Source organism: Rheinheimera sp., from assembly GCF_037442345.1.
In the GTDB taxonomy this organism is placed as follows: domain Bacteria; phylum Pseudomonadota; class Gammaproteobacteria; order Enterobacterales; family Alteromonadaceae; genus Pararheinheimera.
In genome coordinates this window covers 1-56,834 of the sequence record NZ_JBBIQL010000022.1, presented here as the reverse complement: position 1 = coordinate 56,834, position 56,834 = coordinate 1, and the positions used below count along the sequence as shown (strand labels likewise).

Annotated in this window: 52 protein-coding genes and 1 tRNA gene (1 of these 53 running past the window's edge); 32 read left to right on the top strand and 21 right to left on the bottom strand. The window is 53.5% G+C overall.

Annotated features, from left to right (window positions below; translation table 11 throughout):
• The 5 genes in view from WKJ04_RS14150 to WKJ04_RS14130 are tightly spaced (at most 10 nt apart) and all read right to left on the bottom strand, a layout consistent with a single transcriptional unit that may run on beyond the window.
• Window positions 1-748 carry the beginning of a hybrid sensor histidine kinase/response regulator gene (locus WKJ04_RS14150; RefSeq protein WP_337881007.1) on the bottom strand. The gene continues 1,475 nt to the left of window position 1, outside the view, so only the first 748 of its 2,223 coding nucleotides appear in the window; it begins with the start codon at window positions 746-748; the stop codon falls past the left edge of the window.
• Window positions 745-1,413, bottom strand: a complete 669-nt coding sequence (locus tag WKJ04_RS14145) for a chemotaxis protein CheW (RefSeq protein WP_337881006.1) — start codon at window positions 1,411-1,413, stop codon at window positions 745-747. The genes WKJ04_RS14150 and WKJ04_RS14145 overlap by 4 nt, the downstream gene beginning before the upstream one ends.
• A gap of 2 nt (window positions 1,414-1,415) precedes the next feature.
• The gene (locus tag WKJ04_RS14140; protein ID WP_337881005.1) at window positions 1,416-2,651 is read right to left on the bottom strand and encodes a CheR family methyltransferase; all 1,236 of its coding nucleotides are present in this window, start codon (window positions 2,649-2,651) and stop codon (window positions 1,416-1,418) included.
• Window positions 2,652-2,661: 10 nt separating this feature from the next.
• A complete protein-coding gene (locus WKJ04_RS14135) occupies window positions 2,662-3,135 on the bottom strand; it encodes a chemotaxis protein CheW (RefSeq protein WP_337881004.1) in 474 nt (157 codons plus the stop codon).
• A gap of 3 nt (window positions 3,136-3,138) precedes the next feature.
• Window positions 3,139-4,773 (bottom strand): methyl-accepting chemotaxis protein, encoded by a 1,635-nt coding sequence (locus tag WKJ04_RS14130; RefSeq protein WP_337881003.1) that lies wholly within the window; start codon window positions 4,771-4,773, stop codon window positions 3,139-3,141.
• Window positions 4,774-4,958: 185 nt separating this feature from the next.
• Here WKJ04_RS14130 and WKJ04_RS14125 point away from each other — a divergent pair, with 185 nt between their 5' ends.
• The 9 genes from WKJ04_RS14125 (at window position 4,959) to WKJ04_RS14085 (ending at window position 15,308) form a co-directional block, all read left to right on the top strand.
• A complete protein-coding gene (locus WKJ04_RS14125) occupies window positions 4,959-5,582 on the top strand; it encodes an Hpt domain-containing protein (RefSeq protein ID WP_337881002.1) in 624 nt (207 codons plus the stop codon).
• Window positions 5,579-5,989 (top strand): response regulator, encoded by a 411-nt coding sequence (locus WKJ04_RS14120; protein WP_337881001.1) that lies wholly within the window; start codon window positions 5,579-5,581, stop codon window positions 5,987-5,989. Before WKJ04_RS14125 ends, WKJ04_RS14120 begins: the two co-directional genes overlap by 4 nt.
• A gap of 62 nt (window positions 5,990-6,051) precedes the next feature.
• Window positions 6,052-6,351, top strand: a complete 300-nt coding sequence (locus tag WKJ04_RS14115) for a DUF1840 domain-containing protein (RefSeq protein ID WP_337881000.1) — start codon at window positions 6,052-6,054, stop codon at window positions 6,349-6,351.
• 403 nt (window positions 6,352-6,754) lie between these two features.
• On the top strand, window positions 6,755-8,452 hold the full coding sequence (gene kdpA, locus WKJ04_RS14110; RefSeq protein ID WP_337880999.1) for a potassium-transporting ATPase subunit KdpA: 1,698 nt from the start codon (window positions 6,755-6,757) through the stop codon (window positions 8,450-8,452).
• A 13-nt stretch (window positions 8,453-8,465) separates the two neighbouring features.
• Window positions 8,466-10,484 carry a potassium-transporting ATPase subunit KdpB gene (gene kdpB / locus WKJ04_RS14105; RefSeq protein WP_337880998.1) on the top strand — a complete coding sequence of 673 codons (2,019 nt, stop codon included), beginning with the start codon at window positions 8,466-8,468 and terminating at the stop codon, window positions 10,482-10,484.
• A 5-nt stretch (window positions 10,485-10,489) separates the two neighbouring features.
• On the top strand, window positions 10,490-11,128 hold the full coding sequence (kdpC, locus tag WKJ04_RS14100) for a potassium-transporting ATPase subunit KdpC (protein WP_337880997.1): 639 nt from the start codon (window positions 10,490-10,492) through the stop codon (window positions 11,126-11,128).
• Between the two features lie 103 nt (window positions 11,129-11,231).
• Window positions 11,232-11,951, top strand: a complete 720-nt coding sequence (locus WKJ04_RS14095) for a TorF family putative porin (RefSeq protein ID WP_337880996.1) — start codon at window positions 11,232-11,234, stop codon at window positions 11,949-11,951.
• Between the two features lie 15 nt (window positions 11,952-11,966).
• Complete coding sequence (locus WKJ04_RS14090) at window positions 11,967-14,627, top strand: sensor histidine kinase KdpD (protein ID WP_337880995.1); 2,661 nt, start codon at window positions 11,967-11,969, stop codon at window positions 14,625-14,627.
• Window positions 14,628-15,308 carry a response regulator transcription factor gene (locus WKJ04_RS14085; protein WP_337880994.1) on the top strand — a complete coding sequence of 227 codons (681 nt, stop codon included), beginning with the start codon at window positions 14,628-14,630 and terminating at the stop codon, window positions 15,306-15,308.
• On the opposite strand, the gene WKJ04_RS14080 is transcribed toward WKJ04_RS14085, so the two are convergent.
• Window positions 15,305-17,905, bottom strand: coding sequence for an ATP-binding protein (locus WKJ04_RS14080; RefSeq protein ID WP_337880993.1), 2,601 nt, complete (start codon window positions 17,903-17,905; stop codon window positions 15,305-15,307). The two genes, WKJ04_RS14085 and WKJ04_RS14080, sit on opposite strands and share 4 nt — an antisense overlap.
• 287 nt (window positions 17,906-18,192) lie before the next feature.
• On the opposite strand from WKJ04_RS14080, the gene WKJ04_RS14075 reads away from it, so the two are divergent.
• On the top strand, window positions 18,193-19,413 hold the full coding sequence (locus WKJ04_RS14075; RefSeq protein ID WP_337880992.1) for a hypothetical protein: 1,221 nt from the start codon (window positions 18,193-18,195) through the stop codon (window positions 19,411-19,413).
• Between the two features lie 105 nt (window positions 19,414-19,518).
• On the opposite strand, the gene WKJ04_RS14070 is transcribed toward WKJ04_RS14075, so the two are convergent.
• Together WKJ04_RS14070 and WKJ04_RS14065 are read right to left on the bottom strand one after the other, a co-directional pair.
• Window positions 19,519-20,157, bottom strand: a complete 639-nt coding sequence (locus WKJ04_RS14070; RefSeq protein ID WP_337880991.1) for a GntR family transcriptional regulator — start codon at window positions 20,155-20,157, stop codon at window positions 19,519-19,521.
• Window positions 20,154-21,323 (bottom strand): benzoate/H(+) symporter BenE family transporter, encoded by a 1,170-nt coding sequence (locus WKJ04_RS14065; RefSeq protein WP_337880990.1) that lies wholly within the window; start codon window positions 21,321-21,323, stop codon window positions 20,154-20,156. The genes WKJ04_RS14070 and WKJ04_RS14065 overlap by 4 nt, the downstream gene beginning before the upstream one ends.
• A gap of 160 nt (window positions 21,324-21,483) precedes the next feature.
• On the opposite strand from WKJ04_RS14065, the gene WKJ04_RS14060 reads away from it, so the two are divergent.
• From WKJ04_RS14060 to WKJ04_RS14045, 4 genes are read left to right on the top strand one after another with little or no spacing between them, the layout of a single operon-like run.
• A complete protein-coding gene (locus WKJ04_RS14060; protein WP_337841809.1) occupies window positions 21,484-21,855 on the top strand; it encodes a response regulator in 372 nt (123 codons plus the stop codon).
• On the top strand, window positions 21,855-22,586 hold the full coding sequence (locus tag WKJ04_RS14055; protein ID WP_337880989.1) for a YaiO family outer membrane beta-barrel protein: 732 nt from the start codon (window positions 21,855-21,857) through the stop codon (window positions 22,584-22,586). The genes WKJ04_RS14060 and WKJ04_RS14055 overlap by 1 nt, the downstream gene beginning before the upstream one ends.
• The gene (locus WKJ04_RS14050; RefSeq protein ID WP_337880988.1) at window positions 22,567-23,646 is read left to right on the top strand and encodes a HEAT repeat domain-containing protein; all 1,080 of its coding nucleotides are present in this window, start codon (window positions 22,567-22,569) and stop codon (window positions 23,644-23,646) included. The genes WKJ04_RS14055 and WKJ04_RS14050 overlap by 20 nt, the downstream gene beginning before the upstream one ends.
• Window positions 23,634-25,127 (top strand): glycosyltransferase, encoded by a 1,494-nt coding sequence (locus tag WKJ04_RS14045; RefSeq protein ID WP_337880987.1) that lies wholly within the window; start codon window positions 23,634-23,636, stop codon window positions 25,125-25,127. Before WKJ04_RS14050 ends, WKJ04_RS14045 begins: the two co-directional genes overlap by 13 nt.
• Here WKJ04_RS14045 and WKJ04_RS14040 read toward each other — a convergent pair.
• Window positions 25,118-25,333, bottom strand: a complete 216-nt coding sequence (locus WKJ04_RS14040) for a cysteine-rich CWC family protein (RefSeq protein ID WP_337880986.1) — start codon at window positions 25,331-25,333, stop codon at window positions 25,118-25,120. The genes WKJ04_RS14045 and WKJ04_RS14040 overlap by 10 nt on opposite strands.
• Window positions 25,334-25,443: 110 nt before the next feature.
• Between WKJ04_RS14040 and purT the strand changes: the two genes are divergently transcribed.
• Entirely contained in the window at window positions 25,444-26,628 is a 1,185-nt protein-coding gene (gene purT / locus WKJ04_RS14035) for a formate-dependent phosphoribosylglycinamide formyltransferase (RefSeq protein WP_337880985.1), read from the top strand.
• Window positions 26,629-26,671: 43 nt separating this feature from the next.
• Here the strand turns inward: purT and fre are convergent, their stop codons facing one another.
• Genes fre through ubiD form a run of 3 tightly spaced genes read right to left on the bottom strand, consistent with a single transcriptional unit; the run spans window position 26,672 to window position 29,151 of the window.
• Window positions 26,672-27,367, bottom strand: a complete 696-nt coding sequence (fre, locus tag WKJ04_RS14030) for an NAD(P)H-flavin reductase (RefSeq protein ID WP_337880984.1) — start codon at window positions 27,365-27,367, stop codon at window positions 26,672-26,674.
• 15 nt (window positions 27,368-27,382) lie between these two features.
• Entirely contained in the window at window positions 27,383-27,676 is a 294-nt protein-coding gene (locus tag WKJ04_RS14025; protein WP_337880983.1) for a 2Fe-2S iron-sulfur cluster-binding protein, read from the bottom strand.
• Window positions 27,673-29,151 (bottom strand): 4-hydroxy-3-polyprenylbenzoate decarboxylase, encoded by a 1,479-nt coding sequence (gene ubiD, locus WKJ04_RS14020; protein ID WP_337880982.1) that lies wholly within the window; start codon window positions 29,149-29,151, stop codon window positions 27,673-27,675. The genes WKJ04_RS14025 and ubiD overlap by 4 nt, the downstream gene beginning before the upstream one ends.
• Window positions 29,152-29,378: 227 nt before the next feature.
• Between ubiD and WKJ04_RS14015 the strand changes: the two genes are divergently transcribed.
• The 3 genes from WKJ04_RS14015 to metC all read left to right on the top strand — a co-directional run bounded on the left by WKJ04_RS14015 (window position 29,379) and on the right by metC (window position 32,043).
• Window positions 29,379-30,020 carry a class II aldolase/adducin family protein gene (locus WKJ04_RS14015; protein ID WP_337880981.1) on the top strand — a complete coding sequence of 214 codons (642 nt, stop codon included), beginning with the start codon at window positions 29,379-29,381 and terminating at the stop codon, window positions 30,018-30,020.
• 107 nt (window positions 30,021-30,127) lie between these two features.
• Complete coding sequence (locus WKJ04_RS14010) at window positions 30,128-30,820, top strand: EAL domain-containing protein (RefSeq protein WP_337880980.1); 693 nt, start codon at window positions 30,128-30,130, stop codon at window positions 30,818-30,820.
• A gap of 50 nt (window positions 30,821-30,870) precedes the next feature.
• Entirely contained in the window at window positions 30,871-32,043 is a 1,173-nt protein-coding gene (gene metC, locus WKJ04_RS14005; RefSeq protein ID WP_337880979.1) for a cystathionine beta-lyase, read from the top strand.
• An 8-nt stretch (window positions 32,044-32,051) separates the two neighbouring features.
• On the opposite strand, the gene WKJ04_RS14000 is transcribed toward metC, so the two are convergent.
• Window positions 32,052-32,747, bottom strand: coding sequence for a VC0807 family protein (locus WKJ04_RS14000; protein ID WP_337880978.1), 696 nt, complete (start codon window positions 32,745-32,747; stop codon window positions 32,052-32,054).
• A 229-nt stretch (window positions 32,748-32,976) separates the two neighbouring features.
• On the opposite strand from WKJ04_RS14000, the gene bfr (WKJ04_RS13995) reads away from it, so the two are divergent.
• Window positions 32,977-33,453 (top strand): bacterioferritin, encoded by a 477-nt coding sequence (bfr, locus tag WKJ04_RS13995; RefSeq protein ID WP_337880977.1) that lies wholly within the window; start codon window positions 32,977-32,979, stop codon window positions 33,451-33,453.
• A gap of 1 nt (window position 33,454) precedes the next feature.
• Window positions 33,455-33,922 (top strand): bacterioferritin, encoded by a 468-nt coding sequence (bfr, locus tag WKJ04_RS13990; protein ID WP_337880976.1) that lies wholly within the window; start codon window positions 33,455-33,457, stop codon window positions 33,920-33,922.
• 35 nt (window positions 33,923-33,957) lie between these two features.
• On the opposite strand, the gene WKJ04_RS13985 is transcribed toward bfr (WKJ04_RS13990), so the two are convergent.
• Window positions 33,958-34,031: transfer RNA gene (locus WKJ04_RS13985), tRNA-Gly, on the bottom strand.
• Between the two features lie 148 nt (window positions 34,032-34,179).
• On the opposite strand from WKJ04_RS13985, the gene WKJ04_RS13980 reads away from it, so the two are divergent.
• Window positions 34,180-34,932, top strand: coding sequence for a hypothetical protein (locus tag WKJ04_RS13980; RefSeq protein ID WP_337880975.1), 753 nt, complete (start codon window positions 34,180-34,182; stop codon window positions 34,930-34,932).
• Between the two features lie 157 nt (window positions 34,933-35,089).
• Window positions 35,090-37,720 (top strand): phosphoenolpyruvate carboxylase, encoded by a 2,631-nt coding sequence (gene ppc / locus WKJ04_RS13975; protein ID WP_337880974.1) that lies wholly within the window; start codon window positions 35,090-35,092, stop codon window positions 37,718-37,720.
• A 62-nt stretch (window positions 37,721-37,782) separates the two neighbouring features.
• On the opposite strand, the gene WKJ04_RS13970 is transcribed toward ppc, so the two are convergent.
• Entirely contained in the window at window positions 37,783-40,047 is a 2,265-nt protein-coding gene (locus tag WKJ04_RS13970) for a TonB-dependent receptor (RefSeq protein WP_337880973.1), read from the bottom strand.
• 283 nt (window positions 40,048-40,330) lie between these two features.
• Window positions 40,331-41,515: an S-methyl-5-thioribose kinase gene (mtnK, locus tag WKJ04_RS13965; protein WP_337880972.1), complete on the bottom strand. Its 1,185-nt coding sequence runs from the start codon at window positions 41,513-41,515 to the stop codon at window positions 40,331-40,333.
• A 92-nt stretch (window positions 41,516-41,607) separates the two neighbouring features.
• Here mtnK and mtnA point away from each other — a divergent pair, with 92 nt between their 5' ends.
• Window positions 41,608-42,636: an S-methyl-5-thioribose-1-phosphate isomerase gene (gene mtnA, locus WKJ04_RS13960; RefSeq protein WP_337880971.1), complete on the top strand. Its 1,029-nt coding sequence runs from the start codon at window positions 41,608-41,610 to the stop codon at window positions 42,634-42,636.
• A gap of 17 nt (window positions 42,637-42,653) precedes the next feature.
• Here the strand turns inward: mtnA and WKJ04_RS13955 are convergent, their stop codons facing one another.
• Window positions 42,654-43,478 (bottom strand): copper resistance protein NlpE N-terminal domain-containing protein, encoded by an 825-nt coding sequence (locus WKJ04_RS13955; RefSeq protein ID WP_337880970.1) that lies wholly within the window; start codon window positions 43,476-43,478, stop codon window positions 42,654-42,656.
• A gap of 179 nt (window positions 43,479-43,657) precedes the next feature.
• On the opposite strand from WKJ04_RS13955, the gene WKJ04_RS13950 reads away from it, so the two are divergent.
• Window positions 43,658-46,741 carry an efflux RND transporter permease subunit gene (locus WKJ04_RS13950; RefSeq protein WP_337880969.1) on the top strand — a complete coding sequence of 1,028 codons (3,084 nt, stop codon included), beginning with the start codon at window positions 43,658-43,660 and terminating at the stop codon, window positions 46,739-46,741.
• Window positions 46,731-47,810, top strand: a complete 1,080-nt coding sequence (locus tag WKJ04_RS13945; RefSeq protein ID WP_337880968.1) for an efflux RND transporter periplasmic adaptor subunit — start codon at window positions 46,731-46,733, stop codon at window positions 47,808-47,810. Before WKJ04_RS13950 ends, WKJ04_RS13945 begins: the two co-directional genes overlap by 11 nt.
• Here WKJ04_RS13945 and WKJ04_RS13940 read toward each other — a convergent pair whose 3' ends face one another.
• From WKJ04_RS13940 to ygfZ, 3 genes are read right to left on the bottom strand one after another with little or no spacing between them, the layout of a single operon-like run.
• Window positions 47,811-48,278, bottom strand: coding sequence for a CreA family protein (locus WKJ04_RS13940; RefSeq protein WP_337880967.1), 468 nt, complete (start codon window positions 48,276-48,278; stop codon window positions 47,811-47,813).
• 49 nt (window positions 48,279-48,327) lie between these two features.
• Window positions 48,328-48,813: a peptidylprolyl isomerase gene (locus WKJ04_RS13935; RefSeq protein ID WP_337880966.1), complete on the bottom strand. Its 486-nt coding sequence runs from the start codon at window positions 48,811-48,813 to the stop codon at window positions 48,328-48,330.
• An 11-nt stretch (window positions 48,814-48,824) separates the two neighbouring features.
• A complete protein-coding gene (ygfZ, locus tag WKJ04_RS13930; protein ID WP_337880965.1) occupies window positions 48,825-49,796 on the bottom strand; it encodes a tRNA-modifying protein YgfZ in 972 nt (323 codons plus the stop codon).
• 118 nt (window positions 49,797-49,914) lie between these two features.
• Between ygfZ and WKJ04_RS13925 the strand changes: the two genes are divergently transcribed.
• Together WKJ04_RS13925 and WKJ04_RS13920 are read left to right on the top strand one after the other, a co-directional pair.
• Window positions 49,915-50,166 carry a succinate dehydrogenase assembly factor 2 gene (locus WKJ04_RS13925; protein ID WP_337880964.1) on the top strand — a complete coding sequence of 84 codons (252 nt, stop codon included), beginning with the start codon at window positions 49,915-49,917 and terminating at the stop codon, window positions 50,164-50,166.
• Window positions 50,144-50,587, top strand: a complete 444-nt coding sequence (locus tag WKJ04_RS13920) for a protein YgfX (protein ID WP_337880963.1) — start codon at window positions 50,144-50,146, stop codon at window positions 50,585-50,587. The genes WKJ04_RS13925 and WKJ04_RS13920 overlap by 23 nt, the downstream gene beginning before the upstream one ends.
• Here the strand turns inward: WKJ04_RS13920 and nadB are convergent.
• Window positions 50,570-52,174, bottom strand: coding sequence for an L-aspartate oxidase (gene nadB / locus WKJ04_RS13915; RefSeq protein ID WP_337880962.1), 1,605 nt, complete (start codon window positions 52,172-52,174; stop codon window positions 50,570-50,572). The two genes, WKJ04_RS13920 and nadB, sit on opposite strands and share 18 nt — an antisense overlap.
• Window positions 52,175-52,384: 210 nt before the next feature.
• Here nadB and rpoE point away from each other — a divergent pair, with 210 nt between their 5' ends.
• The 5 genes from rpoE to lepA all read left to right on the top strand — a co-directional run.
• Window positions 52,385-52,960: an RNA polymerase sigma factor RpoE gene (rpoE, locus tag WKJ04_RS13910; RefSeq protein WP_337841781.1), complete on the top strand. Its 576-nt coding sequence runs from the start codon at window positions 52,385-52,387 to the stop codon at window positions 52,958-52,960.
• Between the two features lie 23 nt (window positions 52,961-52,983).
• Window positions 52,984-53,613: a sigma-E factor negative regulatory protein gene (locus WKJ04_RS13905; protein WP_337880961.1), complete on the top strand. Its 630-nt coding sequence runs from the start codon at window positions 52,984-52,986 to the stop codon at window positions 53,611-53,613.
• Window positions 53,614-53,615: 2 nt separating this feature from the next.
• Window positions 53,616-54,539 (top strand): MucB/RseB C-terminal domain-containing protein, encoded by a 924-nt coding sequence (locus WKJ04_RS13900; protein WP_337841779.1) that lies wholly within the window; start codon window positions 53,616-53,618, stop codon window positions 54,537-54,539.
• A complete protein-coding gene (locus WKJ04_RS13895) occupies window positions 54,540-54,983 on the top strand; it encodes a SoxR reducing system RseC family protein (protein WP_337880960.1) in 444 nt (147 codons plus the stop codon).
• A 140-nt stretch (window positions 54,984-55,123) separates the two neighbouring features.
• On the top strand, window positions 55,124-56,834 hold a 1,711-nt coding region (lepA, locus tag WKJ04_RS13890), incomplete at its 3' end, for a translation elongation factor 4 (protein ID WP_337880959.1).

Sequence of the window (56,834 nt, the reverse complement as noted above, 5' to 3'; positions counted from 1 at the left end):
GCAGGCTGCTGTTGACCTGAGCGGCGGTGTCGGACAGCAACTGGCCCAGATCGGCCAATGCCGTATTGAAATAATCAGGCAGTTGCTGCTCCACCAGTTTATCGCGTACGGCCTCCAGCATGCGTTTAGCCTGTTGCTGTTTTTTCTTCAGCCGCATCAATTGCTGGGTAAAGTGCTGTGAGTTTTTCGATAACACCAGAGAACGGCTGGCTAAATCCAGCAGCAAATCCAGCCGGTCTGAAGACACCCGTACTGTGCCGGACCGTTTCTGTTCGTCCGCCTGAGTCTGCCTGGGGGGCTCAGCACAGTCCAACGGAGGCAACTGCACAGCCGCTGTTTCAGGCTCGGCCACCGGCTGTAGCGTCTTTTCGATGGGGTGCAGGCAGTCTTTCAGTTGCTGGATAAGGCTCGCCAAACCTGGGACTGTGCTGCCCTGAGCCAATTGCAACAAAGCCGCTGAACCCTGCATCAGCAATTGGATCTGCTGCGGGTTCAGCAGCACCTGGCCACGCATGGCCAGCACCAGTAATTCTTCCATTTCATGGGCCAGATCGGCCGCTGCATCCACACCGACCAGACGGGCCGCTCCTTTAATGGAATGTGCGGCCCGCATGCAGCTTTCCAGCTCGGCCGGGCTGGCCGGGTGCGTGGATAAGCGGATCAGGCCCTGGTCCAGGGATTGGGTCTGAGCCTGGGCTTCGAGCAAAAACAGTTCAAGTAACGAGGCATTCTGAAACTGATCGTTCATTGCAGTTCCTCCAGCATGGCCTGCATCAGGGCCTGGGAATCCAGCAGGGTCAGGTCCAGCTGTTGGTAACGTCCTAAGCCCAGCGTCAGCTGGCTCAGCAATTGGTCGGAGCTATTTGGTTTCGTCAGCCAGAAACCGGGTTCCAGTTTATGAATACCGAGGATCTCGTCTGCCTGGCTGACCAGGTGGCCGGAGCTGTGATTCAGCACCAATAAACGGGCCTTGGCAGCATCAGTGCCTGTTTCGTCTATCTTCAGCATTTTATGCAGCGACACCCAGGGCAACAGCTGGCCCCTGACATTACAGACCCCAAGCAAAGTGGCGCTGTGGCGGTTGGGAACTTTGCGCACCGGCACAGGCGAAATAATGAAATCCAGAACGCGGCTGGGCAGCGCAAACCACTGGGCGCCGAGCCGGAACAGCAGATGCTGTGTGGCATCCGGGTTCTGCTGGTTCACCTCAGGCGCTTCGGCCTCTGGCGCATCAAACCAGGACAATGGCTGAAACTGATCACGCAGCCGGGCCGCTGCGTCGGCAAAGACTTCGCAATTGCGGCAATGGGTATGACGCCGCAGTTTGTCGCAGCTGCGATCGCCCTGAATTCCTATGGTTTTCCAGCACGGATCCAAAACGTTTTCCTGTTCGGTGGAGAAAAAGGCGTCCATGGTTATTTCCTTGGGGTCAGGCGCTGTTCAAAACGTTCCGCCGCCGCATGATCGTTTTGGGCGCGTAATAAGGCGGTCAGTTGTTTCAGTGCCTGCGTATGTAAGGGTTCAATATACAGAGCTTTGCGGTAATACATCTCTGCATTGCCTTTTTGATCCAGACTGTCTGACAACAGACCCCATAAATAAAACAGCCGGGCCGACGGGCCGAGCTCTGTCAGAGCCTGTTGGCACAACGCCAGGGCTTGGGCCAGTTGCCCCTGATTGGCCTGTTGTTCAATGTCCTCCAGCAGACCGGTACTTTTCTTCACTGGCACGGCTTGAGGTAACACCTCAGTACGGCCAGGTGTCTGTCTGCTGCCAGCTGGTTTCGCAGCAGTTCTGGCGCTTTTATTCAGCACGGAGGCGCTGACAGCCACCGGCAAGGGTTTGGCAACTGCGGCCTGCCGGTTTTTTTCCTGCGGGTTGGCAAAGGCAAAACTGTCGCGTTGTGTCAGGCTGGTCATACCGGCTTTGAGAAAAGCACCGGTTTCGGCCGGACCGGAAAACAGGTAACCGTCAGGCAGCATCAGTTGCCTTAACTGCCGGACTGCTGACTGCTGAGTATACGGATCGAAATAAATTAACAGGTTGCGGCAAAACACCAGATGGTATTTTTTCTGCGGCAGAGTGCTGCTGTCCAATAAGTTGCCATAACGGAAGCTGACGCTTTGGCGGAGATCCGGATGGATCTGATACTGACCACCCCGAGCGGTAAAATAGCGCTCTTTCAGACCCGCCGGGCAACCACGGAACGAATAATCCCGAAACAGCCCCTGCTCAGCCTGCGCCAGCACTTTGGTGTTGATATCCAGGGCATCAATCTGAAACTGTTGCGGCTGATAGCCCTGCTGCATCAGGGTGATCGCCAGTGAATAGGGTTCTTCGCCTGTGGAACAGGGTAAACACAACACAGACAACCTGGCTGGCGACTGGCGGGTCAGCAGATGAGAGGCCAGCTCAGCAACCAGACGAAACGATTCGGGGTAACGGAAAAACCAGGTTTCAGGCACCACCATGGCTTCTACCAGCGAGGTCCACATCGGCTCTGACACTGGCAATTGTTGTTGGTAGTCTGCCAGATTACAGCTGAATTTTTGCAATTCAGCTGACAGCACCCGCTGCAGGGTCTGCCGCCCGACAGAGCGGATATCCATGCCAATGCGTTGTTGCAACAGTTGTTCAATCAGCACTGTCATGGCCACAACCTCAGCGCTGAGCTGGTGGGAATAGCACCTGCTGGACATCAACAGGCAGCAGATCAGCCAGCCGCACCTGCTGGATCAGCCCCAGCCCTTCATGCTGCTGCACCTGTCCCAGATACTGGTGGTCCGGCAGCAGCAGCCTGCTGTCCTGCCACAGTTGGTCCGTCAGACGCTCAAAACGATGCACCTGCTCCAGCAGCAAGCCTAACAACTGCTGCTTGTAATGCACTAACACCAGCCGGGTGCTGGTTTGCCAGCCTGCTTCCCGCTGCAGCAGCCGCTGGTACAGGTCCAGTACTGGCACAGTACTGCCCTGATAATGCAGCAGTCCGGCCACCCAGTGTGGTGCCGCCGGGCATTGTTTCAGCGCAGGCCGGCGCAACACCACCTTGATCTGCGCGGCTTCAATGGCATACAGGTCATGCTGCAGACGAAATAACAAATGCAGGCTGCTGCTTGTTGCCGCAGGGGGGATCATGAATCACACCTTAAATCTGTTGACGCCGGAGCGTAATTTGCTGGCAATGTCGGTCATATTGTCGACCGTGGCCGAGGTCTGTACCAGAGATTCCACGGTTTGCGACGTGGCATCTGTCAGTTGGCTCAGCGCCAGGTTAATTTGCTCTGCCCCTTCGGTTTGCTGGCTCATGCCTTCATTCACCTGCTGGATGTGGGGGGCCAGTTCCTGTACCTGTTCAATAATCCGCGACAGCTGTTCACTGATATGCACCATGTCCGCGGACCCCCGGCGTACTTCTTCCGAAAATTTGTCGATACCCATCACCCCCGCGGCCACCGCAGACTGAATTTCACGCACCATCTGTTCAATATCAAAGGTGGCTATGGCGGTCTGGTCGGCCAGGCGCCGGATCTCGTTGGCCACCACGGTAAAACCTTTGCCATACTCGCCGGCTTTTTCAGCTTCAATAGCCGCATTCAGTGACAGCAGGTTGGTCTGGTCTGCCACTTTCATAATGGTGATGACCACCTGATTAATGCCGGTAGCCCGTTCGTTCAGCAGTGCCAGTTTGCCGGAGACCATCTCTGCGGCAGACGATAACTGGCGCATCACATCATCCATATTGCTGACGGAGGTCTGGCTGGTTTGCGCCAGCCGGGCTGTCTGATCCGCGGTTTCGGCGGTTTCATTCACTGTTTGCAGCAACTGTTTGGCGGTCGCGGCAATTTGTTTAGACGTGGCGCCAATCTCCGCTGTGGTGGCGGCGGTTTCGGTGACAGTGGCCTGTTGTTGTTTCGACGTGGCAGCCAGCTCGGTAATGGAGGTGGCCAGTTGTACCGCCGAACCCTGGGTTTGCAGTACCAGCTCTTTCAGCGATTCGGCCATTGAATTAAAGCCTTTGATGATGGTGCCAAATTCGTCGTTGTTGTGCTCTGCAATACGGTGAGTTAACTCGCCTTCCCCCATTTTCTGCATACCGGACAACACAGAGGCGATAGGGGCCATAATGGCGCGGCGCAGGAAAAAGCCACAGGCTAAGGCGATCAGTATGGCGACAACTATGCCGCTGAACACCACATACACATTACGTGCTATGCCTGCCTGCAACAAATCCACATTGGTGTTAAAACTGTCTTCATTCAGCTGCACCATGTCGTTCAGCGTGTCACGCACCTGAAACCAGGCAGTCTGCTGTGTGTCCAGAGCTAACGCGCTTTGTTGGCTGGTTCCGTTATCGGCCAGTTGCAAGGTCATATCGCTGAGTTCAAAGTAACGCTCCAGCTGGGTTTGCAGTGTCTTATACAACTGGGCGTTTTTTTCCTGCGATATGGTGGCAGCATACTCTTGATAGCTGGCAAGAATGTTTTTTTGCTCAGACGACAACTGATTACGCCCTTTCTCCAGCAACTCTCGGTGCAGTTCCGGGGTCAGTTTCAGCGAGAGCAATAAATGATTCACCTCAAGCCAGTGCTCTGCGGTTTCCCAACGAATATCCCTGGCCATATCCATGCCTTTAAAATCAGATTTTTCAATGGAGGTGACATTGGCTTCGTTAATTTGTGCTCTTTGGTAAAACAAAGCGCCACAGAGCATAATGGCACCCACAATGAAGAAAAAACTCAGGTAAATACGTTGGCTCAAACTGACATTTTTCATCTGTATTTCCTTTCACAACCGATGTGAATACTCTAAGCAGTTCAACCTGTGATTTCCACATTTATCAGATTAGTGGTTGCAACTTGGGCAAAGAATAGACTGTTCCCGTGCAGGTAACACAGATTTGACCAGGGCGTGCTGTCCGGCACATACTGGACTGAAGGAATAAAAACCGGGAGTCTACTGTGCCACTTAAACTTCTGATCACTGATTTAACTCAGGAAAATTCTTGTTCAGAGGTGGAAGCCAAGCTGCAATCCGCCGGTTATAAAACCACCTTGGCCACCAGCCTGACTCAGGGAGTGGAGTTGGCGCTGGTGAGTCATTTTGATGCCATGCTGTGCCTGGCGGATGGGCCCCTGCCAACCCTGAACGAAAATCTGCACCTGATCCAGCAGGCCGGTTACGATATTCCGCTGGCGATCTTGTGTTGGGAACCCTGCCATGTGCCTGCGGCCACCCAGCATTATATGGCGCCTTGGAACTGGGCTGAGATCCACGCGTGGCTGGGGTCGTTGACCCGGATTAAACTGCGGAAGATGTCGGTACCAGACGATTTGCATCATCTGTTTTTGAAATCGCTGACTCAGGCGGGCATTGAGCTGGAAACGGCCCTGGTGGCCGACGACTGGCTGAGCATCAAACATATTGTGCACCGGCTCAAAGGCAATGCGGCCTGTTTTGGTGAGGGCGAGGTGACTGCTCTGGCCAACGAACTTCAGCTGTTATGGGAAGAACAAAAAATTCAGCCGCAGGCTGAACAGCTCGGGCCTTTGCTTGCCGCCCTGAAGGCCAGAGGCACTGTATGAGGCGTGAGACCCACACCGTTTTACTGGTGGATGATCAGGAGTTTACCCGCCAGCTGTTGCAGAATAATCTGACGCATCTGAAGCTTGAAGCCCGGCTGGAACAGTACATCTGGAGTTTTCAGCATGCGCATACGGCTAATCTGGCACTGAAGCTGTTTCATATGCATCAGCCGGAGCTGGTGTTTCTGGATATAGAATTGCCCGATCAGTCCGGCTTGTATCTGTTACGCCGTTTTAAAGAGCTGAACCCGGATTGTTTTGTGGTGATGGTCAGTGGCTTCAGTACGCTTAACAATGTGAAAGAAAGTATTCACAGTGGTGCGTCCTCTTTTATTGTGAAGCCATTTTCCGGTGAAAAAATACTGTCGGTGCTGAGCAAATTTAAACAGCGCTGCGTCAGGACCTGACCGCCTTCACGACTTTCGCCAAAGCGCTCTATACTCGTTTTACAGTGGATGCGGAGGTGGTTATGTTAGTCACTTTTTATTCAAAAAATTCAGCCCCTGTTACCATGTTTGGCCAGGTTGCTGTCCAGTTGCTGCATATGATGGGGCACAGTGGCAAAGTGCCGGGCGCGTTTTACGCTGAAGATGTGGCCGCTCATTTAGCCAGCCTGCGAGACAAACTGCAGCACTGGCCGGAAGAAAGTGCTATCGCCAAAACCGGTCATGAACCGGATGCACCGGTCAGCTTACGCCACCGTGCTGTGCCTTTGATTGAACTGCTGCAAGGCGCTGTGCAGGGCGGCAATAATGTCAGCTGGGAGTAGACAAAGGTAACGGAAGGTAACTTTTTGTTGATACTAGCATCAATTTACCTACAATAGTGCGCAACAACACCCCTCCCGCTACCCGTCAGATCAGCGCCCTGTGAGGGGTTACTTTTTTGGTGAGCCGCAAAAGGAATGCAGTTCACAAAACCTCCTCTCCTGAATGAAGAACTTAGCCTGCCTGGTCCATCGCCAGGTAGGTCCTTTTCCTTTTTTTACGATCTCTTTACGCCCAGAACCCAAAGCCATCTGGAGACTTTACGGCCGGTTTTTTTAAGCTTGATGTGATGTTGTTTAACTAAGGATCAGGCTTATGAGCTGGCTGTTATTGTTGTTGGTGGTAGTGCTGGGTGCGCTGCTGAGTTACGCCATGATGGCTCCTGAAAAGTTTTAAGGAGCCATCATGGAAATTCTGTTGATTCTGACGCTGGCGTTACTGCTGGCCTGGCCTTTGGGCCTGTATATGACCGGGATTTTTTCCGGCCAGGCGCATTGGTCGGACCGGTTGTTTTTACCGCTGGAAAACGCCCTGTTTAAGTTGCTGGGCGTCAACCCGCTGCAGGGAATGAACTGGAAACAGTATGGGGTCGCTTTTTTGCTGACCAACCTGGTGCTGGGCCTGATTGCCTTTGTGCTGTTGCTGGTGCAACACCAGTTACCGCTGAACCCGGATGGTGTGGGCCCGCTGAGCTGGGATTTAGCGCTGCATACGGCGGTGTCCTTTTTAACCAATACCAACCAGCAGCACTATTCAGGCCAGGCGCAACTGACCCTGTTCAGCCAGTCGGTGGTACTGGTCACTTTGCAATTTGTCACTCCTGCTTTTGGTCTGGCGATTTGCCTGGCGGTGCTGCGAGGTTTAACGGGCGGCCGCAATAAAGAGCAGGCCAAAGAAGGTGATGAGCGGGACCTTGGCAACTTCTATCAGGACACAGTGCGTTCTGTGCTGCGCCTGTTGTTGCCTTTGGCCGCTGTGTTGGCTTTGGCTTTAGCCAGTCAGGGGGTGCCTACCAGTTACAGCAAAGCGCAACAGGTGGAGTTACTGCAGCCCACCGAGCAAATGCAGCAGCAAACCATTCCGCTTGGCCCTGTGTCGGCTATGGTGGCTATTAAACAGCTGGGCACCAATGGTGGCGGCTGGTATGGCCCGAACAGCGCCAACCCGCTGGAAAACCCGACACCGGTCAGTAACGCGCTGCAAAGCATTGCGATAGTGCTGATCCCGATGGCCGTGGTCTTTATGGCCGGAGGCTTGCTGCGTAACCATGGTTTTGCCCGGATGAGCCTTGGTGTGATGGGGCTGCTGTGTGTGATGGGTATTGGTGCTGCCGTCTGGAGCGAACAACAGCCCAATGCAGCCTTTGAGGGGCTGGCGGCTGCACAGGGCAATATGGAAGGCAAAGAAGTGCGTTTTGGCACGGATTTGTCGGCACTTTGGGCCAACCTGACCACCCAGACTTCCAATGGCTCAGTCAATGCAATGCATGACTCACTGAACCCTGTGGCCGGGTTGGTGACCCGCGCCAATATGCTGATCAATGCCATTTGGGGAGGGATTGGCTGTGGTTTCGTCAACTTTATGGTGTATGTCTGGCTGGCGGTGTTTTTGGCGGGCCTGATGATTGGCCGTACGCCGGAAATCTTTGGCCGTAAGCTGGAAAAAACTGAAATCAGCTGGCTGGGCGTGCTGTTGGTGTTGCCCAGCCTGGTGATCCTGACCTTTACCGCTATCACTGTGGCTATTCCTGCGATCACCGGCAACAGCAATCCTGGCCTGCATGGCATCAGCCAGGTGTTTTATGAGTACACCTCTGCTTTTGCCAACAACGGGTCTGGTTTTGAAGGTTTGGGCGACAACACTTTATGGTGGAACCTGAGCACAGTGATCACCCTGATCCTGGGCCGTTACCTGCCGCTGATGATCCCGCTGCTGGTGGCTGGTCGTCTGGCCAGTAAACGTCTGGTTCCGCAAAGCGCGGCGACCTTACCGCTGAACAGTCTGGTGTTTGCGGTCACCCTGGTCACAGTGATCCTGGTGCTGAATTTCCTGTCGTTTTTACCTTCTATGGTGCTTGGCCCAATCGGCGAAGCGCTGCAATAACGCGGAGTTATCTATGAGTACTGCAGTTTTAGTCAGTAAAGATCAGCTGAAACAGGCCAGTCGGGATGCCTGGGTACGGTTGCACCCCAAATGGGCAGCACGCAATCCTGTGATGTTGCTGGTCTGGGTGGGCACCCTGGTTGCTTTGTTATTAACGGGCAAAACGCTGGTACAGGGCGGCAACGCTGGCTTTGAGCTGGTGTCCAGTCTGGTGCTGCTATTTACCCTGTGGTTTGCCAATTTTGCCGAGGCTATTGCTGAAGCCCGAGGCCGGGCTCAGGCGTCCAGCCTCAAAGCCACCCGCCGCGATTTAATAGCACTGCGCCTGCTGGACAATGGTCAAATCCATCAGCAAAGCGCCAGCCAGCTGAAAGCTGGTGATCTGGTGCTGGTCCGGGCTGGTCAGCTGGTACCGGCCGACGGCGAAATTATTCATGGTGTGGCCACCATCAATGAATCGGCCCTGACCGGGGAGTCTGCCCCTGTGTTGCGTGAAGCCGGAACCGATCACTCAGGGGTGATCGCCGGCACCACAGTGTTGACTGGTGAAATCAAGGTACAGGTGACGGCAGAAGCCGGTCATAGCTTTCTTGACAAAATGATCAGCCTGGTCGAAGGCAGTAACAGACAAAAAACACCGAACGAGCTGGCGCTGACTGTGTTACTGGCGGCACTGACGCTGGTGTTTCTGATTGCCGTAGCGACTCTGCCTGCTCTGGCTGGTTTTGTTGGTATTGAACTGGACCTGCTGATGCTGATTGCGCTTTTGGTCTGTTTAATTCCAACCACCATCGCCGGTTTATTGCCCGCTATTGGTATTGCCGGGATGAACAGAGCGCTGTCAGCCAATGTGCTGGCCAAATCCGGTAAAGCGGTGGAAGTGGCGGGTGACATCGATACGCTGCTGCTGGACAAAACCGGCACCATTACCTTTGGTGACCGTCAGGCCACGGCCTTTTTAGCCTTGCCTGGCATCAGTCAGCTGGAACTGATGCAGGCGGCCCAGCTGTGCTCACTGCAAGACCCGACCCCTGAAGGTAAATCTGTGGTGCGGTTGGCGCAGGAGCTGGGGGTGGCAGCGCAGAGTCTGCCGGACAATGCCGAGTTTATTCCGTTCAGTGCCCAGACCCGCTTGTCCGGCGTGCAGCTGGACAATGGCGACGCCGTGATGAAAGGTGCCGCAGACGCAGCCAAAAAATGGGCACAAAGCCGGGGGTTGGCAGTGCCAAATGCACTGGAGCCGCTGGTCAGCAAAGTAGCCCGTCAGGGTGCCACTCCCTTGGTGGTGGTGAATCAACGCCAGGTTCTGGGGGTGATCCAGCTGTCGGACGTGATTAAGCCTGGGGTGGCCGAACGTTTTGCCAAACTGCGGGCTATGGGGGTGCGCACTGTGATGGTCACAGGCGACAACCCGGTGACAGCAGGCGCTATTGCGGCTGTGGCCGGGGTGGATGACTTTATCGCTGAAGCCAAACCCGAAGACAAGCTGGCGCTGATCCGCAAAGAGCAAGCGGCAGGCAGGTTAGTGGCCATGGTTGGGGATGGCACCAACGACGCGCCGGCGCTGGCTCAGGCGGACGTGGGTCTGGCGATGAACAGCGGCACTCAGGCCGCCAAAGAAGCCGGCAATATGGTGGATTTGGATTCCGACCCGACCAAACTGCTGGCTGTGGTGGAAGTGGGCAAACAATTGCTGGTGACCCGTGGCGCTTTAACCACCTTTTCGTTAGCCAACGATATTGCCAAGTACTTTGTGATTGTGCCGGCGGTATTTGCCAGTGCGCTACCGGGTATTGGCGCCCTGAATATTATGCAGTTGCCCGACCCTGAACTGGCGGTGCTGTCGGCACTGATTTTTAACGCGTTGATTATTCCGGCCTTAATACCGCTGGCGTTAAAAGGCGTGACGATAAAGGCGAAGTCAGCCGCACAGCTGCTGCGCAACAATATGCTGGTGTTTGGTCTGGGCGGTATTCTGCTGCCTTTTGTGGCGATCAAACTGATTGATATGTTCCTGAATGTTCTCTGGTGATGGTCATGACAAACTCAATGAAAACGGCGCAAATCAGCCAATCTTTTCAAAGCACACACTCTGCTTCCAACTGGCGGCCGGCACTGACCTTATCTGCACTGATGTTATGGATTTGTGGTGGTCTGTACAGCGCCAGCCTGACTTCTGTGGCAGGGCTGCTGTTTCCACAGCAGGCGACGGGCTCCATACTGCAGCACAATGGCAAAGCCGTGGGGTCGGTTCAGGTGGCACAGCCCTTTACTGCGGCCACTTATCTGCACAGCCGACCCAGCAGTGTGGGTTATGACCCTATGGCTACGGGGGGCAGCAATATGGCGCCTGACAATCCGGCGTTGCGTGAACGGGTGGCGGCAGAATCGGCCCGCCTGCAGGCACTGTATCAGGTGCCTGCACAGGAGTTGCCGGTGGATTTATTGGCCAGCTCCGGTGCTGGCCTGGACCCGCACATCAGCCCCGAAGCGGCCCGGTTGCAGCTGGCCCGGATTGCCACAGCCCGGGGTGTGCAACTTTCCCTGTTACAGGCTCTGCTGCTCCAGCAGACAGAGCAGAAACAGTGGGGTCTTTTTGGTCAGCCCAGGGTCAATGTTCTGCAATTTAACCTGGCATTGGATCAGCAGTTTCCGCTCGCGGCCAGCCAACCCTAACCCGGTTTTCGCTGCAGGGTAACGGGAAGCTGCAGCGCTGCCTGGTCTTGTGCTGGTCTGGTACAAGGCCGGGCAGGTTTTTCCCGGCAATCAAGGATAAATCATGATGTTGAAATCAATGTTGGCAGCCGCTTTCTGTTCTGTGCTGCCTGTTGCTGTGTCGGCAGCCACTGTGCAGAGTTCTGGCAACCTGACACTGGTGTCGGACTATCTGTACCGCGGTATTTCGCAGACCAATGAAGGTCCGGCGTTACAGGGGCAACTGACCCTGAATCAGCAGGATGGCTGGTACCTGACAGCCTGGGGCTCCAATATTAAATTTGGTGACGGCAGCCTGGAGCTGGACCTGTCAGCTGGCCGCACTTTTGCACTGAATGACGACTGGAGTCTGGATCTGGGGCTGATGAAATACTTCTATCCCAAAGGCCATAACAGCAGCAATGGCTATAACTTTGTGGAGGCCTATGGCAAGCTGATTTATGGTCAGGCCAGTCTGATGCTGGCGGTGACAGACGACTATTTTGGCACCGGCGTGTCGTCTTTCGCTTACCTGAGTGGAGATTACTCTCAGGATTTAACTGACAATCTGCAGCTGGTCTGGCACCTTGGCTACAACCACTTTGACGGCGCTGAAGATTTTCAGCTGTTTTTAGGCGCGGCCCAACCTGACCAGTCTGCTTACACCGACTGGAGTCTGAAGCTGCAAAGCAGCTGGGCTGACATTCAGTGGGCTGTGGGTTATGCCGACACCTCGGTCAGTTCAGCGGCCTGCAGCGCGCTTTGCGATAAGCGCTGGGTACTCAGCGCCAGTAAAAGTTTTTAGTCCGGAGAACACCAGATGAATGCCGATCCGCGCCGCCAGCAAGCCGACGCGCTGCTGAAAAACCTGCAGCAGACACAAGGCGGGCAACTGAAGATTTTTTTGGGTGCAGCGCCTGGTGTAGGAAAAACCTGCGCCATGCTGAATGCGGCGCGTGAGCGGCAACAACAAGGTTGCAAGGTGGTGGTGGGGCTGGTGGAAACCCATGGCCGTGCCGACACTGAACAGATGTTGCAAGGCTTTGAATTATTGCCACGGCGTGAGCTGAATTATCAGGGCCAAAGCCTGACAGAATTTGATCTCGATGCGGCGCTGGCACAAAAGCCGCAACTGCTGCTGGTGGATGAACTGGCGCATACCAATGTGCCGGGCAGCCGGCATAAACGCCGTTATCAGGACATTGCCGAATTACTGGCTGCGGGCATCGATGTGTACACCACATTAAACGTGCAGCATATTGCCAGCCTGAACGACTTGTTATTGCAAATTACTGGTATCCGGGTACGGGAAACGGTGCCGGATGCCTTTATCGACAGTGCCCAGCAACTGGTGTTTGTTGATTTGGCACCCAACCATTTGCTGGAGCGCTTAGCTCAGGGCAAAGTCTATCTTGCTTCTGTGGCGGCTCAGGCGCAGCAGCAGTTTTTCCAGCTGGAAAGCCTGACCGCGTTGCGTGAACTGGCGATGAAACGGGTGATGAACCATGTGGACAGCCAGCTGAAAACTGAACAGCAGGCGAAAGCCCGCCATAACGATTACCTGCTGCAGGACAAGCTGCTGGTGCTGATCTCCAACCGGCGTGACCATGAGTATCTGATCCGGGCCGGGCGGCGGGTGGCGGAAAAACGCCAAATTCCCTGGCTGGTGGTTTGGGTGGATACCGGCGCCTTGCAAACCCCTCAGGCTCAGCAGCGGCTGCAATCGGCTTTTGAGCTGGCACGGGAGCTGGGAGCCGAAACGGACATTTTGCGAGGTCCTTCCACCTACCAGATGGTGTTGCCTTATATTTCTGACCAGCGCATCAATACCGTCTTGGTTGGCGCCGGTCAGAAAAGACGTTGGTTGCCCTGGCGTCTGCCTTTGTATCAGCAACTGATCCGCAGTGGTTTGCCACTGGAGGTATCGGTGTTTCGTGCCACTGAACGTGATAAATCGGCAGTGACGCCACCTGTGGTACCGCTGTTCGGCCAAAAGGCCGGTTACATCTTTGGTGTATTGACCACAGCGCTGGCCAGTGTGGTCAGTGTCGGACTGCAGACTGTGTTGCCCAGCGGCAACCTGGTGCTGATTTATGTGCTGGCTGTGGTCAGCTGTGGCTTGAAATACGGCGCCCGGCCAGCGCTTTTTACTGCCTTATTGGGTTTTGTCAGCTTTAACTTCTTTTTGACAGAGCCTTATTTCACCCTGAATGTCAACAAAGGCGACGACGTAGCCACCCTGGTATTTATGTTGCTGATTGGCCTGGTCTGTGGTCCGGCGGCATCGCGTATCCGCCAGCAGTTGTTGTTGCTGAACGCCGCCAACAGGCGCAGTGAACTGCAACGGGATTTTGCCCGTCAGCTGACGCTGGTGCATCAGCAACAGGATTTATGGCGTTGCCTGGCCAGTCAATTGAAACAGGCGCTGGGCTGCCCTGTTCACCTGCTGTACTGGCCGGATGAAAGCGCTGCTATTCAGCCGGTGCCGGAGCACCCTCTGCAGGCGCTGGACTGGGCTGTGGTGGACTGGTGCCGTCGCCATCAGCAAACAGCTGGCCGTTTTAGTCAGACGCTGAACGCCAGCCGCTGGACAGCCTTGCCACTGCAATCTGAACAGCAAACGGTTGCGGTGATGTTAGTTGAGTTTCCGGCTTCTGTAGCGGTTCTGCGGCCAGATGAGCAGGATTTAATGCAGAGCTTTTGCCAGCAGGCGGTGCAGGTCTGGCAGCGCCTGCAAATCAGCTCCGAGCTGGAAAGCTCCAGAGTCAAAGCGGAAATGGAGCAACTACGCTCCGCCTTATTGTCGTCGGTGTCCCACGATTTGCGGTCACCGCTGGCGGCTATGATGGGCTCAGCAGAAAGCCTGCAAATGCTGGATGGGCAGTTATCCCCCGAAGACCGGCATGAACTGCTGCAGACTATTTTGCTGGAGAGTCAGCGGCTGGACCGCTATATCCAGAACCTGCTGGATATGACCCGCCTGGGCCATGGTGGTCTCAAGCTGCAACGGGACTGGGTGGCACTGGATGATATTATTGCCAGCGCCCGGCAGCGGCTGAAACGTTTTTTTCCGCAGCAGGAGTTGTGGTACCAGACAGAAACCGCTTTGCCACTGCTGTATGTGCATGCCGCGTTGTTGGAGCAGGCACTGTTTAATATTCTGGAAAACGCGGCCAAATACAGCCCGCCGGACCAGGCCATCAAAATCTGGGCCCGTGCCAACAGTGAACAGCTGTGCATTGAAATTGAAGACAGCGGCCCGGGTATCCCGGCGGCACTCAGGGAAAAAGTCTTTGATATGTTTTATGTGGTGGCTGACGGCGACAGCAAAAGGCACAATACCGGCATGGGGCTGGCGATTTGCCGTGGTATGGTGGGCGCTCACGGCGGCTCCGTGGTGGCCACTGCGGCCCGTTCCGGCAGCGGTTCGCGTTTTGTGATTGAACTGCCGCTTTCCAGTAACAGTAAGAGTATGGACTAGTTGAACGCACGAATTCTGATCATCGATGATGAAGCGCAAATCCGAAAAATGCTGCGTATTGCACTGAAAAGTGTTGGATATGATGTGATTGAGGCTGAAACGGCCGAAGCCGGCCTGACCGCTTTAGTGCGGCAGCAGCCGGAGCTGGTGATCCTGGATTTAGGCTTGCCGGACGGCGATGGTCAGCAGTTGCTGGCCGAGATCCGTACTTTCAGTCAGGTGCCGGTGATGGTGCTGTCGGTGCGTCAGTCTGATACCGATAAAGTCAAGGCGTTGGACCATGGCGCGCAGGACTATGTGACTAAACCCTTCAGTATGGAAGAGCTGCTGGCGCGGGTACGGGCTCTGTTGCGGGACCGACAGCCCGCCCAGGCGCAGAAAAGCCTGACGGACGGCGCGCTGGAGATTGATTTAAGCCGGCGTTTGGTGATGCTGCACCAACAGCAGGTTGAACTGACCCCAAAAGAATATGCGGTGTTGGCCATGTTGGCCCGGCATCCGAATTGTGTGATTACCCAGACACAGCTGCTGGAGCAGGTCTGGGGCCCCAGCCACAGAGAAGACAGCCATTATCTGCGGATAGTGATTAGCCATTTACGGCAAAAACTGGGGGATGACCCGACTGAACCCCATTACCTCAAGACCGAAGCCGGTATTGGTTACCGGCTGGTGCTGGGTTAAGTTTGCGCCTGCGGATACAGCGGAAACCATAAAATAAAGGTGGTGCCGACACCGATTTCAGATTCGAAATCGATGCGGCCCTGCATCATTTCCACCAGGGTTTTGCTGATATTCAGCCCAAGGCCAGAGCCCTGATTACTGCGGCTGTCGGAGCTGTCAGCCTGGGCAAATTTGTCGAATATTTTGCTGCGAAAGGATTCGGCAATACCACAACCTTTGTCCTGCACCCGGATTTCAATGCCTTGCCCCGCCCGCTGATAACTTAACCACACAGTGGCATGGCTGGGAGAAAATTTTACCGCATTGGAAATCAGGTTCGACAGCACCTGCAACAACCTGAATTTGTCCAGATACAGGTGGGATCTGTGTAATTCCGGGCCTGTTTTCAGGCTTAGCTGCACCTGATACTGGTCGGCATAGGCCTGATTTTGCTGCAATGCTTCACGCATCAGCTCGCTAATATCCACTGCAGTGGTTTGCAGCTTTAACTGACCAAACTCCAGTTTTTCAATATCCAGAATGTCGTTGACCAGCCGGGTCAGCCGGTCGGTATTCAGCTTGGCGATTTGTACCAGTTGTGCGGCCTGAGGCGGCAAGGTACCGGTGACGCCGCCAGCCAGCAAGCCCAATGAGCCTTTGATGGAGGTCAGTGGAGTACGCAGTTCGTGGCTGACGGTGGAGATAAAATCGTTTTTCATCCGTTCCACTTTTTTGCGCTCACGCAGGTCGTGCAACATCAGAGTGAACAGATGTTTATCGGCCAGATCGACCCGGCTTAACCCGAGCTCTAACGGCAGCTGATTGCCATTCTGATGCAGGCCTGTCAGCTCATGCATCTGCCCCACCCACTGCTGCAATTGCTCCAGGCGCAAGGGTTGCAGCAACTGATGATCGTTGTGCTCGGGTAAGGTGGCCAGCAGCTTACTGACCGGAGCCTTAAGCAGTTCGGCAGCCGGATAACCAAATAAAGCCGATGTTTCTTTATTGACGCGCTCAATCAGGCCCTGATGGTCGACGATAATGATTGACTCGTTGGCATTGTCCAGAATAGAGCTCAGCTCTTTGGTACGCTGCGCGATCAGATGTTCTGTGCGGGCAGAACGACCGGTCAGGATCAATAAAAACACCCCCAATAAACTGCACAGTACCAGGCCGCCCGCCAGCACATACCAGCTGTGCATGCCGGAGTGCCGGTCCAGAAAGTGCTGGCTGGGTTGCAGCCGCAGTTCCACCGAACGTCCGGCAAAGGACCAAATCTGATTCCAGTCCAGGTAACGGGCATAAGCGGGCAGGGTTGCGGGCTGGTTGTGGTACGAAAGGTGACTGGCTAATTCTTTGATCGTCAGATGAAAGTTGTCGGTGTCAAATTGCTTCAGGCTGGCATCCACCAGTAAATCGGTACGAAAAACCCCGCAGATAAATCCAGACAGCTGCTGCCAGCGCTGCTCCGGGGTGTGCAGTGGACGGCCAGCTTTGAATATCGGGATAAAGATCAGTGCTGCAGGTTCGCCGGTCAGCAACTGAACCGGTGTGGTCATGCTGACCTGCCCTGAGATCACTGCGTAGTCCATGGCTTCACGGCGTTGGGATTCTGACCACATATTCAGGCCTATCCTGGTGGTGTCTCCTGTGATTGTGGCCGTCAGCCGGATAACAGCGGCATAAGGCTGGGAAGCATCCGCACTGAAATGACGCAGCACAATGGATGCGGGTAACTGATGGAGCTGGTCCTGACGCAGCCACTGCAGATAATCAAACGACAGCACCCCGGATTCACTCCAATTGTATTCGGCTAAAAACTGACTGAACTGCTGTTGGGTCAGCTGCGGGTTTAATGTCAGCAAGGACGACAGGGCCTGCATTTGCTGCAGTACCTTGCTGACTCTGAACTGAAACGAGCTGCTCACCTGCTTGGCCTGTTCAAAGAATTGCTGCTGGGTATTGTCCAGATGCTGTTGTTGCACCCTGCTGAACAACGCCGTCACCAGCAACATGCTGATGAGCAGAGGCAGGCCGAGATTCAGCATGCGGGGTTGCCAGATACTGCGGGGTTTAGCCAGCAGGACAAAAACCAAAGGGACAAACAGCGTGACACCAAGCGCGTCACCGATCCACCAGGTCAGCCAGGTGATACTGAGCTGGCCCGCACTGATTTGGCCTGTATACAGCAACAACAGTGTGGACAGGCTGGCGCTGAGCAAACAACTGACCGGGCCTGCCAATACCACCAGTCCGAGAATGCTGCGCTCAAAGGTCAGGGCCGGGTGGAAACTGGCATAACGCCGCACCAAAAAGACGGCAAGGGCCACTGTCAGGCTGGTGCTGCAGGCGATGCCACAGGGGATCCACCACTGCAGTGCCGGTGCCGTGCTGAGGTTTAACAAAAAGGAGCCGAGCCAGACGGCTGGCAGAATGCGATAGCCCCATAATAACGTCAGAGCCACGGCTACACCCACAGGTGGAAAAATCGCAGTGGCAAAACCTGGAGCAATAGCCAGCACTAAAGCCGCGTGCCCCAGCGCCAGATAACTCAGCACCATGGCGGCAACCTGGCCACAGGCACGCAATAAATTGGAGTTCAGCAAAGGCAAGGTCATCAGGCGAAGGTGCTATCTGGGTTGATCGGACTGCAGTTTTCAGCTTACTCCGCTTTCTCAGGAACACAATATGGGTCAGGTAAAAGGTATTGAACGAAGGCCGACTTTTATCAATTTTTCAATAGCAAACAACTCTGGCTGGAACCAAGCATCGTTCCAACTTTTTGAGTCGTGCTCATGTAGTTAATGGTCACTTGTTAAAAATTGTTACAAGTTGCTAACGAGCACTTATATTTATTTTTTCTACTTGATATATTTAAATTTTAAGAAAAGGAGTGATTTCAGGTATGAATTTTTTGAAGTATTTTTTTACGTTTTCATTATTTATTTTACCGTTTTTCTCTTCATCACAAGTGATTATCCTTCCTGAGGACCCTCTTCCAGAATCAGGTTTTTTTCCAAGTAAAGTAAAAGATGGTGTCCCTGTACAGTTTAGACATTACCCTGGTTCCGTGATGAATAATTGCACAGTGTCTGGGCTGCCTGGTTATAGCAGTGATCGAAGAATTGGTGATATTGTTTTCAATTTTAATGCAAGCAGCAGTTTGAATGTGAAAGTTAGTTGTATTTCTGGCATGGGACCTCTACCACCAGATGGTGGGGCAAAAGTGGAAACCGAACATAGATTTATTGTGGAGCCTGTAATAACAATTGATTTTCCTTCCGGAATATTTACTACAGGTGAGTATTGGCTGCGCATAACTCACAAAAACACTCAATCATGTGCGCTTTATATCAGTGATAATAAATACGCTATCGTAGCATCAGTCCCATCATCATACTCGGGTAAATACTCATGGACCAATGGTGCAGGCACTGAGCAAGCTTTTCATTTAAAATGCATTGGTGATGACGGAGTCAACATAACACAAAGTCATCGATTTACGGTAACAGCAAGCCCCATAGATTACCAAGCTCCAAATATTAGGAGCTTTATTCATGGAGATATAGTAATGGGGCGGACACACCTGTTTTGGATGGCTGAAAATGTTTCGACGTGCAAATTAAGTGGCATGGGGAAATCAGCAAATGTTGGAATTGTTGAGTACGTCGGATACCCTGTCGACGTTCCTGTAGGGGATACGCAGTTCACTTTGGCATGCTCGAAAGAATCAAAAACAGTTACAAAAAATGTAATTGTATACAGAATGCAGTTTCCTGGAGGTAGTGAACCCAGTCCTTGTATTGATTGCAATGTAGAACCGCTGTCTACGAATGATGATGTGAAATCCTTTGTGGCAAAAAATGTTGGTTTTGATACTGAACAGTTTGTATCTTCTGTGAAAGATAAAAAACAAATTACCCATTTTGATGTCGCAAATGAAAACTATATAGGTTTTCTTGTTGTGGATAGAGTTGAAAACGTAACCAAGGCTTATATTGCTAACAAGCAAGATAAATCTATAGAGCAAATATCAACAATTTTTGGAGTCCTTGATATTCGCGATATAGATAGCATTACTTACAATGGAAATGAAAATTCATTAACAATAATTGTTTCTTTGTGAAGTGTTTATCATATAATAAATTGAATGTTTTTCCTTATTTCTAATAATGGATACTGTTATTTAAATTAATCGCTCTAATTTATTTACGTATTCTTGGTGGTCGTTTTATTGACTAGCCGTCGTTAAATGCTGAACCAGCAGCTGGCCTGCCTGCGCTATATGTGAGTGCAGCAGTGCCAGCGCCTGATCGTTTTGCCCCTCACGTAACAGTTTAAGCAGCTGCCAGTGTTCTGCGGCGCTGGTGTCGGCATAGTTCAGCGCCAGCTCCTGAAAGCCCAGATAACGCTCGACCTGTTGATGCACTCTGTGCAGCAGTTGCATCAGCTGTGGGTTTTGCCCGCCCGCCTGATACAACAACGCATGAAACTGCCAGTTCATGGCGCCACGGTCGGCGGCGGATAAATGCTGTTGTTGCTCTATTTGCTGCAACAAATCTTCAGCCCGGCCTAATTGATGAAAGCTCAGTGCTGGCAGGGCGCGCTCCAACGCCAATGGCTCCAGGGCTAAGCGGATCTGGTACAGCTCTTCGGCTTCGGCTGCAGAAAGCTCCGGCACTTTCAGGCTGGCTTTGCCCGCCATCACCAACAGACCTTCGGCTTTCAGTTGTTGCAGCGCGTCCCGCACCGGAATGCGGCTGACCTGGTAATGGTCTGACAATTTTTGTTGATTCATCAGCTGACCCGCGGGCCAGATGCCCTGACGGATATCCTGACGCAAGCGCTGATAAAGGCTTAATGATTTCACGCTGGTTTTCCCTTTTGGAGCAATTGCTGCAGTGTATAGACCGCCAAGCCAGCAATTAAACCCCAAAAGGCTGAATTTATGCCAAAGAAATTGACGCCGGACACCGTCAGCAGCAAGGTAATTAAGCCGGCTTCCCGGGCTGGACCAGGCTGCAGGCTGGCGCCCAGATTGCTGTTGATGGTGCCAAGTAAGGCCAGGCCGGCAATAGCGCTGACCAGCACGGCAGGCAGCGCCAGAAATAAAGCAACCACCGCAGCGCCACATAGGCCACTGAGCAGATAAAATATGCCGGCTGCAATGGCGGCTTTGTAGCGCTGTGCCGGGTCCGGGTTGGCCTCCGGGCTGGCGCAAATGGCGGCGGTAATGGCAGCCAGGTTCACTGAAAAGGCGCCTAAAGGGGCCAACAGCAGGTTGCTTAGCGCACAACCGGCCAATACAGGCCGGGCTGGCACCTGATACCCGGCACTTTGCAATACCGCCAGGCCAGGAATATTTTGCGACGTCATGGTGACGATACAAAGTGGAATGGCCACCCCCATCAATGCGGCCAGTGACCACTCTGGGCTGACCCAAACAGGTTTTGGCCAACTCAGGCTCAGCTCACCGGGCTGAAACTGGCCGGTCAGACTGACATAAATTAATGCGACGACGAGCGTCAGCACTGTGGCATAACGCGGCCAGTACTCTTTGCTGATTAAAAAACACAACAGCATGCCCAACACCAGCAGAAAATCCTGCTGCAAACCGCTAAACAGCGCGACACCGAAGTTAAACAAAATACCAGCCAGCATGGCGCTGGCGACAGGCAGCGGAATACGGCGCGACAGACTGTCAAACCAGCCGGTCAGCGCCAGCACCAGGCTGATAGCCGCGCTGAGCATAAAGGCCCCTGTGGCTTCTGCCAGGCTAAAACCCTGCAGGCTGCTGACCAGCAGCGCGGCGCCTGGCGTTGACCAGGCGGTCAGCACCGGCATACGAAAATACCAGGACAGGCTGATCCCACTCAAACCCAACGCCACCCCCAAAGCCAGCAGCCAGGAATTCAGCACAGCCTGGTCGGCACCGGCGCTGGCAGCGGCCTGAAACACAATAGCCACCGAACTGGCAAATCCCACTAAAACAGCGACAAAACCGGCACTGATGGCCGGTAAACTTTTGAGCAGCATGCTCACCTCGAAATAGTCACCTCGAAATTGTTTGTACACATTAATTAAAAATGTATACAAAAATCAAGGTTGAGAGCTGAAAGCAGGACTTTTTCCGGTGATGGCTTGAACCCGCTACCGAAATCGAATATCTAGAAGGGAGCTTTGAAAGGGAAATCCGATGAAACCCACTGTACTGTTGATTGAAGATGATGAGCTGATAGGTAAATTGTTGCAGTTTATTCTGCAGCGTGAAGGTTATCAGGTGGAGTGGCTGAAAGACGGTATTGCGGCGGAACAGCGTATTGCCGAGCCAGGGTTTTCTGCGGTAATTCTGGACCTGATGCTGCCTTTTCTGGACGGCGTGTATTTGCTGGAGCAGCTCCGTAAACAGCCGCACGGCCAGAAAGTTCCTGTGCTGATACTGACCGCCAAAATGGGCGAATCGGACATTGCCTCGGCCTTGAAAAAAGGTGCCGATGATTATCTGGTGAAACCCTTTCAGCCTCATGAGTTCAGTGCCCGTTTAAAACGGCTGATGGAGAGGCGCTGATGAGAATGTTATGCGTGGCTGCGTTGATGCTGGCCCCTGGGCTTGCTGGTGCGACGCAATTGGAAATAGGCTCGGGACAAGAGCAATTGACGAATGGTCTGGCCGACGGCTGGTTTTATTTTGCCGGTCTTCGTCAGCAGCAAGGCAGCTATGGTTGGGGTGGCCGTTATCAGCGCAGCGAGCGTTTTGGCTTGCAGGACCAGGAATGGTTGTTTGATGGTAACTACAAACTCAATAATGAACTGACCTGGTTGTGGCAGGCTGCCTATAGCCCGCAAAACCGGGTGCGACCTGAGTTGAATTACGGCTCGCAGCTGGCCTGGTCCTGGGCGCCTGGTTGGGTGGTGACTCCCGGCGTGATGCTGAGTCAGGATGATGAGCAGGACAGCCGTAGTTACAGCCTGATGAACGAACATTATATGGGCGCTTACCGGCTGGCCTATACCTTTTATCATTCAAGGCCAGAAGACGCTGGGACGGCCAACACCCATTTACTGCAACTGAGTTACTACTTCAATGACACGGACTCCATCACACTGCTGGCAGTCAGAGGCAAGGAACTGGAACGTTTGCCCAACCGGGTGCTGGTGATGGATGTCAGCCGTTATGGTTTTTTTGGTCAGCTCGGGCTGAGCCCGAATTGGCAATTGCTCTACAACGCCAGTTGGTCTGAACAGGACGTATTGTATGAGAAAACGGAGTACGGTCTGAGTGTCCGCTACAGTTTCTGATCCGCTGTTGCAATTAGTCTGGTACAGCACTGCTGCGTTGTTGGTGCTGACCTTGCTGTTGCTGGTGCTGGCATTGGTGATGCACAAGGAGCGGGATAAGCGTAACTTGCACCGCAAAACGGCGACCGAGCAATGGACCCCTCTGCTGTTCAGCTGGATTTATGATACTGAACAGACAGAGGGGCCGCTGCCATCCTTAGACGCTGCTGGTTTTGGTGTGGTGGTGCAGTTGTGGTTGCAGCTGGAGCAAACGGTGCGGGGCTCTGCGTCGGAGCGGCTGGCCGATTTGGCGCAACGCTTGGGTTTTGTGCCCGTGATGCACCAATGGTTGGATAGCTTTGACAATGAAAAAAAGCTGACCGCGATTATGACACTCGGTTTGGTGCAGGACAAAAAAGCCTTCGCCAAATTAATGCCTTATGTGATTGATTCCAGAACACTGTTTTCGCTGGTAGCCGCCCGCTCTTTATTATCCATCGACCCCTGGCTGGGGCTACCTGTGGTGCTGTCACAGCTGCACAGAGAAGACTGGTCGGTCAGCCGGTTGGCCGGGTTATTGGTGCGTTTGCCTTCGGAGTTAGTCGTCCGGGCCTTAACGGAAAGCGCTGAACGCGCCACAGTAAAAGAGCTGGGCCGCCTGATCAAACTGATGTCCTTGTTGTCGCCGCTCGATTGTCAGCCGCTGGTGCTGCTGGCGCTGGAGAAATACCCGGACCAGATGGAACTGATGACCACAGCCTGCTCCAGTGCCATTTCGCCCGATCTGTTACCTGCGCTGCGTTTGTTGCATAACTCGCCGCACTGGCAAGTCAGAGTTCAATTGGCCAAAGCGCTGGGACGCTTGGGTAGCAAAGAAGATGTGCCTTTGTTGCTGATCCTGTTGCAGGATAAAAGCTGGTGGGTGCGGTATCGTGCTGCGCAGTCGCTATTGCAGTTACCGGATGTCAGTGCGCAAGAGCAGCAACATTGGTTGCAGCTGGATGACCCCTTCGCCCGGGATATTTTGCATCAGGTACTGGATGAAACAGAACGCATGAAGAGGACAGCATGGACTGGTTAACCCAGTGGCAGCAGGAGCTGCAGTTTGGCCTGGGCAGCCCAGTGGTGGCTGCTCTGCAATGGCTGTTTATTGGTTATTTCGTATTGCTGTCTTTAGGGTATCTGGCGCTGAACCTGATTGCGCTCTGGGTGATGCGTGGGCAGATCCAGTCGGCCCGCACTGAATTGATGCCAGCCAGTTATGCCAGCTTTTTACCGCCTATCTCAGTGCTGGTGCCGGCCTATAACGAAGAAGCGACCATTTCTGGGTCTATCCACTCGCTGTTGCAGTTAACCTACCCAGAATACGAAGTCATAGTGGTCAACGATGGCTCAAAAGATTTAACTATGCAGGTGCTAAAAGAACAGTTTCAGCTGGTGCCTTCTTCGGCCACTTGCCCGCTGCATCTGGCTTGCCAGCCGATATTGGGTATTTATCAGTCCAGCCGTTATCCAAACCTGAAAGTCATCGACAAACAAAACGGTGGTAAAGCCGACGCTTTAAACGCGGGCATTAATTTGTCCAGGTTTCCGTTGTTTTGTGGGGTGGACGCCGATTCTATTTTGCAACGCGACAGTTTGCAGCGCATTATCCGGCCTTTTCTGGATGATCCCTATGCGATTGCTGCCGGTGGCACGGTGCGCATTGCCAATGGCTGCGAAGTGAAAGATGGCTTACTGCTCAAGGCCGCATTGCCGGAAAAATTGTTGCCTCAGTTACAGATCATCGAATACCTGCGCGGTTTTCTGTTCGGAAGGCTAGGCTGGTCACCGCTGAACTGTTTATTGATTATCAGTGGTGCCTTTGGGGTGTTCCGTAAATCAGCGGTTATAGAAGCAGGTGGCTACCGGCATAACACCATTGGTGAAGATATGGAGCTGGTGGTGCGGCTGCATAAGTTGTTCCGTTTAACGCAGAAGCCGTACCGGGTTTACTTTATTCCAGACCCGGTGTGTTGGACAGAAGCGCCGGAAGACCTGGCGACACTGAGCAACCAGCGGGTACGCTGGCAGCGCGGTTTGCTGGAAAGTCTGATGGCCAACCGTTCCTTGTTATTTCACCGCAAAGCTGGCGCTGTCGGTTGGCTGGCTTATCCGTTTTCATTAATTTTTGAAGCTTTTGGTCCTGCCATTGAAGTGGCTGGTTACCTGTTTATGTTGACTGCATGGCTGGCCGGCTGGCTGGATCCTGTGGCGATGCTGGCGTTTCTGGTGGCCACCATAGGCTTTGGCGTGCTGATCTCAGTGGTCGCTTTAGTGCTGGAAGAAATGTCGTACCCGGTGTACCCCGGACGGCGCAGCATTTTGCGGCTATTTAGCCTGGCGATTATTGAAAACTTTGGTTATCGCCAGCTGAACTCCTGGTGGCGGCTGAAGGGGTTGTGGCGTTGGATGCGCAACAGCAAAAGCAGTTGGGGCGCAATGAAGCGTTCAGGCCAGTGGCAACAAGCGGCCGCCCAAACCGCTAAAGCTGACGATAAATCCGACCCGCCTCAGGGCTGAACCGGCTGATAAATTTGCGGCTGTGCGTCGGCTTGTTGCTGCAGTTGCCGCAGGCAGCGCTCGCAGTAACACTGGCTGCTTTCAGGCAATTGGTCCTTTAAGGTTGCTGACAACGTCAGCTGCATACACCAGCAGTCTTGTGGCCTGTCAGTTTGCGCCATACAGGCATTGGACTGGCCACAACGCGGGCATAATTTTATGTTCATTCAAAGCACTCTTACTTTTTTGCGCAGACTATAGCCCAGTGGCCGGAAAAAGTCGGCCTCTGCGGGCAAGTTTTGTTATGCTCTGCGCAATTAAATTTCAGGAGCCGGACATGAGCCGAATCGGAACACCAGGGGCTGCCAATGCCCATAAAGTATTGCTGTTGGGCAGCGGTGAGCTGGGAAAAGAAGTCTGTATTGAATTAAAACGTTTAGGCTGTGAAGTGATAGCGGTGGACAGGTACGCCAATGCACCGGCGATGCAGGTGGCTGACCGTCATTATGTGATTTCGATGCTGGACCCTTCTGCGCTGCGCCAGATTGTGATTAAAGAAAAACCGGCACTGATTGTGCCTGAGCTGGAAGCTGTCGCCACCAGTACTCTGGTCGAACTGGAGCAACAAGGCTTTACCGTGGTGCCGACCGCCAAAGCTGCTCATCTGACGATGAACCGCGAAGGCATTCGCCGTTTGGCCGCAGAAGAACTGGGGTTACCGACGTCGAAGTATCAGTTTGCCGATGACAAAGCCAGTTATCTGGCGGCGGTGGCGGCTGTGGGTTACCCCTGTGTGGTCAAACCTATTATGTCATCGTCCGGCAAAGGCCAGTCGGTGCTGAAGTCTGCTGCGGATCTGGAAAGCGCCTGGGCTTATGCACAGGAAGGCGGCCGCACCGGCAAAGGCCGGGTGATAGTCGAAGGTTTTATTGATTTTGACTACGAAATTACCCTGCTGACTGTGCGTTCCATATCCGGCACCCAGTTTTGCGAACCAGTCGGCCATCGCCAGGAAAAAGGGGACTACCGCGAATCCTGGCAGCCGCAGGCCATGTCACCCAAAGCGCTGGAGCTGGCGCAGCAGTATGCAGCCAAAGTGACTGAAGCTTTGGGCGGTCGTGGCTTGTTTGGTGTGGAGCTGTTTGTCAAAGGCGACCAGGTCTGGTTCAGTGAAGTGTCGCCACGGCCGCATGACACCGGCATGGTGACCATGATTTCGCAAAACTACAGCCAATTTGCCTTGCATGCCCGTGCCATTCTTGGTCTGCCGATCCCACAAATCCGTCAGTATGGCCCTGCCGCTTCGGCCGTGTTGCTGGTGGCCGGTCAATCGCGCGAAATTGGGTATGGCAACCTGGCACAGGCCCTGATGCAGCCCGACACCGACCTGCGGATTTTCGGTAAACCTGAAGTGCAGGGGGAGCGCCGGATGGGGGTCGCACTGGCTTTGGGTGACAGTACCGGCCATGCCAAACAAAAAGCGCTGGATGTCGTGGCAAAAATTCAGCTGACGCTGGGTTAATGTTTTATGTAGGGGAGCGTTTTAACGCTCCCGGTTATCCGATCTAGATATACGCAAAGGCATCGGCAAACATCTGCTCGCGTTTGCCACCTTGTTCCAAAAAGGCTGACCTTACCACACCGGCCATGGCAAAGGGCCCGGCCAGGTAGATGTCGTAAGCTTCCAACGAGACAAAATCCGCCAGCACGGCTTCATGCACCAAACCAGAACGGCCCTGCCAGTCAGTGTCCGGGTTTTGCACCACAGGAATAAAACGGTAATGTGCATCGGTGTCAGCCCATTGCTGCAATTCTGCCAGATGATAGAGGGCTGACTGGTCCCGCACGCCCCAATACAAAAATACCGGGCGTTTGACCGCCGCCGCTGCTATCGCCTGCGCAATGCTGTACACATAAGAAAAACCTGTGCCACCGGCCAGCAGAATAATAGGGTTCTGGCTGTCTTCGCGCCAGAACGCCTGACCTAAGCCGACTTCTGCAGTAATTTCTGCATGCTGTTGCAGATGCGCCAGCGCCTGACTGGCGTACGGGTCGGTCACAGCACCGCCAATATGTAACTCCAGCTGGGCTTGTGCCGGAGTGGACGCAATAGAAAAGGGCCGCTTGTCGTCGTCGCTCAGCCAGATTTGCAGGTACTGACCCGGCTGGTAAGGCACCGGGTGTTCCGGGGTCAACAAGACCCGGGTGACCCCTGAGGTCAGTGGGGATAACTGGTCAACGGTACAACGTATTTTGCTCATGAATAACCCTGTGGCTTAACCACGAATAAAAGGATGATGTAACACCAGATCGCTGCTGGCAAAGGCCAGACAACAATAGGTAAAGTTCATGGATTTGTCCTGTGTACTCAAAGGCTCAGGCGGCAGGTAAGTCACAGTACCGGAGCGCAGACGACAAACGCAGGCCGTGCAGACACCTTGCTGGCAGCGGTGCGGAAAATCAATGCCCTGGCGCAGGGCGGCCTGCAGCACGGTTTCCGTTGGCCCGACCCTGAAGGTCAGGCCGCTGGGCTCAATGGTGACCTGATAATCCGCCTGCTGCTGGCTCATTTGGGCACCGGCAGTATATTCAGTTTGTCCCACAGGGCATCGACCCGCTGTTTGACTTCCGGCGTCATCACGATCGGCTCACCCCATTCGCGGTTGGTTTCCCCTGGCCACTTATTGGTCGCGTCCATGCCCATTTTGGAGCCTAACCCGGACACAGGCGAGGCAAAGTCCAGGTAATCGATGGGGGTGTTTTCAATCAGCGTGGTGTCGCGTGCCGGGTCCATCCGGGTGGTAATGGCCCACATCACGTCTTTCCAGTCGCGGGCGTTGATGTCGTCGTCACAGACAATGACAAACTTGGTGTACATAAACTGGCGCAGGAAAGACCAGACCCCCATCATTACCCGCTTGGCATGGCCAGGGTATTGTTTTTTCATGGTGACCACCGCCATCCGGTAGGAACAGCCTTCCGGCGGCAGGTAGAAATCGACAATCTCCGGAAACTGCTTTTGTAAAATAGGCACGAAGACTTCGTTTAAGGCCACCCCCAGCACTGCAGGTTCATCCGGTGGCCGGCCTGTGTAGGTGCTGTGGTAAATCGGCTTTTCTCTGTGGGTGAGGTGGGTCACGGTAAAAACCGGGAACTGATCCACTTCATTGTAATAGCCGGTATGGTCGCCATAAGGGCCTTCAGGCGCCATTTCGCCCGGCATAATGTAACCTTCCAGCACAAATTCGGCGCTGGCGGGCACCTGCAAGTCGTTGCTGAGGCATTTCACCACTTCGGTGTTATCACCCCGCAATAAGCCAGCGAAGGCGTATTCCGACAAAGTGTCCGGCACTGGGGTGACTGCGCCCAAAATAGTGGCTGGATCGGCGCCTAAGGCCACTGACACTGGAAATGGCTCCCCTGGATGGGCCTTTTGCCATTCAAAAAAATCCAGCGCGCCACCGCGGTGCGACAACCAACGCATAATGACTTTGTTTTTCCCCAGCACCTGCTGGCGGTAAATGCCCAGATTCTGCCGCTCTTTGTGTGGGCCACGGGTGACTGTTAACCCCCAGGTGATCAGTGGGGCCGCATCGCCAGGCCAGCAGGTCATCACTGGCAGTTGGGTTAAATCCACCTGGTCGCCCGTCAGCACCACCTGCTGACAAGGTGCTTTACGTACCTGTTTGGCCGGCATATTCAGCACCTGCTTAAACACAGGTAATTTGTCCCAGGCGTCTTTAAAACCTTTTGGTGGCTCTGGCTCTTTTAAAAAGGCCAGCAGTTTGCCGACTTCGCGCAGCGCCGACACATCGGTCTGACCCATGCCCAACGCCACCCGCTCCGGCGTGCCGAATAAATTCACCAGCACCGGAATGTCAAAACCCTTGGGGTTTTCAAACAACAAAGCCGGACCTTCAGCGCGTAGCGTGCGGTCAGCAATTTCCGTCATTTCCAGATAAGGGTCGACTTCCATCCGGATGCGTTTGAGTAAACCCCGCTGTTCCAGCTGGTCGATAAAGTCACGCAGATCGTTGTATTTCATAAAACATGGCCCGCAGAAGATTGGGCTTATTATACATGGCTGCCCGGCGTGGACCAGTCTGGGCTTGCCTGACTGGTCTTTCTGCAGCGTTAGCACTCGTTTATGTAGAATCGCTACACTGCTCTCGCGCTGCCTTGCATAAAAACCCGCCAGACTACTGCAAAAGTAACCTTGGGATGCCAACAGGCCTTATAATGACGCCAGCAAGAAAGTGGGGGCACAGGCCGATGCATGAACAGGAAGGGGTGATTAAATTTCAGCTGAATTTTCAGCACGGTGCTGCGTTATCGGCCGGGCAAGTCAGTGAAATCAATGCCTGGCGTACCCTGTTGCATCAATTGGGCATGCTGGGCCAGCACCCGCAGCGTTATGACAATTATGGCTTTGGCAACCTGAGTCAGCGCCATGGCCGGAATGAATTTATTATCAGTGGTAGCCAGACCGGCGGGCCTTTGCAATTGCGGGCGGCCGACTACGCGTTGGTCACCGGGGTTGATATTCAGCAAAATCAGCTGTGGGCCCGCGGCGAAACGGCGCCTTCGTCTGAGTCGATGACTCATGCCGCCTTGTATCAGGCGGATCCACGTATTGGGGTAGTGGTGCATGCGCATTGCCCGGCAATTTGGCAACAAACGGCGGCGCTGCAGCTGCCACATACAGCCGCCGACATTCCTTATGGGACTGTGGAGATGGCGTTGGCGGTGCAGCAATTGGTGCGCCGACTCGGTGACGGGCCAGCACTTTTTGCCATGTTGGGTCATGACGATGGTGTGGTCAGTTACGGCCACTGTTTCAACGAGGCGGTCAGTTTGGTGAGCCTGTATTATGCAAAAGCACTTGCCCTAGGGGCTCAACCTAACCTAAGGTAAAGTCAGTCCCAATTTTTTTATCATGCCTTATGGATTTCCCCACGCAAATCAAACAACAAAGTTGTATGGATTGCCTCAGCGGCAACTCTCTTGGTTTTGACATCAGGATGGCATTTCAGCCCATAGTGGACTGGGCCGCACAAGACATAGTGGGTTATGAAGCCTTGGTGCGAGGGCCTGAAGGTCAAAGTGCTGGCTGGGTGTTTGAGCACATCAACGACAACAACAAATATTATTTTGATCAGGCCTGTCGGGTCAAAGCCATTGAAACGGCATCCAGGCTGGGGCTGGAAAAAGTGCTGAGCATTAACTTTTTGCCCAATGCGGTGTATAACCCGGAAACCTGCATTCGCGCGACCATTGAGGCGGCGGATCTGTTTGGTTTTGATATCAGACAGATTATGTTTGAAGTGACCGAAGGTGAACAAATTATCGACCAGGGCAAGCTGAAACGGATTTTTGAAAGCTATGCCAAACGGGGCTTTATTACCGCCATTGACGATTTTGGGGCTGGTTATGCCGGACTCGCCTGGCTCACTGCGCTGACGCCTGCGGTGCTGAAACTGGATATGGGGCTGATCCGAAATATCGATCAGGACCCGTTAAAGCAAGCGGTGTTAAAAGGCATACTGACGGTTTGCCAGCAGCTGCAAACCAGGGTTCTGGCGGAAGGTATTGAATCGGAAGCTGAGCTGGATTATCTGTTCGCCCAAGGCATCCACTGGTTTCAGGGGTATTACTTTGCGAAGCCCGTCCTTGAGCAACTGATACAAAAAGATCAGATCCCTGTCTGGCTCTGATTTGTGAAATCAGGTAGCTTAATCAGACATCTGGATGTCTGGAGTCTTCTGTGAAAAAAGCAACGCAACTGATCCACGCTGGCCGTGGTAAAAAATGGACGGGCTCGGCGGTTAACCCGCCTGTGGTCCGGGCTTCCACCATAGTGTTTGACACGATGGACGAGCTGAAGCACGCCACTGCCAAACGCGGTGAAAGGGTGCCTTATTATGGCCGCCGCGGCACTGCCACTCACTTTGCATTGCAGGAAGCGATTTGTGAACTGGAAGGCTCAGCCGGCTGCGCTTTATACCCATGTGGCGCTGCTGCTATTAATGCGGCGTTATTGTCGGTGTTAAAGCAGGGAGACCATCTGTTGATGGTGGACACGGCCTACGAACCCACCCGCGCGATTTGCGACAAACTGCTGGCGGGCCTTGGCATTGAAACCACCTATTACGACCCGCTCTTGGGTGCTGAAATTGCCAGCCTGATCCGTCCCAATACCACAGCTATTTTTCTGGAATCGCCGGGCTCACTGACCATGGAAATACAGGACATTCCGGCTATAGCAGCGGTGGCCAAAGACAGAGGCATTTGCCTGCTGCTGGACAATACCTGGGGCACCCCTTTGCTGCTGGATGCGTATGGGCTGGGCGTCGATATCTGTATTCAGTCGGCGACCAAGTACATTATTGGCCACTCCGATGCCATGCTGGGCATTGCCACCGCCAACAGCCGTTACTGGCCGCAACTGCGTGAGCACAGTTACCTGATGGGCTATTGCGCCTCTGCGGACGATGCCTATCTGGCAAGCCGCGGCCTGCGCACTTTAAAAATCCGGCTGGAACAACACCAGACCAATGCACTGAAAGTGGCACATTGGTTAGCGCAACAAGAGTGGGTGGAAACAGTGCGGCACCCGGCTTTACCGGACAACCCTGGCCATCCGTTATTTTTGCGGGATTTCAGTGGCAGCAATGGCTTGTTTTCTTTTGTGTTAAAACAAGGCGATGCCAAAACAATGCAGGCCTTTATCGAAGGGATGGCGCACTTCAAAATGGGGTTTTCCTGGGGCGGCTTTGAAAGCCTGATTATGCCTAATTTAAGCATTCAGAAACTGCGCACCGCCAGTCAGTGGCCTTACGCGGGTCCGCTGCTGCGGTTGCATATAGGCCTGGAAGATCCGGATGATTTAATTGCCGATTTAGCTGCTGCTTATCAGCGCATGCAGTCGCTGCTTTAACGCGGCGGCTATTGGCGCAAAAAGTGTTCGACCGACTCGCCCGTCACTTTACCAATCTGGTGGAACAGATAAAAAATGGCCAGCATCAGCATCACCATCACAGGTAAGGCGATCACCGGGTAACTCAGCGCTGTCATTTGTGCCAGCTCTTCATTAAAGGCCGGCGTGCCTGGCTGGCTGACCAGCAGGTATTTGGCCAGGCCATAATTCATGGCCGATGAAAACACAAAAGCGGCACTGACCAGGTATGCGCAGTGTTTCAGCTTCTGCTCAAACAGGCCCTCGGCTTGTTTTTGCTGCAGGCTGTGCTGCAGTTTGTGCAGGTCCAGCAACTCATCATTCAGCAAAATTTTTTTCACCAGTGGGTACCTGGTGTATTGACTGACAAACACCGCCAGCGCAATGACACCCGGTACAGCCGCTTCTTTAATGGCGATATAAGCCGGGTCGAGCTGCAATAAACTGATACCGCCGGTCAGCAGTACACTGACAATCCCCAACACTGAGAACAGGTTCACTTTCCGGCTTTGTTTCAGCTCATAAAGGCCAAAACAGACAGGAAAAGCCAAAGCGGCCACAAGAGCCCAAACCGGACCCAACTGCTGCTCTTCGCTGAGTTTGCTCAGGATCAGCGTTGGAATCACAATGTTAAACAGTAAATTCAGCAGAAAACCCGGTGATTTTTTTGGGGTTGGTGCAGACATAAGACAGCAGCTCCGCAAGTCAGATGTGGCCGAGTATACCCAGTTTCGCTGGCAGGCCATAGCCGTTACGAAGAGCTGAAGATCGAAACTTAGCAAGAACTCTGGTATTAAAGCGAAGCGTTATCAATTACATGTTGTTGATTTTATTCATGTTTTTTGTGTGTTTTGATTGATTTTATTTGTTTTTTGACTAAAATTGCTGCTATTGATGAAACAGCAGGAACTTGCGATGAAAGGCCAACCTTTGGTGCTTGCCAAACTGAACGAAGTACTGACCAGTGAACTGACGTCCATTAACCAGTACTTTCTGCATGCCCGTATTTATAAGAACTGGGGTTTGGCTCAGTTAAATACTGTTTGCTACAAAAAGTCGATCAAAGACATGAAGCAGGCAGACGCACTGATCGAACGTATTCTGTTCCTGGAAGGGTTACCCAATCTGCAGGCGCTGGGTAAGTTGCGTATTGGTGAAGACACGGAAGAAATGCTGCAATGTGATCTGGCGTTCCAGCATGATCAACTGCCGCTGCTGCGTGACGCTATTCAGCTGTGTGAGCAGCAGCAGGACTACGTCAGCCGCGAGTTGCTGCAGGACATTCTGGAGTATGAAGAAGAGCATGTGGACTGGATTGACACCCAGCAACAACAAATTCAACTGGTAGGCCTGGAAAACTACCTGCAAACTCAAATGGGGTCAGGAGATTAATATGAAAGGCCATCCTCAGATTATTGCTGCCTTAAACGAGCTGTTAGCCAATGAGCTGACTGCCATGGATCAATACTTTATTCACTCGCGTATGTACCACGACTGGGGCCTGCATAAGCTGTTTGAACGTATTGACCATGAAGTGACAGACGAAAAAGCCCATGCCTCTGCGCTGATTGAACGCATTCTGTTTTTGGAAGGCACGCCTGATCTCAGCAAACGTGATCCGCTGCAGGTTGGCCAGGATGTGCCTTCAATGCTGCAAAATGACTTAAATGTGGAATACACAGTAGGCGCCTTGCTGAAGAAGACCATCGCACTCTGTGAACAACAGCAGGATTATGTGACCCGCGATATGCTGATGACGTTACTGGATGACACGGAAAATGATCATGCCCATTGGCTGGAGCAGCAACTGCGGCTGATTAAACTGATTGGCTTACCCAATTACCTGCAGTCGCAAATGTAAAAAAAAGCGCGTTAAGCGCTTTTTTCTTTTGGATCTGGAGCGGGTGATGGGAATCGAACCCACGGCACCAGCTTGGGAAGCTGGGGTATTACCATTATACGACACCCGCAATGGCTGCCAAAATAATGGGCCTTGGGCCGCTTGTCAAATGTCCTGAGTGGAATGGATGCATCCAAAGCGAATGCAACGACTCAGTGACATTTTCTAGGAATTGCCGTTTAATTTCAGTTATTCCTCACTTTTCAGACCTCATCTTTATGCACCATGCATCAGAAAATACAGTACAACAAGCGGCGGCAGAGCTGGCCCGTTACCGCCTGGCAAAGCAACAGGCCGCGGTTTTACCCCATGAGTTAAGACCTGCCACCTCACTGGCAGCTATTCAGATCCAGCTGCAGTTATTACACCAACTGATGCAGCCCGTCTGGGGCTGGAAAGCGGGTTTACCTTCGGAAAAAGGCTGGGTGATGGCCCCTATTGGCCGGCTTGAACAAGGACACCAATGCCGCTTTGAATGGCCGGCATCCGACTACAGCATTGAGCCTGAATTTGCTTTTGTACTGGGGCAGGATTTACCACCAAGGGACGACCCGTACAGCGAGGCCGAGATTGATGCGGCAGTTGCTGCTACACATCTGGCACTGGAGCTGATTATCCGGCCTTATGCCAGTGATGCCGGTGCGGAGTTTCTGGATAACCTGGCGGCAGGTTTGTTTAACCAGGGCCTGTACCTGGGGCCGGAGGTGGCTGCCTCACCAGTTGAAGTGGCCTTGACCTTAACAGTCGAAGGGCAAGCGCCCCAGCAGTTTGCCGGTAAGCATCCCAATGCGGATGCCAAAGCACCACTGTACTGGCTGGTGAATCAGCTGTCGCAGCTTGGAATTGGCCTGTTTCAGGGGCAGGCGATCATTACAGGCTCTTATGCCGGTGTCTGGACTATTCCGGCGGCAACCCCGGTCCGGATTGACTATCAACAGCTGGGCAGCATGCAGCTGAGTCTCTTGCCCTAAAATTATTTTCGGATTTCCAGACTTCTAAACTTCCATTTTGTTGTCGATTTTGTAATCTATCAGTGTTGAGTACTTTTGTTTTCCCAGTTAGGGTTGAGATAACAACGCAGAAAAGCACAAAAAATCACGACAGGCAGTGGAACGAGGAGAGTGGGATATGTCGGAATATGCTGCCTTGAGGGCAAATGTGGGTTTGTTGGGCACCCAGCTGGGTGACACCATCCGCAATCAGCTGGGTGATTCGGTTCTGGAGCGAATCGAGCAAATTAGAGCGTTAGCGAAACAGGCCCGCCAGGGCACTCAGTTGCAGGATCAGCAGCTGAAACAAATGCTGGTGAATCTGAGTGACGCAGAAATTCTGCCGGTAGCCCGGGCTTTTGCCCAGTTTCTTAACCTGGCGAACCTGGCAGAACAGCACCATACCATCAGTAAAGCCGGTCGTTTAACCATTGAAAAGCCTCAGCCTATCCAGGAACTGCTGAATTTGCTGCAACAACAGCAAGTGGATAAAACCAAAATTGAAGCTGCAGTGAAAAACCTGTCGATTGAGCTGGTGCTGACGGCGCACCCAACCGAAGTGACCCGCCGCACCCTGATCCATAAACTGACGGAGATTGCGGCGGCTCTGGCGCAGCTGGAGCAGGATTTGTCTGCCGCCGAGCGTCAGGTGCTGGAAACCCGTTTGTCAGAACTGATCACCCAAGCCTGGCATACCAATGAAATCCGCGAACAACGCCCGACCCCGGTTGATGAAGCCAAGTCGGGTTTTGCCGTCATTGAAACCTCGTTATGGCAGGCGGTGCCGGCTTTTATCCGCGAACTGGAGCAGGAACTGCAACCTGTGCTCGGCCATGGTCTGCCACTGGATGCAGCGCCGGTGCGTTTTTCATCCTGGATGGGAGGGGACAGGGACGGTAACCCTTTTGTCACGGCAAAAGTGACCCGTCAGGTGTTATTACTCAGCCGTTGGAAAGCCGCTGACCTATTCAGCCGCGATTTGGACACGCTCGCCAATGAGCTGTCGATGAGCCAGGCCAATGATGCGTTGCGTGCTCAGGTGGGTGATGATTCCGAGCCGTACCGCAGGCTGTTAAAGGACGTACGACAAAAACTGATTTACACCCGCGACTGGCTCAGTGAAGCCTTGAAACACGACCGGCTGCAACGACCAGACGACTTGATTTGGGAAAACCAGCAACTGCTGGCCCCTTTGTTACTCTGCTACCAGTCCTTACTGGATTGCAAAATGCAGGTGATTGCCAATGGTTTGCTACGCGATACGATCCGCCGGGCTTATGCCTTTGGCCTGACCTTATTAAAGCTGGATGTGCGGCAGGAATCGGGCCGTCATACTCAGGTGTTCAGTGAATTTACCCGTTATCTCGGTATTGGCGATTACGCTGATTGGGACGAAAGCAGCCGTCAGGCCTTCCTGCTCAATGAGCTGGCCAGCAAACGGCCTTTATTTCCGCGCAATTGGCAACCCAGCCCCGAAGTCAAAGAGGTGTTGGATACCTGCGATATTGTTGCCCGTCATGGCCCGGAGGCACTGTCCACTTATGTGATTTCGATGGCTGGCAAGCCGTCAGATGTGCTAGCGGTTCAGCTGCTGCTCAAAGAAGCCGGTATCAGGTTCCCGATGCGGGTGGCACCATTGTTTGAAACTCTGGCTGACCTGACCAATGCGCCGGACTGTATCCGTAAACTGCTGGCGATTGACTGGTATCGCGGTTATATCCAGGGCAAGCAGGAAGTGATGATTGGTTATTCCGACTCCGCCAAAGATGCCGGCGCTTTCGCTGCCGCCTGGGCGCAGTACAGCGCTCAGGAAGCCCTGGTGCAGATTTGTCAGGAAGCCCAGGTGCAACTGACCTTGTTCCATGGCCGTGGTGGTACCATAGGCCGTGGTGGCGGCCCGGCTCATGCGGCCATTTTGTCGCAGCCACCAGGCTCGCTGGTTGGCGGTCTGCGGGTTACAGAGCAGGGTGAAATGATCCGCTTTAAATTTGGGTTAAGCGGTCTGGCGCAGCGCAGTCTGGCGTTATACGCCAGTGCGGTGTTGGAGGGCTTATTATTGCCTCCGCCTGTACCACAGCAACCCTGGCGCGAATTAATGCAGCAGTTGTCGGATATTTCCTGTCAGGCCTATAGGGCGATCGTGCGGCAACACCCTGATTTCGTGCCTTATTTCAGAGCGGCTACCCCGGAGCTGGAATTGGGCCAGTTGCCGTTAGGCAGCCGGCCACCGAAGCGAAACCCCAATGGGGGGGTGGAAAGCTTACGGGCTATTCCATGGATCTTTGCCTGGTCACAAAACCGCTTGATGTTACCGGCCTGGCTGGGAGCAGGCAGTGCGCTGGCGGCTGTGGTGCAAGCAGGTAAAACCGAAGTACTTCAGCAAATGCGTGCGCAATGGCCGTTTTTCGCCACCCGTTTGTCGATGCTGGAAATGGTGTACTTAAAAGCGGACCCGGAAATTGCCGCCTATTATGACGAGAAGCTGGTGCCTGAAGCGCTGCTGCCACTGGGCCTGCAGCTCCGATCACAGCTGGAGGCAGACAAAAACCTGCTGCTCAAGTTGATCCACAGTGACACCCTGATGGCCAACGAAGCCTGGATCCGCGAATCCATTATGCTGCGCAATACCTATGTCGACCCGCTGCATATTTTGCAGGTGGAGTTGTTAGATCGGGTGCGGCACGCGCCTGAAACCGTGAACGACAGCATCAAGCGGGCATTGATGGTGACTATTGCCGGTATTGCTGCCGGTATGCGTAATTCGGGCTAAATTTCGAAGAAAATAAAAAAGGGCGTGTGAATCACACGCCCTTTTATTTTTGCAGTTATCGATTAATAAAAGCTTTTCTTAAACTCAATACCGTAAATACGCGGTTCGTTGACGAAACCAGTCAGGTTAGCAAAGTCGATCGCCCCTTTCAGGTTGTCCTGATCGGTAATATTGCGGCCAAACAGTGCCAGCTCGTATTCGTTATCGAAGTTCAGGTAACCAATGCGCAGGCCGGCTTCGTAGTTACCGTCGGTGTAGAACTCTGCTGATTCATACAGGAACAGATTGGTTTTACCCTGGTAGGCCACATCGGTGTAGACGTAGATTTCACCGCTGGGTACCGGAATATCGTACCGGGCATTGATGGTAGCGATAGTTTCAGGCGCTTGCGGGAAGGGGTTGCCATCGGCGTAGGCAAAAAGTTTATCACCTGAAGGCGTTGGCAACGAGACTGTTGGACTGGTGACAGTACACATACCTGAACCACAGGTGCCGACCAGCAAACTGGCATCAGACAGTTCGGTATGGTTGTAACTGAAGCCACCACCTAACACCAGATTTTTAGTGGCGCGCCACTCCGCATCCACTTCAAAGCCATAACCTGTGCCTTTGTCAGCGTTCACCAGGGTATTGCCGTTGTTTACACCACCGATAGCAGATAACTGCATATCATCGATCTGGTAATAAAATACCGCTCCGTTCAGACGCAAAGAATTGTCTAAAAGGTCTGATTTTCCACCTACTTCAAAGGAAGTGATGGTTTCTGAGTCGGCAGTGGTTGGATCTTCCTCAAATGCGACATTGCGCCCCTGAATAGACTGGGCGCGGAAACCTTCGGCGATACGTGCATAGACACTGGTTGTATCCGTCAGACGGTAGTTGGTCGCTAATTCCCAGCTGACCTGCCCATCGTCTACATTGATTGGATCGTAATCCTGGATAGCGGCAGCACCAATCACTAAAGCAAAACCATCGACGTTCTGCTGACCCACCCAGAAATCTTTTTCATCGTAGGTGTAACGGATACCGGCGGTCACATCCCAGCGATCGTTCAGGTCATAAGTGGTTTGGCCAAACACCGCCCAGCTGTTGTTTTCATGGTACACAGAAGTGGCACCGAAAAAGCCGTCAATACTGGTGACGCCAAAGCTGGAGTCAAAGTAAAACGCGCCAACCTGCCAGTTCATGGGACCGTCGGTGTCGCTGGCTAAGCGAATTTCCTGAGTAAATTGTTCCAGGTCGTTCAATTGGTCTTCAGTGACGGCAGGATCAACGGTACTTGGACCCGGACCTGAAGTGTTACCACCGTCAATATCACCAATGCCATGCCCGTCTGCGTTCTCCTGAGCAGTGACAGACGTCAGTGTCATGCCGTTAAAGGCGTATTCCAGGGTTAACGAACCACCATTGTTCTCATACTTCTGGTAGTTGCCTTCACCACCGTCGTAATACACGGTATCGCGGTCATAGTTTTCATTCAGCTCGTTGCTGCCTTTGGTCAGCACGTTACGGCGGAAAATGGACGAGGTACCGTCCAGGTCGCGGCCATGCACGTTTAATAAGGCTTTGAAATCACCAGATTCGTACTGCAGTTGCAGACGGGCGGCTTTTTCTTCATGACCACCGGTAAAGTCTTTTTCGCCGGTAAAACCGTTGTCGATATAGTCGTCACGGTTCTGGCTCATCACAGACAAACGGGCCGAAATTTCGTCGGTTAAACCGCCACTGGCCGCACCTTCGAAATTCAGTGTGCCCAGGTTACCTACGCCCAGTTTGGTATAAGCTTCGAAATCCTGAGTAGGGCGGGCTGTGGTGAACTTCACCATACCAGCTGTGGTGTTACGGCCAAACAGCGTGCCTTGCGGGCCACGGATCACTTCAGCCTGAGCGATGTCGAACAACGGGAAACTTTTCAGGATCACGTTTTCCATCACCACGTCATCCATGATGACAGAAACCGGCTGAGAAGCGGCCAGGTCAAAGTCGGTGTTGCCTAAACCACGAATATAAAAACGTGGGGCAGCACGGCCATTCGATGATTCGGCATACAAACCTGGGATCTTATTCGCCAGCGCCTGAATGTCTTCGCCACCGGAAAACAGGGCGTCGAATTTTTCGCCACTTAAGGTTGCAATTGAAATAGGCACTTCCTGAGTGCTTTGCACCCGGCGCTGCGCCGTCACCATAATACGTTCCAGTTTGGCTTCTTCTTGTGCCTGGTCTTTGTCACTTTCCTGCGCCAGCAGCGCGGGAGAAAGACCCATGGCAGCAGCAAACAGGCTGGCCTGAATACCCAGAGCCAGAACCGACTTTTTGCATGTTTTCATTAAGTTATACCTTAGTGTTGAGGCTTTAATAGCTGTTATGACGCGTCCTGCATTTTTGTGTGAAACAGGCCCACCCAAACAAAACCTGGAGTGACCACAGGTTTTGTTGTTTCACGGCGCTACTATAGCATTTTGTCGCTTAAAATGCTGTTTTGGCCGCTCAATTGCCGGAGATTGCCGGATGTTCAGACCTTAAAGAAAGAATGAAGGCACGACAAATGAAAGATTTTGCGCTGTAACAGTTGCGCACGGCCAGTCGAAAAATCCGACTGGCCGGCAAGGGTTAAATCAGTTCGATTAACTGGGTGAGGCTCAGGCTGGAGCGCTGCATAATCAACTGACGGCCCAACGTCAGGGCTGCAGTTTCTGCTTTAGTTTTCTGACTCTGATCCGCTATTTTTTCCAGGTCAGCAACGTGCGCCAGACCGACAGTACGGCGGATCAACTCACAGCCAGCATAACCCAGGCTATCCTGCCAGATCTGGGTTAAAAAGCGTTGCTGAAACAGCTTATTCTGAAAAGAGATATCAGCGGTTTCCTGCTGCATAAGGTGGCTGAACTCGTCGGAGAAGGTGGTCCAGAACAGCACAATTTGGCCTTGCAGGTAAGACTGCCGGTCTAACGCTGTGGCTGGGTCCTGACATAAGCCGGGTTGTGCCAGAGCACAGAGCAGCAGGTTGCCGATAAAACTGCCGCAGTCAAAACCTATAGGGCCAAAGAAGCCAAATTCGGCGTCTATCACTTTGCTGCTGTCTGCTTTCACAAAAATGCTGCCGCTGTGCATATCGCCATGCAATAACGCCTGAGGTTTACTGAGGAAATCAGCCTTCAGCTGTGCCACTTCGGCCTGCAGTTCAGTGTCCAGCCACAGTTGTTGCGCTTGGGGCAAAATAGCCGGACTGATGGTGTTGCGTTCGTGGTTGCTGTACGGGTCGGTAAAAAATAAATCTTCGGTGATCAGACAGAGCTCAGGATTATTAAACTGCAGCTGCTGGGCTTTTTTCACTGGCCCTGTCAACACAAAGTCGCTGGTGTGGAACAGAACCTGCGCCAGATAGTGGCCAATGTGTTGGCCTAACAGTGGGAAACGTTTGCCCTGAATTAACGCACTGCGGGCAATTTCGTACTGATGCAAGTCTTCCATCAGAATAGCGGCCAGGCTCTGATCAAAATGGTAAACCTCCACCACATGGTCAGGGCATAGTTTGGCGTGCTGTCGCAGCACTTGCGCTTCAATACGGGCTCTGTCCAGTGTCAGAGGCCAGGATTCACCGACGCAGCGCGCATAAGGCAAAGCCTGTTTCACGATCAGGCTGGTGCTTCTGTTGTTTTTCACCCGGAACACCAGATTCAGATTGCCGTCACCAAACTCCTGTGCAGTCAATTGGCTGTGATCACCAAATAAATCGCTGTGCAGATCGGCAAAGTGGGCGGCCTGATCCGGGGTGAATGGGTGGTAGTCCGACATCTGAGGTTCCGTTTCTTGTGTTCAGCATAAGAGGGCCGCATAATCGCAAACCCGCATTTTCAGTGCAATGCCTTTCTCAGCAGGAGTTGTTCATGGTCAATCTGCAGGCCACCAGTCTGAAAGTTTTGAATAATCAGTTATATGTTTTGGATCAGACAGTGCTGCCGCAGCAGGAAGTCTGGCTGCATTGCCAGTCAGTGCCGCAAATGGTGCAGATGATCCAACGCTTGCAGCTGCGTGGTGCTCCCGCTATCGGCATTGGAGCTTGCCTGTTACTGGCTGTTCTGGCTGAGGCTGGTGAAAGCCAGGCCGGACTGCAGCAGGCGGCGCTGACGTTGCGGGCGGCCCGGCCCACCGCCGTGAATCTGATGAACGCTATTGATGTGATGCTGGCCGCGTTAGGTCAGGCTGATTACCGGCAGGCCTGTATTGCGGCCGCTGTGGGTCTTTTTGCTGAAGATGTCGCACTTTGTCAGCGTATGGCTGAACTGGGGGCCGGGTTGGTGCATCAGGGCGACCGCATTCTGACCCATTGCAATACCGGCGGCCTGGCGACGGTTGGTATTGGGACTGCTTTAGGGGTGATCCGTACCGCGCATCAGCAAGGCAAAAACATTCAGGTGTGGGTCGACGAAACCCGGCCTTTGTTACAGGGCGGACGTTTAACGGCCTGGGAACTGGAGCAGCAGCACATTCCCTATCACCTGATTTGTGACAATATGGCGGCCATGCTGATGGCTCAGGGACGGGTAGATAAAATTTTTGTGGGCTCAGACCGCATTGCAGCCAACGGTGATTTTGCCAATAAGATAGGCACTTATAACCTGGCGGTTCTGGCACATTACCATAAGGTACCGTTTTATGTAGTGGCGCCTTATACCACTGTGGATCCTGATTGTGCCACTGGTGCCGATATCCCTATTGAGCAACGTGCTGCTGCCGAGGTGAAAGGGGTGTCAGGTGCTTTTGGTCAGGTGTGCTGGGCGCCTGCAGCGGCCGCTGTGTATAACCCGGCTTTTGATGTGACCCCAGCCAGTCTGGTTACGGGCTGGGTATTGGACATCGGGGTGTTCAGCCAGCAGCAGATAGCCGCCGGTGCATTAAATCGCCAGCCAGGTTAAGGTTGGCATTGCAGAGGTCAAGTGGACGAATCCAACGCGGTAAACTTCAGCAAAGCCGCTGTGCGGGCTTTATAGAAGGCCAGTTCGTTGCCGTTAACGCTAAAGTTATCAATGCCTTGTAAAACTTGCAGGAACTGACTTTCCAGTTCGTCTCCAGCGCAGGCTTTCTGTGTGGTCGCCAGCGGCAAAAAGCGCAGGCGTAATCCTTCGGTTTCATAACCCCCGGTAAACTGATTACAGCCGGAAAAACCACTGATCCGGCCGTCGGTGCCGAATTCAATATAAGGCCGCTGTGCCGGGGGGCTCTGTACCGGCTGGCCCGCCAGCTCTTGCAACTGCCAGCGCACGCCGGTCAGGCTGGGGGCCGAGTCATCGCTGCTACCGGCCAGCATCTGCAACTCCGGGTTTTGTTTGGTTAACTGGTAATGCGCTGCCAGTGCGCCGTCAATGGGGTTACCTGCCATATCCAATTGGAGCAACAGGTTTTCCTGCACCAGGTACTGACTGGGGCCATCCTGCTCGGCCAATAAACGGATCTGCCGGCCTGTGCTGTCCCATTCAAACTGACCTGTGCTCTGGAACAACTCGTCACTTTCTCCAAGATACACCCGACTCAGCTGGTAAGTCTGGTCTGGGTGCAGTTCCAGGGTGGTCCGGATCCCTTCACAATCGGCGCAAGGCAATACCCCAAGGTAGCTGCCTGCCCAGTCCAGTGCATTCTGGCTGTTGTGTGCTGTATCCGTCGCTGCTGTGGCCGCTTTGGTGGGGCCGCTTTCTGTCACTGGGCCACAGGCGGCCAGCGTCAGCAAGGCAACAACGGCTATGCTGAATTGAATGGTCATGGCTTATCTCCTTAGGCTGAGGGCAATGTGGTTCTACTGTAAAACCGCCTGGCTGTACCTTAACTGAACCAGAACTCTGGGCTGCCCGGCCCTGTATTCACCCCCACTAATCCCAGCCGGATGGCACAAAGCAGTGTAGTAGGTACAGTGCTATCGAGATTGAACTTGGAGTATTTTTTATGGATTTGACCCGGCTCAGTGTGAAAAGCCCGGCTGCAGTGGTGGTGGTCAGTCTGATTATGTTGGTCTTTGGTGCCCTGGCGGTGCTGAAATTGCCCATCCAGTTATTGCCGTCCATTGAGCAGCCACAGATTTTTATTCAGAACGGCTGGCGGGCCGCTGCTCCTGAAGAAATGGAATCCACCATTATCGAACCCCAGGAGTCGGCGCTGCGTACCGTGCCTGGTGTTATTGAGAGCAGCAGTTTTATTGGCGCTGGTTTTGGTTTTATTACCCTGACCTTTGAGGTTGGTCAGGATATGCAGCAGGCCATGCTGAATGTCATTAACGCCCTGAACCAGGCCCCACCGCGACCAAGGGAAGCGGCCGAACCTGTGGTCACTATTAACAGTGGGGCCGGCCCTGTCGCCAGCCTGCTGATCCGCAAGCTGGATGAGCAGGCCGATGGTGATTTCACCGCGTTGCAACCCCTGATCGACGATGTGGTGTACCCCAAACTGAAAGCCATTTCCGGTGTGTCTCAGGTCGATCTGGCCAGCCGCCGGGCTAAAGAGTTGCATATAGTGTTCGACCCGTACCGGCTGGCTGCGCTGGGACTGACGGTGGATCAACTGAGCAGCCGCATCAGCAGAGCCAGCAATGTGTCTGGTGGTTTTGCGGAAGTGGGGCGGCGCGAATATACAGTGCGTTTTGTTGGCCAGTATGACCCGTCGCATTACCAGCAGATGGTCGTGACCTATCAGAACGACCGGCCTGTGTACCTGCATGAAGTGGCGGAAGTCAGTGTGGGTTATGCCGAACAGGGCGGCTTTACCAAACGCAATGGTTTCCCGGCCTTTTATGTGACGCTGCAGCGCAGTAGTGACTCCAATACGGTCGCGATTCTGGATGAGCTGAACCGGGTCATTGCGGCGTTGAACCAGCAGGAGCTCAAAGCTGCCGGTATTGAAATTGTGCTGAGTTTTGATGCCTCTGTGCATATCAAACGGGCCATTGAGTTGGTGAACGGTAATCTGCTGCTTGGCATTGCGATGTCGCTGGCCATTCTGTATCTGTTTTTGCGTGGCTGGCAGGCGACGGTGCTGATTGGCCTGACCATTCCGGTGTCTCTGATGACCTCCATTGTCATTCTGGAGCTTTGTGGCCGGACTCTGAACGTGGTGTCGCTGGCTGGGCTGGCCTTTGCGGTTGGAATGGTGCTGGATGCGGCCATCATAGTGCAGGAAACCATAGTCCGGCTCAGTCAGCAGGGGCTTGCCCTGGCGCAGGCGGTGAAAAAAGGCTGCCGTGAAGTCAGTGCGGCGCTCTGGGCGTCCACTGCGACAACAGTGGCTATTTTTCTGCCCGTGCTCTTTATGCAGGGGGTGGCCGGGCAGATGTTTTATGATCTGGCATTAACCCTGGCGGTGGCGGTCACGGCCTCGTTGTTTGTGGCGTTAACTGTATTACCGGTGGCCTCTTTGTATTGGCTGAAGCCCAAAGCAGCGGCACCTGAACAAGTGCATTTCTGGCAGAGGCTGGCAACCCGGCTGACGCAACTGACCAGCTCCCGCACTAAAGCCTGGCTTTGGTGTATGGCTCTGGTGCCAGGGGCCGCTTTGTTGGTGGTGGCGTTGTTGCCCAAAGCGGACTTTTTACCTCAGGCTTCTATTGATACCGTCTTTTCCGGTTTTTCCTTGCCACCAGGGGCCAATATGCAGGTGCTGGAACAGGAAGTGGGCGACCTGTTAGTGGAGCGGCTGCGGCCTTATTACCAGGATAAAAAGTATCCTTCGATCAAAGGTTATAACCTGTCGATTAACCGCGGTTTTAATGTGCTTTTTGTTTATGTGGACGACCCTGACAGCATTGACGACATGATTAAATTGCTGCGTGAAGAGATTCTGGTGGGCCTGCCGGACACCAGGGCGTTCAGTGTGCAGGGCTCGTTATTTAACTTTGGTTTTGGCAGCGGCCGCGAACTGAACCTGGATTTCCAGGGGCCGGATGTGCCGGTGCTGATGCAGCAAGCGGCGGCGGTGATGCCTAAAGTCGAAGCTTTGCTGACAGGCGCCACAGTACGACCTGTACCGGACTTGGCCTTGGCCCAGCCCGAATTGCGCTTACTGCCGGATGAAGATCGTATTGCACAAAGCGGTATTGACCGCTTTACCGTCGCCAATATGGTGCGGGCTGTCACAGATGGTATCTACATTGGTGAGTATTTTGACGGCAATGAACGGATGGACATTATCCTGAAAGGCCAGAGCTGGGAGACGCCTGAACAATTGTCGGCGACGCCTTTGCATACGCCTGCAGCTGGCAGCCAGACCTTGAGTCAGCTCAGTCAGTTGAGTTACACCACAGGGCCAACGTCGTTGCAGCGTATCAACGGCTTACGCACCATCAGTCTGCAAATTACTCCGCCAGCGACCATGCCGCTGGATGAGGCGATGCAACTGCTGCAGCAGCAGTTGCTGACCCCGCTGCGCACGGAGTTGCCGTCAGGCGTCTCAGTGCAGTTTCGCGGTAATTCCGACCGTTTAGCCGGAGCTATGCAGGAGATGGGAACTAACTTTGTGGTGGCCATTTTTATTTTGTTCCTGCTGATGGCGGCGCTGTTCCGCAGCGCCAAAGACAGTGTGTTGGTCGTGTTGACCATGCCGATGGCCGTGGCCGGTGGGGTTCTCGCACTGCGAGGCCTGAATCTGGTGAGTTTTCAGTCGCTGGACTTACTGACCATGATAGGGTTTGTCATTCTGCTGGGGCTGGTGGTCAATAACGCCATTTTGCTGGTGGATCAATGCCGTCAGGCCGAACAGGCCGGCGCCAGCATTGATGACGCTTTGTACCAGGCGGTGCTGACCCGGGCCCGGCCAATTTTTATGAGCACCCTGACCAGTATTTTCGGTATGTTGCCACTGGTGCTGGTGCCTGGTGTAGGTTCAGAGATTTACCGGGGCCTGGCGGCGGTAATAGTGGGGGGGATGGTGTTTAGTATGTGTTTTAGTTTAGTGCTGATGCCAGCACTGCTCAGGCTGACCAGCGGTCTGCAGCTGGCAGGCTGGTTGCAGAACAAGCAGGAGGTGTCCCATGCGGGCTAAAGTTGCGATAGTGGTGGGATTGTGCAGTGCTGTGCTCTTGCATTCGTCATTGGCTCAGGCGCAGCAGGCGCCAGAAAAAGTGGTCAGTGTCGCCTTGGTCGAGCAGCAGGTAGTGGTGCCTCAGACCACAGTATCGGCCCAGGTGCAAAGCCGGTATCAGGCCGATGTGACCAGCGGTGTCGAAGGACGGCTGCTGTGGTTGGCGGAACCCGGTACTGTGGTCAAACAGAATGACGTGATAGCCAGGCTGGACACAACGCCATTGCAACTGCGCGGAGATGAAATGCAGGCCCGCATCAGCAGGGCAGAAATCCAGTGGCAACGGTTGCAAAAAGATGCTGAACGTTTACTGGCCTTAAGTAAAAACAACAGTGTCGCTTTAACCCAGCTCGATCAGGTCGCGGCAGAGCGGGACAGCGCGGCGGCTGAACTGCGTTTATTGCAGGCGCAAATGGCGCAATTGCAGGATCAGATCAATCGCAGCACAGTCAAAGCGCCTTTTGCCGGCGTGGTCGCGCAGCGTTTTCACCAATACGGTGAAGACATCAGCAGAACGGACGCCTTGTTGCGGCTGGTCAATGTCAGTGATTTGGAGGTGGTGGTATTTGCCCCGCTGAAATACGCTGCTTTTATGCAAAGCCAGCAGCAGCTGCAGGTGTTTCACAGCGCCGGTCAGGCGCAGCTGGAAGTGCGTACCGTGATCCCGCTGTCGGACAGCCGTTCCCAAACTTTTGAAGCCAGGCTCAAAGTACCAGCCGAATTGCTGGAACACTTTCAGGTTGGGCAGCTGGTATCGGTCGCCGTGCCCACAGCGCTGGCGCGACAGCAGTTGCTGGTGCCACGGGATGCACTGGTCGTGAAAAGCGATGGTCAGTTTGTATTTGTGGTAGGGGCCGATCAAAAGGCCCGGCAGGAGCAGGTGCAACTGGGGCAAGGCGTTGGCAAACTGATTGCGGTGGATGCGGCTATTCAAGCCGGAGAGCAAGTGGTGATCCGGGGTGGGGACACCCTGACGTCCGGAGACAAAGTCAGGGTGCTGAGCAGCGACCAGTTTAAAGTCAAAACCTGATCAGGGTGCCTTCACTGGCGCCTGCCAGGCTTGCGTGCCCCACAAAGGCACTGTGCTGAGCGCATGTTTGTAACTGCCAGTGCTTTCTTTGGTGCTGTACGACAGATACATCAGGGTCTGATGGTTGGCATCATAAATCCGGCGGATTTTCAGATGTTTAAACAGAATGCTTTTGGATGTAGTAAAAATCACTTCGCCGTTTTTAGAACGGTCGATACCACTGAGCATTTCGGCAGTAATAGGGCCGGTCTGACGGCAGGCAATCGACATATCGGACGGGTCGGCTAAATCCAGGTCAGCTTCAACATGGCTGATATGGCAGGTGACGCCACTGATTTTCGGGTCAGTAAAACTCTGAACCTTAATATCTTTGGTGGTAAAAAGCCCCAGACTGACGTCGCCGACTTCCTGTTTGGAGCAGGCGCTCAGCAGCATTGCCACTGCAGCTACAGCAATCACTCGCAGCATGTTTTCCTCCTTAAAAAAACAAAACGGAGCCGCAGGCTCCGTTGGTGTATTAGTGACCGGCGTGGCCATCCAGACCATGCACATGGCCGTGGTCCAGCTCTTCCGGAGTGGCATCACGCACCAGTACAATTTCCACATCAAAGCACAGATCCATGCCAGACAGCGGGTGATTGCCGTCCACCACCACTTCTTCGTCTGTCACGTCCAGCACGATCACCGATTGCTCACGACCGTCCGGGCCCGCAGCGCGAAAACGCATGCCCACCTGCACGTCCATACCGTTAAACATTTCGCGGGGAACTGCCTGTGTCAGTTCGTCATGGCGTTCGCCATAGGCTTCGGCCGCAGCCACTTCCACCTGGAATTTATCGCCCACCTGTTTGCCCAACAGCGCGTTTTCCAGGCCCTGAATCAAGGAACCTGTGCCGTGAATAAACACCAGCGGCTCGCCACCGGCTGAACTGTCCAGTTCATTGCCGTTTTTGTCGGCCACTGTGTAATGAATAGCAACTACTTTGTGCGCTGCAACGCTCATAAAAAACCTCGTTAAGTCAGTGAATAGGGCAAAGGCGCTGCCTGCAGGGCCGATGCTTCCGGAGTTGCCAATCGCAGCGGATCAGCAGGGTCGAGATCGTTTGGTAACACCGCCAACACCCAAAGTTGCCCCTGAATATTCACCGCATTAATTACCTGGCCTACCCGCCGCCAGTTGTCTGACCATTGTACTTCAATATCGGTGCCGCTGGCCGGAGTTTCTGTACTGGGGCCCTTGAGGATATAAGCGGCTCTTTTGTTTTTCCCCAGATACTTCATACGCGCGACCGTTTCCTGGCCTATGTAACAGCCTTTGGTAAAACTGATGGCGTTCAGGCTTTGTAAGTTCAGCATTTGTGGCACATATTCGCCAATCACCGCCTGCTCCAGATATGGCAACCCGGCCTGAATATGCCGGGCCAGCCAGACGGTGGGAGCAGCCCAGGGTAAATCGCTGCGGCTGGCCAGTGCCTGGGCTTCGGCTACTGGCAGCACCACTAAATAATGCTCTGCTGCCAGTGCCAGAATTTTGCCGCCTGACCAGTGGCTGCTTTGGCCTTCGGCCGGAGCTGTAGCGCCGAGCCGCTCTAACAGTGTTGTTGCGCCGGCGCCGCTGACACCCAGGGTCGCCAGGCTGTCATGGGCCAGCTCGAAACTGATTTTGGAAAACACCCCAAATTTCTTCAGTTGCAGCATCGAGGCCTGCAGCTCATCCCGAAAGGCGGTGTACCACAACTCCTCGTGGTGCTGGCTCAGATGAAACACCGCCCACATTTTGCCTTTGGCGTCACAATGGGCGCCCCGCAGAAAATTATCTGCAGTCAGTTGATTCAGATCGCAGGTGGTTTGTCCCTGCAAAAATTTACGTTGATCCGGCCCGCTGATCCGCAGGGTTTCAAAGGCAGGGAGAGGGCTCAGGCTGGCGCCTGTATGTTGGGTTGATAAGGCCGCCAGTTGTTCGGCACTGATCCAGCTTGCTTGCATTGGGGTCACTTCAGTTCAATGGTTCTCTGGCGATCATTGGGCGAAATCGGCAAAAGCTCAACCCCTGAAGGGGTTTTTTGTTAGAATCCGCCAGTTCTCAGGTGGATCGGATAATGAAATGGCAGAGTTAATGAGTAAGGCCCGGTTACGTTGGGCTTGTCGTCGCGGTATGCTGGAACTGGATGTGCTGCTGGCGCCTTTTGTCGAGCAGGGGTATGACGGCCTGACAGAGCAGCAAAAGGCAGAATTTGAACAACTGCTGGCCTGCGATGACCCGGATTTGTTTGCCTGGTTTATGGGCCATGCCAAATCTGAGAAGCCTGAACTGCAGGCATTGGTGAACCTGATTGTTCAACGGGTACGGGTATAACTTAAAAATTCAGCCAAGCCGCTGGCGGCGCTGGTGGTGCCGGGGTCAGCTACTGGCGGTGTTGCTGTTGTTTGCCGTGCACCCGGTGTATGGCTGGTGGTGGCTGCTGCTCTGGCCCGCGCTGTTTTTCTGCTTTTATCAGTTATTGCAACAATGGCGCCAGCCAGTCCCGGCTGAGCAATGCTGGCTGACTGAACATGGCCAGATCCGCTGGGCGGATGACGCATTGGCCGCAGGGCAAATTCAGTCACACAGTTTAATCAGCCAGTATGGGGTGTTACTGCGCTGGCAAGACTCACAGCAGCAACAGCACCAACTCTGGTTATACCGGGATAATTTCAATGAGGCCGACTTTCGGGCCTTGTGCCGGGTCTGCCAGACCGTGCAGTGGCAAGGCCAGAGTTCAGAACCCCGGCGTTAGTACGGTAGGGTGGGGGGCCTCCAGCAAGGCCGGATGATCCAGGTTGTAATGCAGGCCGCGGCTTTCTTTACGGGCCATAGCGCTGCGGATAATCAGCTCCGCCACCATGGTCAGATTACGCAGTTCCAGCAGGTTATGGCTGACACGGAAGTTGCGGTAATAATCCTGGATCTCCTGCTGTAAAAGCTCTACCCGGTGCAAGGCCCGCTCCAGCCTTTTGTCGGTGCGCACTATGCCAACATAATCCCACATAAACATCCGAAGCTCATGCCAGTTGTGGGTAATGACAATTTCTTCGTCCGAATCTGTCACCCGGCTTTCATCCCAAACAGGTAATTCCGGTGGCTCACAGGCCTTTGCCAGTTCGGCCTTAATTTCTCTGGCGGCGGCCTGGGCAAAGACCACACATTCCAGCAGCGAGTTGCTGGCCATCCGGTTGGCGCCATGCAGGCCGGTGTAAGCCACTTCACCTATTGCAAACAGGTTAGGAATATCGGTCTGGCCTTTGAGGTTGGTCATCACGCCGCCGCAGGTGTAATGAGCGGCCGGTACCACAGGTATGGGCTGTTTGGTAATGTCGATGCCCACACCCAGGCATTTGGCATAAATGGTCGGAAAGTGTTCAATAATAAAGTCTTTCGGCTTATGGCTGATGTCCAGATACACACAATGGGCACCCAGTTTTTTCATTTCAAAGTCGATGGCGCGGGCGACAATATCCCGCGGTGCCAGTTCGGCCCGTTCATCAAAATCTGGCATAAAGCGGCTGCCATCCGGCCGTTTCAAATAAGCGCCTTCCCCACGCATGGCTTCAGTGATTAAAAAATTCTGGGCATCCGGGTGGTACAGGCTGGTTGGGTGGAACTGGTTAAACTCCATATTGGCGACCCGGCAACCGGCGCGCCAGGCCATGGCAATGCCGTCACCGCTGGCCACGTCCGGGTTGGAGGTGTACAAATACACTTTGCTGGCGCCGCCTGTGGCCAGCGCAATAAACTTGGCACCTATCACTTCCACCTGTTCAGACTGCAGGTTCCAGACATAAGCACCATGGCATTTTTCGGTATGCCCCCCCAGTTTGCGTGCTGTAATGAGGTCTATAGCGTTGTAGTTTTCCAGTAAGCGGATATTCGGGTGGTTTTTGACCTGATCGACCAACGTGATCTGCACAGCACGGCCTGTGGCGTCGGCGGCGTGCAATATACGGCGGTGGCTATGACCGCCTTCGCGGGTCAGGTGGTATTTCAGCACACCGTCTTCGTCACGGTACTGATCAAAAGGCACTCCCTGCTCAATCAACCATTGCATCGCGGATTTGGCGTTTTCTGCGGTGAACTGCACAGCGGCCTGTTCGCACAAACCTGCTCCTGCAATCAGAGTGTCATCGACATGAGAGGCGATACTGTCGTTTTCATCAAAGACGGCTGCAATGCCACCTTGGGCATAGAGGGTCGACCCTTCACGTAATGCGCCTTTACTGAGCACGATCACCTGCGCAGCGTCAGCCAGATGCAATGCCAGCGACAAACCAGCGGCACCACTGCCAATGATCAGTACGTCACAAAGATGTTTTTTTTGTTCAGGCATCAGATACACTAACTCCGGAAAACACAGTGAACTGTCAGAAATTTGGGTCTTTATACACTTCTAACCGCCGGCACGCCGGGTAAATCGTCGCAATTGTAACTTTTTTTTGCAAAGTTACAGAACTATTTACCGGAAGGCGCGTCTCAAGGGTACGCCTGATGAGTGCCAGTGCAAAAAGAAGTAGTAGTTAGCTTTAGGGGAAAAGCTCGGATGAGCGAGCAGGAATTGGACTGGCAAATTGTCCAGCGGGTACAACAAGGGGATAAAGCAGCCTTTAATCTGCTGGTGCGCAAATATCAGCATCGCATCGCCAACCTGGTGTCACGTTATGTGTCAAACCATGGCGATGTCGCTGATGTCGCCCAAGAAGCTTTTATTAAAGCCTATCGTGCTATCCCTGGGTTTCGGGGGGAAAGTGCCTTTTATACCTGGTTGTACCGTATCGCTGTGAACAGCGCTAAGAATTACCTGGTGGCGACTGGCCGTAAACCGCCGTCAACAGATGTGGATGCCGACGATGCCGAATTCTTTGAAGGCTCTGACGCATTAAAAGAACAGGACTCACCGGAAAAGCTGTTGTTGTCCGAGGAGATCCGTGAAGTTGTATTTACGACCATTGAAAAACTGCCGGACGAACTGCGTACCGCAATAACCTTGCGTGAACTGGATGGTCTGAGCTATGAAGAAATTGCGGAAGTGATGGGCTGTCCAATAGGCACAGTCAGAAGTCGAATCTTCCGTGCGCGTGAAGCTATTGATGCGCAGTTGAAACCGCTCATTAGCTGACCCATAAGTGAACAGGAATCAGTATGTCGTTAGAAAAATCAGATTGGCTGTCGGCGGCGGGTGATAATCAGGCGATAGCTCCGGAGCAATTGGATACATTGCTGCAAGACGCTGAATTGCAACAAAGCTTTGCGCGTTACCACCTGATTGGCGCAGCCATTCGCAATGAATTACCGGCGCAGATTGATCTGGATTTCGCGGATCGTTTTGCGGCTGTACTGGAACAGGAAACTACCTATCAGTTAACGCCTGTGACGCCTTCAGTCGTGAACAGCAGTTTATGGCAAAAACTGGCAGACGCAGCCAATAACAGCTGGGCCCGCATGGGCATGCAAGGGGCTGTCGCTGCGGCGGTAGCCCTGATGGCTGTGGTGGGTGTGCAGCAGTTTCAGGCGGCAGGTCCGGATGCGGATTTGAACACGCCACTGCCCGTACTGCAGACTCAACCTGTTGCTGGTTTTGCCACTCCGGTCAGCTTAAGCCAGACCTCGGTGGATTCCCGCTTTGAGCAGGAACAGCGTCAGGCGATGCTGGAACAACAAAAACGTTTGCAACAACTGTTGCAGGCGCATCATCAGCAAATTCGCGTGATGGAAACCGCGCAGCATCAGGCGCCAAAAGCGCCGGTTGAGGCTGAAAAACAAGAGAACTAATCATGCATTGGCAAGGCGTTTGTTGTGCCTTCATTCTTCTGACCTTTTCCGGTCTGAGTCAGGCAGATGACTCAGGCTGGACTTGGTTTCAGCGCTGTCAGCAGGCCGTCCGGCAATACAATTTCGAAGCTTCTTTTGTGGTGATCAAACCCAACCAGGTGGACAGCTATCGCTGGCTGCATGGCGTACAGGGGGACGATGAACTGGAACAACTGATGCCATTGGAGCAGGCCGGACTGGAAATTCTCCGTCGCAATGACAAGGTGTATTATTTTGCGCCTGAGCGTTCGGCGATGGCGACCAATAACCAAAGTATTAAAGAGCTGCCGGCGCTGTTGTATCAGGACTTGGACCGTATCCAGCAGTTATACGATGCAGTGGCCGGTGGTGTGACTCAACTGTCCGGTCGCAATGCCCAATTGCTGCGGCTGACTGCTTTTGATAACGACAGGCCTGGTTACTGGTTGTGGCTGGATGCACAAACAGGTTTTCCACTGAAAATAGACACCATTGGCCAACAAAAGGACCCGCTGGAGCGTTGGGTGGTGACCCATATTCAGCCGCTTGAACAATTTCCGGCCGCACTCACGCCGGCCTTGACTGCACAATTACCGCAAAACATCCCGCCGTTGCCGGACCAGCAAGTGCCACAAAGTCCGCTGGAACTAGCCTGGTTACCTGCAGGTTATCAGGCGTTGCCTGTCGCTTCTGTCGCTCAGCCAAATCAGGTGATGGAGCAATGGTTGCTGTCAGATGGGTTGCATCAGGTGTCCGTTTTTGTGCAGCCGACGGCTCAGTTGCCGGCCCAGGCGTATCGGGATGGTGCCACCACTATTTTTGTGATGCCAAAAAACCAGTTTGACGTCACAGTGATTGGTCCTGTGTCCATTGAAGTGGCACGGCAGATTGCTGAATCGGTGCAATAAATGCTGGAAGAAATTGCTGTTGTAGTCAAGACGGATGCGACCGGAGTCTGGCTAAAAACCCAGGCCAAAACCAGCTGCAATGCCTGCCAGGCTCATGACAACTGTGGCACAGGTGTGGTGGCTAAAGCCTTAACGCCAAAAGAGAATGTTTTTTTCGTCTCTGGCCATACCGAGTTGCTGGCCGGTCAGACAGTGCAAATCGCTGTCACCGAACAGCAGTTGCTGGAGGCTGCTGCTCTGGTGTACCTCTGGCCTCTGGCCTGCCTGATCCTGATGGCGTTGTTATTGCAGCATCTGCAGTTCCCCGATGGAACTGTGGCTTTGGGGTCTTTGTCGGCTATGGGCCTGGCGTTTGCCCTGATCCGGCTGCGCCGGCAGCAGCATGCCGCTGAACCTGTGCAAATCCTGAAGGTGTTACCGCAAATCAGTCTGCAGCATCACTGAAACCGCTTGTTCTGTTACAACTGCATACGTAGCAACCAAAGCTGAGATCGAGTACAATCCGCGCCAAATTGTTCTGAATTAACCATCAGGCCGTCTTCCCCGCCATGCTGTGGGGCGCCTTAGCAGCTTTAACGGAAAAAATGCCAAAATTAACTCATATTCGTAACTTCTCGATCATTGCTCACATTGACCATGGTAAATCGACCCTGTCTGACCGGTTGATCCAACACTGTGGTGGCCTGAGCGACCGTGAAATGCAACAACAGGTGCTGGACTCCATGGACCTGGAGCGTGAGCGTGGCATCACCATTAAAGCGCAGTCGGTGACCTTGCACTACAAAGCCAAAGATGGTGAAACTTACCAACTGAACTTTATCGATACGCCAGGCCATGTCGACTTCACCTATGAAGTATCGCGTTCGCTGGCAGCCTGTGAAGGGGCGCTGCTGGTGGTAGACGCCGGTCAGGGTGTAGAGGCGCAGACGGTCGCTAACTGCTACACGGCACTGGAGCTGAATCTGGAAGTGCTGCCTATTCTGAACAAAATCGATTTGCCTCAGGCGGACCCTGATCGGGTGGCGCAGGAAATTGAAGACATTATCGGTATTGAAGCCATAGGTGCTGTGCAGTGTTCTGCCAAAACCGGTATTGGGATTGAAGATGTGCTGGAGACCATTGTTGCGAATATTCCATGCCCGGAAGGGGATGTGGATGCACCCACTCAGGCGCTGATTATCGATTCCTGGTTTGACCCCTATCAGGGTGTTGTGTCGTTGGTGCGGGTCAAACATGGTGCTATCCGCGCCAAAGACAAAATCAAAGTGATGTCGACCGGCCAGACGTATGAAGTGGACAAAGTGGGTATTTTTACGCCCAAGGCCAATAACACCGGCATTCTGAGCGCCGGTGAAGTAGGTTTTGTCATCGCGGGTATTAAAGAAATCAAAGGTGCGCCGGTAGGCGACACCCTGACGCTGGCACGGAACTCAGCCACTCAGGCGCTGCCTGGTTTTAAACGTATTAAACCTCAGGTCTATGCCGGTGTGTTCCCGGTGTCCACCGACGACTACGAAGATTTCCGTGACGCGCTGGAAAAACTCAGCCTGAATGACTCTTCATTATTTTATGAACCAGAAAACTCCACAGCGCTGGGTTTTGGTTTCCGTATTGGCTTCCTGGGTATGCTGCATATGGAAATTATTCAGGAGCGTCTGGAGCGGGAATACGACCTGGATTTGATCACCACGGCACCAACAGTAGTCTACGAAGTGGTGCAGAAAAACGGTGAAATCGTGATGGTCGACAACCCGTCTGATTTACCGCCAGTCGGCAATATTGATGAAATCCGTGAACCTATTGTTGAGGCCCATATTCTGGTGCCGCAGGAATATCTGGGCAACGTGATCAACCTCTGTATTGAAAAACGTGGTGTGCAGATCAATATGACCTATCACGGCCGTCAGGTGGCTGTGGTGTATGAACTGCCAATGGCCGAAGTGGTGATGGACTTCTTTGACCGCCTGAAATCGACCAGCCGTGGTTATGCATCGCTGGATTACAGCTTTAAACGCTTCCAGGTGTCAGATATGTCGCGGGTCGATATTCTGATCAACGGTGAGCGGGTCGACGCGCTGGCCATTATCAGTCACCGTGACTTCGCCCAAAGCCGCGGCCGTGAGCTGGCCGAAGCGCTGAAAGAGCTGATCCCGCGCCAGATGTTTGATATCGCCATTCAGGCGGCTATTGGTGCGCACGTGATCGCCCGGACCACGGTAAAACAGTTACGTAAGAACGTACTGGCCAAGTGTTATGGCGGTGACGTCAGCCGGAAGAAAAAGCTGTTGCAGAAAC

What these genes read in the sequence shown, in the direction of transcription:
- WKJ04_RS14145 (WP_337881006.1), bottom strand. Translation starts at nt 1,413, where the DNA reads ATGGACGCCTTTTTCTCCACCGAACAGGAAAACGTTTTGGATCCGTGC.
- WKJ04_RS14140 (WP_337881005.1), bottom strand. Translation starts at nt 2,651, where the DNA reads ATGACAGTGCTGATTGAACAACTGTTGCAACAACGCATTGGCATGGAT.
- WKJ04_RS14135 (WP_337881004.1), bottom strand. Translation starts at nt 3,135, where the DNA reads ATGATCCCCCCTGCGGCAACAAGCAGCAGCCTGCATTTGTTATTTCGT.
- WKJ04_RS14130 (WP_337881003.1), bottom strand. Translation starts at nt 4,773, where the DNA reads ATGAAAAATGTCAGTTTGAGCCAACGTATTTACCTGAGTTTTTTCTTC.
- WKJ04_RS14120 (WP_337881001.1), top strand. Translation starts at nt 5,579, where the DNA reads ATGAGGCGTGAGACCCACACCGTTTTACTGGTGGATGATCAGGAGTTT.
- WKJ04_RS14115 (WP_337881000.1), top strand. Translation starts at nt 6,052, where the DNA reads ATGTTAGTCACTTTTTATTCAAAAAATTCAGCCCCTGTTACCATGTTT.
- kdpA (WP_337880999.1), top strand. Translation starts at nt 6,755, where the DNA reads ATGGAAATTCTGTTGATTCTGACGCTGGCGTTACTGCTGGCCTGGCCT.
- kdpB (WP_337880998.1), top strand. Translation starts at nt 8,466, where the DNA reads ATGAGTACTGCAGTTTTAGTCAGTAAAGATCAGCTGAAACAGGCCAGT.
- kdpC (WP_337880997.1), top strand. Translation starts at nt 10,490, where the DNA reads ATGACAAACTCAATGAAAACGGCGCAAATCAGCCAATCTTTTCAAAGC.
- WKJ04_RS14095 (WP_337880996.1), top strand. Translation starts at nt 11,232, where the DNA reads ATGATGTTGAAATCAATGTTGGCAGCCGCTTTCTGTTCTGTGCTGCCT.
- WKJ04_RS14090 (WP_337880995.1), top strand. Translation starts at nt 11,967, where the DNA reads ATGAATGCCGATCCGCGCCGCCAGCAAGCCGACGCGCTGCTGAAAAAC.
- WKJ04_RS14080 (WP_337880993.1), bottom strand. Translation starts at nt 17,905, where the DNA reads ATGACCTTGCCTTTGCTGAACTCCAATTTATTGCGTGCCTGTGGCCAG.
- WKJ04_RS14075 (WP_337880992.1), top strand. Translation starts at nt 18,193, where the DNA reads ATGAATTTTTTGAAGTATTTTTTTACGTTTTCATTATTTATTTTACCG.
- WKJ04_RS14065 (WP_337880990.1), bottom strand. Translation starts at nt 21,323, where the DNA reads ATGCTGCTCAAAAGTTTACCGGCCATCAGTGCCGGTTTTGTCGCTGTT.
- WKJ04_RS14060 (WP_337841809.1), top strand. Translation starts at nt 21,484, where the DNA reads ATGAAACCCACTGTACTGTTGATTGAAGATGATGAGCTGATAGGTAAA.
- WKJ04_RS14055 (WP_337880989.1), top strand. Translation starts at nt 21,855, where the DNA reads ATGAGAATGTTATGCGTGGCTGCGTTGATGCTGGCCCCTGGGCTTGCT.
- WKJ04_RS14045 (WP_337880987.1), top strand. Translation starts at nt 23,634, where the DNA reads ATGGACTGGTTAACCCAGTGGCAGCAGGAGCTGCAGTTTGGCCTGGGC.
- WKJ04_RS14040 (WP_337880986.1), bottom strand. Translation starts at nt 25,333, where the DNA reads ATGAACATAAAATTATGCCCGCGTTGTGGCCAGTCCAATGCCTGTATG.
- purT (WP_337880985.1), top strand. Translation starts at nt 25,444, where the DNA reads ATGAGCCGAATCGGAACACCAGGGGCTGCCAATGCCCATAAAGTATTG.
- fre (WP_337880984.1), bottom strand. Translation starts at nt 27,367, where the DNA reads ATGAGCAAAATACGTTGTACCGTTGACCAGTTATCCCCACTGACCTCA.
- WKJ04_RS14025 (WP_337880983.1), bottom strand. Translation starts at nt 27,676, where the DNA reads ATGAGCCAGCAGCAGGCGGATTATCAGGTCACCATTGAGCCCAGCGGC.
- ubiD (WP_337880982.1), bottom strand. Translation starts at nt 29,151, where the DNA reads ATGAAATACAACGATCTGCGTGACTTTATCGACCAGCTGGAACAGCGG.
- WKJ04_RS14015 (WP_337880981.1), top strand. Translation starts at nt 29,379, where the DNA reads ATGCATGAACAGGAAGGGGTGATTAAATTTCAGCTGAATTTTCAGCAC.
- WKJ04_RS14010 (WP_337880980.1), top strand. Translation starts at nt 30,128, where the DNA reads ATGGCATTTCAGCCCATAGTGGACTGGGCCGCACAAGACATAGTGGGT.
- WKJ04_RS14000 (WP_337880978.1), bottom strand. Translation starts at nt 32,747, where the DNA reads ATGTCTGCACCAACCCCAAAAAAATCACCGGGTTTTCTGCTGAATTTA.
- bfr (WP_337880977.1), top strand. Translation starts at nt 32,977, where the DNA reads ATGAAAGGCCAACCTTTGGTGCTTGCCAAACTGAACGAAGTACTGACC.
- bfr (WP_337880976.1), top strand. Translation starts at nt 33,455, where the DNA reads ATGAAAGGCCATCCTCAGATTATTGCTGCCTTAAACGAGCTGTTAGCC.
- WKJ04_RS13980 (WP_337880975.1), top strand. Translation starts at nt 34,180, where the DNA reads ATGCACCATGCATCAGAAAATACAGTACAACAAGCGGCGGCAGAGCTG.
- ppc (WP_337880974.1), top strand. Translation starts at nt 35,090, where the DNA reads ATGTCGGAATATGCTGCCTTGAGGGCAAATGTGGGTTTGTTGGGCACC.
- WKJ04_RS13970 (WP_337880973.1), bottom strand. Translation starts at nt 40,047, where the DNA reads ATGAAAACATGCAAAAAGTCGGTTCTGGCTCTGGGTATTCAGGCCAGC.
- mtnK (WP_337880972.1), bottom strand. Translation starts at nt 41,515, where the DNA reads ATGTCGGACTACCACCCATTCACCCCGGATCAGGCCGCCCACTTTGCC.
- mtnA (WP_337880971.1), top strand. Translation starts at nt 41,608, where the DNA reads ATGGTCAATCTGCAGGCCACCAGTCTGAAAGTTTTGAATAATCAGTTA.
- WKJ04_RS13955 (WP_337880970.1), bottom strand. Translation starts at nt 43,478, where the DNA reads ATGACCATTCAATTCAGCATAGCCGTTGTTGCCTTGCTGACGCTGGCC.
- WKJ04_RS13950 (WP_337880969.1), top strand. Translation starts at nt 43,658, where the DNA reads ATGGATTTGACCCGGCTCAGTGTGAAAAGCCCGGCTGCAGTGGTGGTG.
- WKJ04_RS13945 (WP_337880968.1), top strand. Translation starts at nt 46,731, where the DNA reads ATGCGGGCTAAAGTTGCGATAGTGGTGGGATTGTGCAGTGCTGTGCTC.
- WKJ04_RS13940 (WP_337880967.1), bottom strand. Translation starts at nt 48,278, where the DNA reads ATGCTGCGAGTGATTGCTGTAGCTGCAGTGGCAATGCTGCTGAGCGCC.
- WKJ04_RS13935 (WP_337880966.1), bottom strand. Translation starts at nt 48,813, where the DNA reads ATGAGCGTTGCAGCGCACAAAGTAGTTGCTATTCATTACACAGTGGCC.
- ygfZ (WP_337880965.1), bottom strand. Translation starts at nt 49,796, where the DNA reads ATGCAAGCAAGCTGGATCAGTGCCGAACAACTGGCGGCCTTATCAACC.
- WKJ04_RS13925 (WP_337880964.1), top strand. Translation starts at nt 49,915, where the DNA reads ATGGCAGAGTTAATGAGTAAGGCCCGGTTACGTTGGGCTTGTCGTCGC.
- nadB (WP_337880962.1), bottom strand. Translation starts at nt 52,174, where the DNA reads ATGCCTGAACAAAAAAAACATCTTTGTGACGTACTGATCATTGGCAGT.
- rpoE (WP_337841781.1), top strand. Translation starts at nt 52,385, where the DNA reads ATGAGCGAGCAGGAATTGGACTGGCAAATTGTCCAGCGGGTACAACAA.
- WKJ04_RS13905 (WP_337880961.1), top strand. Translation starts at nt 52,984, where the DNA reads ATGTCGTTAGAAAAATCAGATTGGCTGTCGGCGGCGGGTGATAATCAG.
- WKJ04_RS13900 (WP_337841779.1), top strand. Translation starts at nt 53,616, where the DNA reads ATGCATTGGCAAGGCGTTTGTTGTGCCTTCATTCTTCTGACCTTTTCC.
- WKJ04_RS13895 (WP_337880960.1), top strand. Translation starts at nt 54,540, where the DNA reads ATGCTGGAAGAAATTGCTGTTGTAGTCAAGACGGATGCGACCGGAGTC.